Below are 51,943 nucleotides of genomic sequence, written 5' to 3'. Positions count from 1 at the left end.
GCGGGTCACTGTGAAGTGGTCCCAGATTGCATCGCATCCAACGAAGTCAAGCCCGTGATTCTTGATGTTCAGCTCGCGCTTTGGTTCGTCCCATGTGAGCATGTTTAATTGTATCTACAAAATACGGGGCGCAAGGTGAAATTTAACTTGATATCGACCGCGAATCTGTCGGCATAACAAAGTTCATGCTTCCTCCCGTGATCTGTTTTAAGTGCTGGAAATATATCGGGTTTCCACCTTTTTGCCACGCCGGACAAACCATGAACAAATTCGCGAAACCCCGCAAACCTGTCGTACCAACACGATGCACTGCGGATGAACACGGCCACGCCGCATCACGGATTTCCCTTGCACAACAACCACTTGCATGGCTTTTGCAGAAAAGCCGGTCTATGAACAAACCGCCAAAGTCCGCGGCTCAGATCGACTGGCTGATTGCGTCCAGCGGCCAGCGCGGTTTCACCTCGAAGGTGTAGGCGCGGGTGGCTTCCTGCATGCCGGCCTGCAGGCGCATGGCGGCGGCCATGGCGATCATGGCGCCGTTGTCGGTGCACAGGTGCAGCTCGGGGTAGTGCACGCGCGCCTTGAGCTTCTGGCACTGGGCGTTGAGCTGCGCGCGCAGCAGGCGGTTGGCACCCACGCCACCGGCCACCACCAGGCGTTTCATGCCGGTCTGCTCCAGCGCGACCAATGATTTCTTCACCAGCACCTCGACGATGGCGGCCTGGGTGGAGGCGGCCAGGTCGGCAAGGACATTCACGGGCCAGGCTTCGACAGGCTCAGCCCGAACGGCAGAAATTTTCTGTGCCTGTGTCAGTACGGCCGTCTTGAGGCCGGCAAAGGAAAAATCCAGGTTGCCGCTGTGCAGCAGCGGGCGCGGCAGCTTGAAGGCTGTGCCGTCGCCCTGCTCCGCCAGCCTGGCCAGGGCCGGGCCGCCGGGGTAGCCCAGGCCCATGAGCTTGGCCGATTTGTCGAAGGCCTCGCCGGCTGCGTCGTCTATCGTTTCGCCCAGGATCTCATAGCGCCCCACCCCGTCCACACGCATGAGCTGCGTGTGGCCGCCGGAGACCAGCAGGGCGACAAAGGGGAACTCGGGCGGATCGGCGCTCAGAAAGGGGGACAGCAGATGGCCTTCGAGGTGGTGCACACCCAGCACGGGTTTGCCCAGGGCCGCACCCAGGGCACAGGCCACGCCGGCGCCCACCAGCAGAGCACCGGCCAGGCCGGGGCCGCGCGTGTAGGCCACCACGTCGATGTCTTTGAGTGTCTTACCCGCCTCCTGCATCACCTGGCTTGTCAGCGGCAGCACACGGCGGATGTGGTCGCGGCTGGCCAGTTCGGGCACCACACCGCCATAGGCCTGGTGCATCTCGATCTGGCTGTAGAGCGCGTGCGAGAGCAGCTGCGGCACCGGACTGCCATCGGTTTGCACCAGGGCCACGCCGGTTTCGTCGCAGGAGGATTCGATGCCGAGGATCAGGGGCGCGGTATCGGACATATCCGGCGAGTTTAGGACAATGTTGGCTGGATCCATTCGCGTTGAGCTTGCCTGTCCTGAGCTTGTCAAAGGGTCGGAACGCACCTGCGACAGCGCACAGCCGCCTGTTGAAGGCTTCGACAGGCTCAGCCCGAACGGAGGGGCTTTTAGAGCAGCGTCGCGGATGCCCCTTATTTCATCACCAGGCCGCCGTCGACCACCAGCACCTGCCCGGTCATGAAGCGGCTCCAGTCCGAAGCGAGGAAGAGCACGGGCCCCGCCACGTCCTCGGGCCGGGCGATGCGACGCAAAGGCGTCTGCGCCACGATGGCTTCTTTCACGTCCTCTTTGGTGGCGCGGCTGGCGTCGGTCGGGTAGACCAGGCCCGGTGCCACGCAATTCACGCGGATGCCCAGCGGGCCGAGTTCGGCCGCCAGGTTGCGGCTGAAACCCACCAGCGCGGACTTGGCTGTGGCGTAGTCGTGGTAGGGCACCACGGGCCGCTCGACCAGATCGCTGGCCAGGTTGACGATGGAACCTTGCGCACGCTGGCGCATGCCGGGCAGCACGGCCTGGCAGACGTTGTAGGTCGCGCGCACGGCGCCGTCGAACTGGGTCTGGTAATCGGCCCAGCCGGTTTCCCAGAAGCGCAGTCTTTGCTCCGGGTCGAAGCGGTAGGGCGCAAAGGCGTTGTTGACCAGCACGTCGATGCGGCCGAGCTCGGCCTGCACCTGCGCCACCAGGGACTGCACCTGGGCCGGGTCCTTGACGTCGGTACGGATGGCCCAGGCGTCGCCGCCCGCAGCCTTGCACTGCGCCACCACCTCGTCGGCCGCGGCTTCGTTGCGCAGGTAGTTCACCACCACGAAGCCGCCCTCGGCCGCGAAGGCCCGTGCAATGGCCGCACCGATGCCGCGGCTGGCGCCGGTGACGAGGATGATCTGGCCCTGGAACTCCATAAGCACCTACTACGATTATTCCGTTCGCCCTGAGCTTGTCGAAGGGCCCTTCGTCCCTGCTCAGGACAGGTTTCGACAGGCTCAGCCCGAACGGAGAAATTATTTACCCGGCAGCAGGTCGGCGGACACGACGTCCTTCATCTTCAGATCGCGCTGGACCAGGCCGATCTTCTTCCAGGCGTCGGCGCCCTTCTGCAGCATGTCCACATCAATGGCACCCAGGCCCTGTTTCTGCGTCAGCGGCGAGACGCTCGATGCGTTGCGCAGCTTGATCACCTCCAGGTTCATAGCCTCGTTCTGGCCATTGATGGCACGCTTGACCGCCAGCTTGGCCGCTTCCTGCGGCTGGTCGATCATCCACTGCGCGCTGTCGCGGTAGGCGGCCAGGAAGCGCTTGAGCACGTCCTTCTTCTGCTGGTACGTTTCTTCACGCACCACGAAGATGTCGCTGGAAACGTTGAGCGAGTTGCGCACCTCCATCACGTTCACGTCACCCACGCCTTTGGCACGGGCCACCAGCAGGCCGGTGTCGGTGGCCGCGGTGGCATCGACCTGGCCCTGCATCAGAGGCGCGAAGTTCAGCAGACCCGTGACCACGATGGTCACATCTTTTTCGGTCAGGCCGGCCTGGTTCAGCAGCAGCTGCAGGTTGGTCAGCGTGCCGCTGGACAGGCTGTAGACGCCGATCTTCTTGCCCTTGAGATCCGCGGGTTTCGTGATGCCACTGCTCTTGAGCGCCACCACATTGAAGATGTTCTGCGGATAGATGTCGTAGATCACGCGCAGCTTCTCGCCCTTGTCCAGCGCGGCGTAGAGCGAACCGGGGTCGGTGAAGGCCACGTCGGCCTGGCCGCTGAGCAGGTTGCGCACGGCATCGCCGCCGCCGGCGCCGGGCATGTACACGACGCCGATCCCTTTCGCACGGAAGAATCCCTTGTCGGGTTCGACCAGGATGTTGGTGATCTCGGAGATCGGGCCGCCCCAGCCGGCGATGGTGACCTTGTCCAGCTTGGGGTCCTGGGCCGTGGCCGTACCGGCGCCCAGGGTGAGCAGCGCGAAAGCGGCGAGCGCGCGCAGGGTTTGTCGTTTCATGATGTCGTCCTCAGTTGAAAGTGGATGAATAGGATTGCAGCAGGCGGCGCTCCAGCCAGAGCGTGGTCTCGTACAGCAGCAGGCCGATCAGCGTGATCAGCAGCAGCACGGCGAACATCAGCGGCGTGTCCATGGAACCCTGGGCGGCGATGATGAGCGCGCCCAGCCCTTTGCTGGCCCCGACGAACTCACCCACCACGGCGCCAACCAGCGCCAGCACCACGGCCACCCGCAGGCCGGCCAGGATGGCGGGCAGGCCTGCGGGCACCTTGAGCCGCCACAGGGTCTGCCAGCGCGTGGCGCCGAGCATGCGGAACAGTTCCAGCCGTGCGGTGTCCACCTGGGCGATGCCGGTCAAGGTGTTTTCCAGCAGCGGGAAGAAACAGATCAGCGCCGTGATGACCACGGTGGGCACGGTGCCGAAACCGAACCAGACGATGAAGAGCGGCACCAGGGCCAGCTTCGGGATCACCTGGCTGGTCACCACATAGGGCATGAGCACACGGCGCAGCGCGGCCGATTCGCCCAGCAGCACGCCCCCGGCAAAACCCAGGGCCACACCGAGCGCCAGGCCCAGGCCCAGTTCCAGCAGGGTTTGGGCGATATGGGGCCAGAGGTAACCCGTCTGCAGGCCGCGCACCAGGGCCGCACCGATCACACTGGGGGCCGGCAGCACCAGCGGTGAAAATTTGAAAGCCGACACGGCCCACTCCCAGGCCAGCAGCAGGATGAGCAGCAGGGCGAAAGCGAAAAGACGCGGGTAGCGAATCATTCAGCGCCCTCCCCGTCCATCGCATGCCGCAGCTCGGCGCAGATGGCATTGAAGTCCGTGCCGTAGCGCAGGTCCCGCCCGCGCGGACGCGGCAGGTCCACGCGGATGTCGCGGCGGATGCGGCCGGCGTCCATCACCGCCACGCGGTCGGCGAGATACACGGCCTCGGCGATGTCGTGCGTGACAAAAAACACCGAGGTGCCGCGCGCGCGGCACATGGCCTGCAATTCGTCCTGCAGTTCCTCGCGCGTGATGGCATCGAGCGCGGCGAAGGGCTCGTCCATCAGCAGGATGGGCGGATCGAGCAGCAGCGCGCGCGCGATCGCCACGCGGCTCTGCTGCCCGCCGGACAGCTGGCGCGGATGGTGATGCAGGTAGGCGCTCAGGCCCATTTGCGCCAGCAGCTTCTCGGCACGCGCCTGGTCGGCCTCCGTGGGCCTGCGCTGCAGGGTCACGGGCAAGAGCACGTTGTCCAGCACGGTGAGCCAGTCCAGCAGCGTGGGGTGTTGGAACACGAAACCCGTGCCGGGACCGGGGGCGTGGACAGCCTGGCCCTGCAGGCGCACCGAGCCTGCGTCGGGTTGCAACAGGCCGGCGGCCAGCTTGAGCAGGGTGGTCTTGCCGCAGCCGCTGCGCCCCACCAGGCAGTGGAACTCGCCGGGCGCGATGTCCCAGTCCACACGCTGTACCACCGGCGGCCAACCGGGGAAGGTGTAGCTCACCTGCCGCATGTCGAGGAAAGGCCCTGCCCGTTCGCCCTGAGCCGGTCGTTGCCCTGTATGCCCTTCGACAAGCTCAGGGCGGACGGTGGGAGACGGAGACTTGTTCATCTTCCTCAATCCCGGTACGGGGCGTAAGCCTCGGCCGCGTCCTCGGCCGACTGCTCGAGCTCGACCATGCGCACCAGGTCCAGCAGGCTGAAGCGTCCGTCGTGGTGCCAGCCGGCCTCGGGCGCCGTCATCTGTCCCAGGGCGCAGATGCGCGTGGCGCCGGCCGCCCCCAGCCCTTCGGCCAGGGCCTGCAGTTCCTGCGGCGCGGCGGCCAGGCCCACGGTCTGCAGCACTTCGCGTTGTGCGGCCAGCAGGGGCAGCGTGTCTGCCAGGCGGTCCACCGCCTGCACCTGCACCGTGCGGTTCAGCGCGCCGGGCAAGAGGGCGCTGGCCTGTTCGGCATAGGCCACGCACCAGGACGCTCCCGCATCACCGAGCAATTCCACGCCGGCACCGGCAAAACCTTTGAGTTCCTGGCCCTGGCGCCAACCGGCCACGCTGGCCGCTTCTTCCAGCGTGAGCGCGCGGCGCGCGAACTTGTGTTGCAGCGCGGCCAGTTCACCGGCCAGCTGCTGCGCGAACTCGCGCGGCGTGACGCGGCCACCGCGCGCCACGTAATAGGTGTGCGGCGAGTAACAACCCTGCTGCTCGTAACGCACCACGTCCAGCGCCGCGGCACGCGCCGTGGACTGGGCATGGCCCACATCGAGCGCGGCGGCCGAAACCAGGCCCACGCTGAGCTTGTGGCCGTGGGGCAGGAAACGCGTGCTCACCGGCACCTGCTGACGCAAGGCCGTCAGCGTGTCGTTGCCGCCATAGGCCAGCACCGTGTCGGCCTCGGCAAACAGCGCGCGCTCACTGGGCGTGTCGCCCCCCTTGAAGCTGACGATGGCCAGCACCCCGGCCAGACGCGGCTCGACCTCGGCCAGAAGGCGGGCGAACAGGGAGGCGAAGAGCGGCTCGGCGCTGGCCACCTTGCCGATGGCTGGCGCCTTGACCAGCAGGCCGCAGACCAGGCTCCACAGCGGCAGGCCCGGCACATTGCCGGCCCAGACATGCACCAGCAGCTCGGGGCCGAACGCGCGCGCCATGCCCCCCTTGGTGCGCGGCTGGAATTCGTCGAGCAGCTTGGGGTTGGCGAAGTCTTCGGCCACGAAGCGCTGCAGCTGTGGCGCGCGGAAGGTCTTGAGGTAGGCGTTGAGGCCCAGGCGCACCATCTCGGCGTCGAAGCCGGAGATGCGCGGCAGCAGCGCGTCGAGCTGCTGGCGGCAGGGATCGTTCGCATCGAGCAGGCGTGCGATGGCGCGGTCGATCACCGCGATGATCTGCGAGACCGGCAGGGGCTTGAGCTGGCTGCGGCCCTGCTCGCGCACGTGCGTGGCCAGGGTGCGCAGCTGCGCGGGCGTGAGCTGCGGCACCGCCACGTCGACCCGATCCGCGCCGGCACCGAAGGACAGGGCCTGCCACCGCACTTCGCCGGCGGGCAGCCCCGGCAGATAGCCTGCGCTGACTTTCATGACTGTGTCGCCCGCAGGAATTCGTCCACCGCCAGCGAGCAGCCCTTGGCCTGCGCGCCCTGGGCGCGGCCCAGCAGCAGGAAACCTCCCTCCACTTCCACGCCCACGTCCTCGGTGAGGATGGTGGTGACGGCGTTGAAGTTGCCCAGGTCGGTGTGCGCCAGGATGCCGCGCTCGCCACGGGGCATCTCCAGCCCCGTGAGCGGGTCCAGCACCCGCGTGCGGATCCAGTGCGGGCCGGACTTGAGGGAGGGCAGCGTGGCGTTGCCCGCGTCGTAGAACTGCGTGCTGAGTTCCGTCATGCCATACATATTGATGCAGGCGCAACGCGGCACACCGAAGGTCGATGCGAGCATGTCGTAGAAGACCTCCATGTCCATCTCGCGCGACTGGCCTTTGAAGCCGCCGGTGTCCAGCAGGCGGCTGCCGGCCGGCAACTGGAAGCTGAGCCCGCGGGCCTGCAAGGCATCCATCAGGTGCACCAGGCTGTAGCTCGCCCCCAGCAGGGCGAAGGGTTCGCCGCTGCGCTGCACCTGCGTCAGCGCGGCGCAGAGTTCGTCCATCAGCAAGCCCTCGGCGCCCAGGTAATAACGGCTCCCGGGCGTGCCGAAGTGGTGCAGGGCCAGGGCCAGATAGTGCGCCAGCGAGGAATTCGGCATGAGCTGTTCGCTCGGGAAAAGGATGCCCATGCGCATGCGCTCAGACCCGCCCATGAAACGCTGGTGGAAGTTCAGCGTCATGGACAGGTCGTAAACCTGCAGATGGGGGTGATAGTGCCGGCCCTTGACGTCGCCGCGGGTGGTGCCGCTGGTCATGAAGACGCGCTCGCAGGACTCGGGAGGCACGCAGCTCAGCGTGAGGTCCTTGAAGCCGTCGATGGACACGGCCGGGATGTCGCGCCAGCTTTTCACCGAGCGAGGCGTGCGACCGCGCTGCTGGCAGAACTTCCGGAAAGCGGTGCCGTGCTGGAACTGGTGCGCAAAAAGACGCAGCGCCAGGGCATTGAAATCCTGCTCATCCGCATCGGGCCGCGCGATGAAGGCCAGCACATCCGGGACCAGACCGGCTGTTTCCAACGACGATGGGTGTACTGCCTCTGCCACGACGACCTTTCCTTCTGTGCCTGGGCACGGGTGCTCCGAAAGGTGTGGCAGGGCCCGTGGGCGCTCTGTCAGCTCTTCTTACGTCGGCATGATCCGAGTCAAGTTCACGGGTTCGGTATCGGAATCGGTTCCCACCATCTCAGCTGTCCTTACGCATGGACAACACCCCGGAGCAGGGATAATTCTATGCCATGCGCCAACGCGCAGTGCCGCCGTTTGGCGTATTTCTTGCATCTGGAACGACATGAATGAAGCCTTGCGCATCGTGGTGGTGACTTCGGAACTGGGGGTCGGCGACCCCGCAGACGAGGACGCCGTGCAACAGGCTGAGCGCTCGCGCAGCCTGCGCATCGGCCTGCTGGAGAGCGGCTTCAACCTGATCGCCTCGCTGCCGGCCGACGTTTTCCTCAACGAGCGCATCGCCCAGCTGCAACCCGATATGGTGATCGTCGACGCCGAGAGCGACGCGCGCGACGCGCTGGAGCACGTGGTCATGGCCACGCGCGAGGCCCCGCGTCCCATCGTCATGTTCACCAACGACCAGGACACCTCGCACGTGCGCGCTGCCGTGGCGGCCGGGGTGACGGCCTATATCGTGGCCGGTCTCTCGGCCGAACGCATCCGCCCCATCCTGGACGTGGCTCTGGCGCGCTTCCAGCACGAGCAGGCCCTGCGCCAGGAACTGGCCGTGACGCGCAACGAGCTCGACGAGCTCAGCGCCGAACTCAAGGACCGCAAGACCATTGACCGTGCCAAGGGCCTGCTCATGCAGCGCCAGGGCCTGAGCGAGCAGGCCGCTTACGAGAAGCTGCGCAAGACGGCCATGGACAAGGGCCTGAAGCTGGCCGAAGTGGCCCAGCGCATGCTCGACGTGGCCGACCTGCTCTAGGACAGCGCACAGATCTCTTTTGGTGCGGCGCACCATTCCGGCGCATCCCCGCCGGTCAGCCTCCCAAAACCTCACCAGCTACTGATGGCTATGGGTTTTCAGCTATTGAATCTATAGCTTTCAAAAACATCCTCAAGCTGGCACGTCCTTTGCGTAGTAGACAACAAGACCGATAGCGGTCATCCGGCAGCCCGTCCAACGGCGGATGGGGCCACCGGTCCGGACAAAGGCGTCCCCACAGAGCACTGCTGCGTCGACTCGACGCGCAGGCCCGGTGCGGACGCCTTCTTTGTTTTCTTCATCGCCATTAGGAGCCAGCCATGCCCGATCTTCTGAACGCCAAACTCAGCCGCCGCGCCGTGCTGCAGACCGCCGCCGTCGGCGCCGTCGGCATCGACCCCGCACTGCGCGCCGCCGTCTACGCCGCGGGCTCCGACGCCCCCGAGAAGAAGGAAGTCAAGATCGGCTTCATCCCGCTGACCGACTGCGCCAGCGTGGTGATGGCCTCGGTGCTGGGCATCGACCAGAAATACGGCGTCAAGATCATCCCCAGCAAGGAAGCCAGCTGGGCCGGCGTGCGCGACAAGCTGGTCAACGGCGAACTCGACATGGCCCACGTGCTCTGGGGCCTGATCTACGGCGTGCACCTGGGTGTCTCGGGCCCCAAGAAGGACATGGCCATCCTGATGAACCTGAACCACAATGGCCAGGCCATCACCCTGTCCAAGAAGCTGGCCGACAAGGGCGCCGTGAACGCGGCCAGCCTGGCCAAGCTCATGGCCAGCGAAAAGCGCGAATACACCTTCGCCCAGACCTTCCCCACCGGCACCCACGCCATGTGGCTGTACTACTGGCTGGCCTCGGCGGGTATCAACCCCATGAAGGACGCCAAGGTCATCACCGTGCCGCCGCCCCAGATGGTGGCGAACATGCGCGTGGGCAATATGGACGGCTACTGCGTGGGTGAGCCCTGGAACCACCGCGCCATCATCGACGGCATCGGCGTCACCGCGGCCACCACGCAGGAGATCTGGAAGGACCACCCCGAGAAGGCCCTGGGCACCACGGCCGAGTTCGTGCAGAAATACCCCAACACCGCGCGCGCCGTCACGGCTGCCATCATCGAGGCCGGCAAGTGGATCGACGCCGGGCTGTCCAACAAGATGAAGATGGCCGAGACCGTGGCCGACAAGAGCTACGTCAACACCAGCGTGGACGCGATCAACCAGCGCATCCTGGGCCGCTACCAGGACGGCATGGGCAAGACCTGGGACGACCCCAACCACATGAAGTTCTACAACGAGGGCGCAGTGACCTTCCCCTACCTCTCCGACGGCATGTGGTTCCTCACCCAGCACAAGCGCTGGGGCCTGCTCAAGGAACACCCGGACTACCTGGCGGTGGCCAAGCAGATCAACCAGATCGATCTCTACAAGCAGGCCGCCACAGCCGCCAAGGCCGCCGTGCCCAAGGACGCCATGCGCAGCAGCAAGCTGATCGACGGCGTGGTCTGGGACGGCAAGGACCCGAAGAAGTACGCCGACAGCTTCAAGATCAAAGCCTGAGGAGAAAAACATGGTTAGTGCTGTTTTTCATGATTCCTCCCCCTCCCCCGCTGGGGGAGGGACGGGGTGGGGGCATGCCCTGCCTGAAACTGCCCCCACCCCTGCCCTCCCCCAGCGGGGGAGGGAGCAAACACCCAAGCCACCCTACGACTGGCGCAGCCTGTGGCTGCGCGTGATCCCGCCGGTGCTGGGCCTGGCCCTGCTGGTGGGCATCTGGGCGCTGGTGACCATCACCAGCAACAGCAGCATCCCCAGCCCGGCCGATACCTTCAAGCAGGCGCTCGACATCTTCAGCGACCCCTTCTACCGCAAGGGCCCCAATGACCAGGGCGTGGGCTGGAACGTGCTGATGTCGCTCGAACGTGTGGCTCTGGGCTTCGGCCTGGCCGCGGCGGTGGGCATCCCGGCCGGTTTCATGATCGGGCGTTTCACCTTCCTGAGCCGCATGTTCAACCCGCTCATCAGTCTGCTGCGCCCGGTCTCGCCGCTGGCCTGGCTGCCCATCGGCCTGCTGGTCTTCAAGGGCGCCAACCCGGCGGCCATCTGGACCATCTTCATCTGCTCCATCTGGCCCATGATCATCAACACCGCGGTGGGCGTGCAGCGCGTGCCGCAGGACTACATGAACGTGGCGCGCGTGCTGCAGCTCTCCGAGTGGAAGATCGTCACCAAGATCCTCTTCCCCGCCGTGCTGCCCTATATGCTGACCGGCGTGCGCCTGGCGGTGGGCACGGCCTGGCTGGTGATCGTCGCGGCCGAGATGCTGACCGGCGGCGTGGGCATCGGCTTCTGGGTCTGGGACGAGTGGAACAACCTCAACGTCAAGAACATCATCATCGCCATCTTCGTGATCGGCATCGTCGGCCTGGTGCTCGAGTTCGCGCTGATCAAGCTGGCCACCGCCTTCACCTTCGAAGAAGTGAAAAACTGAATTCACTCCCTCTCCCTCTGGGAGAGGGTTGGGGTGAGGGCAAGACCAGAAGAGCCCTCATCCCTGCCTTCTCCCAGAGGGAGAAGGAGTAACACCGGAGAACATCATGAGCGAATCGCTGAGCACCAAGTACATCGAAGTCCAGGGCGTCGAGCAGACCTTCAAGACCCAGAAGGGCTCGTTCCCCGCGCTGCGCGACATCAACCTCACGGTCGCCAAGGGCGAGTTCGTGGCGCTGATCGGCCACTCGGGCTGCGGCAAGTCCACCCTGCTCAACCTGATCGCCGGGCTGACCACACCCACCAACGGCACCCTGCTGTGTGCCAACCGCGAGATCGCCGGTCCCGGCCCCGAGCGCGCGGTGGTATTCCAGAACCATTCGCTGCTGCCCTGGCTGACCTGCTACGAGAACGTCTACCTCGCGGTGGAACGCGTCTTCGGCGCCGGCAGCAAGAGCACGGGCGCCGCGGCCGAGAACAAGGCCCAGCTCAAGGCCCGCACCGAGGCCGCCCTGGCCCTGGTGGGCCTGACACCCGCCGCGCAGAAACGCCCCGGCGAAATCTCGGGCGGCATGAAACAGCGTGTGGGCATCGCCCGCGCCCTGTCCATGGAACCCCAGGTGCTGCTGATGGACGAGCCCTTCGGCGCCCTGGATGCGCTCACCCGCGCCAAGCTGCAGGACGAACTGCTGGAGATCGTGGCGCGCACCAGGAGCACCGTGGTCATGGTCACGCACGATGTGGACGAGGCCGTGCTGCTCTCCGACAAGATCGTGATGATGACCAACGGCCCGGCCGCCACCATCGGCGAGGTGCTGGCCGTGAACCTGCCCCGCCCGCGCAAGCGCGTGGAGCTGGCCGAAGACCCGCGCTACATCAACTGCCGCAAGGCGGTGATCGACTTTCTCTACACGCGCCAGGCGCACGTGGAAAAAGCCGCGTAGATAAGTACACCCCCGTGCCGCGCCTGAGCGCGGCCCCCACCCTCAAGGGGGCGACACCAGCGGCCCGGCAAAGCCGGTTCCGCGGTGTCCCTGGGTTGAAAGCCGGGTACCACGGAGCCGCCCCAAGCCCGGGCGCAGATATTGCTTGCATTGAAATGAACAGGCCAAAGCCGGCCTGAAATCCCGCATTCGGTGCAAAGGCGCACCGGAGCGTTCCAGACGAAGGCGTCCGCACGTGTGCAGCCCTGCTGCCATGCACGTGCAGGCGCCTTTTTTCTTGCCCCACGGACAAGCACGATGAACAACTTGCGCAACTTCCTCCGCTCCGGCCACAGCCCCACGCTGCTGGCCTCCTTTGTGTACTTCACCTACTGCTGCGGCGTCTGGGTGACCAATGGCGCCATGGCGCCCTTCATCAAGGAATCGCTGCAGCTCAGCCCCGCGCAGATCGGGCTGATGCTCTCGATCCCCATCTTCGCCGGCGCCCTCATGCGCTTCCCCCTGGGCATCCTGGCCCAGTACATCGGCCGCAAGAACGCCACCCTGGTGGAAATGGGCGGCATCGCCCTGGCCCTGATGTACGGCTACTTCTTCGTCGAAACCTTCAACGACCTGCTGGCCATGGGCGTGCTGCTGGGCATTGCCGGCGCCAGCTTCGGCGTGGCGCTCTCGCTGGGCTCGGGCTCCTTCCCCGCGCGCTACAAGGGCCTGGCGATGGGCCTGGTCGGCGCGGGCAACGTGGGCACCTCCATCTCGGCCCTGCTGGCGCCGCAGCTGGCCCAGGCCTACGGCTGGAAAGCCGTGTACGGCATCGCCGCCATCGGCCTGCTGCTGCCGGTGCTGGTGATGGTCTTCATCGCCCGCGAACCCGACGACGTGGACAAGCACGCCAGCTTCCGCGACCACATCGCCTGCCTGTTCGAGAAGGACGGCTGGGCCTTCAGCATCATCTACGCCATCACCTTCGGCGGTTTCATCGGCCTCACCACCTTCCTGCCGAGCTATTACTACGACCAGTTCGGCGTGAGCAAGGTGCAGGCCGGCCAGCTCACCATGCTGGCCGCCTTCATGGGCGCGGCGCTGCGCATCTTCGGTGGCTGGATCTCGGACCACTGGGGCGGCATCAACACGCTGAGCGCCGTGCTGGTCATCATCACCGTCACCCTGCTGCTGTGCGGGCTGGCCGGCGGCTCGCTGGTGCTCACCACCCTGCTCATGATGCTGTGCTTCGCCGCCCTGGGCGCGGGCAACGGCGCGCTGTTCCAGCTGGTGCCGCTGCGCTGGCCGCTGTCCACGGCCGTGGCCGGCTCCATGATCGGCGAGATCGGCGCCCTGGGCGGCGGCCTGGTGCCCAACGCCATGGGCTTGTCCAAGCAATACACCGGCAGCTACTTCTGGGGTTTCGCCTTGTTCGCACTGCTCGCGCTCGGGGTGCTGGGCATGACACGCGTGATGCAGATCCGCTGGACCCGCACCTGGGCAGAGAAGGGAGGCCGGGCGCGCAGCGCCTGACCTCCCTTCCAGTGCAGGCTGAGACTTCGCGCAGCGAAGTCAAGCGCAGCGGGCCGAAGCTAAAAGGGAGGCCGCACACGCAGTGCGTGTCGCGCTGTCTCAGCGCACCGTCGCGGCCGACACGGCGAAGGGGTCGCCCTCGGCCTCGATGAAGTCGCCCAGGAAATCCAGAAAGCGCCGCACCGCGGGCACCATGCCCCGGCGCGTGGGATAGACCGCGTGAAAGATGCCGGGCTGCGGCGCCCAGTCCGGCAGCACTTTCACCAGGCGCCCGCCCTCCAGCTCCTCGCGGCACATGTAATCCGGCAGGAAACCCATGCCCGTGCCCTGCACCACCGCGAACTTCAATGTCAGCAGGTCATCGGCCAGCAGCCGTGGGGTGTGCACCAGCGTGAAGGTCTGGTCCTGGGGCCCCTGCAGCACCAGCGTGGCCCGGCCATCCACGGCGGACATGGCCACCGTGTCCATGCGCGCCAGGTCCTGCGGCGTGAGGGGCCGCCCCTGCCGCGCCAGCAGCGCGGGGCTGGCCGCCAGCACGGTCTGCGTCACCCCCAGCTGCTTGACCACCAGGCTGCGGCTCTCCTCCAGGCTCACGCGCACGCGCAGCGCCACATCAAAACCCTCTTCGACCAGATCGACCACGCGGTTGCTGACGCGCATGTCGACGCGCACCTGCGGGTAACGCGCCAGGAAAGCCGGCAGGATGGGCCCCAGGGTGGTCTGGGCCAGGGTCACGGGGCAGGCCACCCGCACCGTGCCGCGCGGTTCGGTCTGCACCTGCTCCACCGCCTCGGTGGCGGCCTCGGCCGCATCGCGCATGGCCAGGCAATGGCGCAGGTAGTGCTCGCCCACATCGGTGAGTGACAGCTTGCGGGTGGTCCGGTGCAGCAGGCGCACGCCCAGACGGCCTTCGAGTTCGGCCACCCGGCGCGAAAGCTTGGATTTGGGGATGCCCAACTGCCGGCTGGCCGCGGCAAAACCGCCGCGTTCGGCCACCTCGGCGAAATACAGCATGTCGTTGAGATCCTGCATCTGGGCCCTAATAATCCTATATTCAGGACAATATAACTCAATAAAGCCATCTAGTCATACATTGGCATCATCCTCAGAATAACGACATCGCCAACCCGCTTTATGAGGACCCCCATGAAAGTTCTGCACATCGACGCCAGCATCCTGAGCGACAACTCCGTTTCGCGCCAGCTGACCCGCACCATCGTGGCGGAATGGCAAGCCCAGCACCCGGGCACCACGGTGGACTACCTGGACCTGGCCGCCGAGGCACCCAGCCACCTGAGCGCCGAATCGCTGGGTTTCCGCCTGCCGGCCACCGCCACCCTGACGGACGCACAACGCCGTGAAAACGCCGTGTCCGAAGCGCTGGTGAGCCAGTTCCTGGCCGCCGACGTGATCGTGGTGGGCGCGCCGCTGTACAACTTCAGCATCCCCAGCCAGCTCAAGGCCTGGATCGACCGCGTCGCCCAGGTGGGCCGCACCTTCAAGTACACCGAGACCGGCCCGGTGGGCCTGGCCGGCGGCAAGACGGTGATCGTGGCCTCCACCCGCGGCGGCGTGTACTCGACGAGTGAAGGCGGCCGCGCCATGGAGCACCAGGAAAGCTACCTGCAGACGGTGTTCGGCTTCTTCGGCATCAGCGACGTGCGCGTCGTGCGCGCCGAAGGCGTGACCATGGGCGACGCCCAAAAGGCCGAAGCGCTGGACAGCGCCACCCTGCAGATCAAGGCCGCCACGCAGCAGGCTGCCAACCAGGACCAGGCCACTCTGGCGGCCTGATACGCGGCAGCGTTAAAAAGCCGGCCTCCGTTCAGGAGGACCGGCTTTTTTATGGGCGTAGTGGGCTGCTGACAGTCTCTGCCTGATCAGGCGTGGACTGGATTTTCAATGGAAGGGTTAGAGCGCTTCATGCTGAGAGTTCCAAAGCCGGCCCTGAACCACTTTCTCAAGAGACTTGATTTTTTCCGGCGCATCTGTGCGTAGCGCCTGCTGCTTCTTTGAGTCACGGGGAATCGCCTTGTATCGCTCGTTCTGTTCGTGCTCGTCCAATGCATCCCAAACAAGAGCATCTACTGCAACGAACTGAGACTTGATTTCAGGTGGAAGAAAGATGCCGTTCTTGGCAATGAAAACGTGAGCTTCGCGTGCGAGCGACTTTGCTTCATGCAGGCGATGCCAGAAAATGTGTTCAATGTAGTAATCGGTCTTCTTTTCCGCTTCGAGAAGCTCCGTTTTTTCCCACTCGTTGAGATCGCATGCTGAGACAAACTCTTCGAGTTGCGCGTCCGACATGGCATCTAGGCCTGGGTAGCTCTGCATTGGCGAAACGAATGCTGAAACTTTCCAGTAAGCGTCGTTGAGTTTTGCCCATGCCTCTGGCATGACTTCAAATTCTCTTTGATGCAGTTTCGTTGCTCGATCGAGCAGCGCATTGATTTGAAACCGAAGCTGCTCCAGCTCCTTTTGCTGAGAATGCCTATATGCAGCTAGTCTTTCTTCAAACTTCGTGTCGAGCCACTTCTCCCCAAATTTCCTAAAGATCGCATACGCGATTGCTACGACACCACCCCCAATGGCGGCGACGGCCCCAATGGCTTTAAAGAGTTCATCGATGTATTGCATAGCGCTCTAACTTGATAGGCAGCAAAACTGTCTGATGAACAAAGTTCAAGGCCATCAAGCCGCCCTCCCGTTTTCTGTTGTAAGTGCCAGATTTATATCAGCCTTCACCACAAAAAGGGAGTGCCACAGCGCAGCTGCCCCTACTTCGGCAAAAACAACAGCCAGTACACCAGCAGCACATTGAACAGCGCACTGACCCCGAACAACAGCTTCCACACAAACGCAGGGTCCCGCTGCAGCAGCGGCGAGGCCGGCGGCGCGGTGAGCGGGCGAGAAGCCCCGCGCTCCAGCGCCAGTAGGAACTCCTCGGCCGTCTCGAAGCGCTGGCGCTTGTCGCGGGCCACGGCCTTGAGCACCACGTGGTCGAGCCAGATGGGCACCTCGGGGTTGTGGCGGCTGGGCGGGGTGGGGTCGCGGTAATAACGGCCGCTCTGGTAGGGCAGCACCGCACCGTAGGGCAGCTTGCCCTCGGCCAGCAGCTGGTAGAAGGTGACGCCCAGGGCGAAGAGGTCGCTCTGGGCGTCGGGGTTCTCGGGCGGCACATTGGTGTCGATGCCGCCGGCGCGCACGGTGTAGCCCCATTGCTCGGGGTTGATGTAGCTGGGCGTGCCCGCGTGCAGGCGACGCATGGCCTCGGGCTCGCGCCCGCTCAGGGCCACGCCCAGGTCCAGCAGGCGCAGCACGCCGTCTTCGCCCTGGTGCAGATTGGCGGGTTTGATGTCACGGTGGACCACGCTCTGGCGGTGCAGGCGGCCCAGGGCCTTGAGCACCTGGGTGGCCAGTGTCACGGCCTGGGCCGGAGCGAAGCGGTGTTTGCGCTCCAGCATCTGCTGCAGGGTTTCGCCGGCATGCCAGTCATAGAGCAGATAAAGGGCCGTCTGCCCCTTGCCGGCGGGCGGCTTCTCGTGCAGGCGCACCAGGTGGTCGGCCGCGCGCGAGGTCTGCATGCACTGCGCCAGCCAGGCTTCATGGGCCAGCATGGCGCATTCCTCGGGGTCGTGCGCGCGCGAGGGGTGCAGGGTCTTGAGGGCGTAGTCGGTCTGGGTGTGGGCGTCACGGACGTGATAGATCAGGTTGATGCCGTTGTCGGCGGCCACCGCCTCCACGCGCAGGCCGTCGATCACCTCGCCCGGCTTCAGGCGCACCGGCACCGGCAGGGCCTGGGCGCTGCGGCTCACGTCCTGCAGCGTGGCGTCCAGCAGGCCCAGCACGCGCACCACCAGGGCGGTGGCGTTGTCGTTGCTGCCGGCCTTGATGGCCGCCTGCACCAGGTTTTCGCTGATGAGCTGCGCGTTGGCCAGCTCGGCCATCTCCGCCAGCATGCGCAGGCGCAGGGAGCCATGCACACCGTCGCTGAGCAGGATGAAGACATCGCCGACCTGCAGGTCGCCCTGGATGTAGTCCACCACCAGGCGGTCTTCCGCGCCCACCACCCGCATGAGCTGGTGGCGGAAATCGGGGTGGGGCATCACGTGGTCCACCGTGAGCTGGGTGACCTGCCCCTCACGCAGCAGGTAGGCCCGGGTGTCGCCCACATGGGCCAGGGTATAGGAATGCCCGCGCAGCACCAGGGCGGTGAGTGTAGTGAGGCCGGTGGCCGGTTCGCGCCGGCGGTTGGTGGCAGCCAGCCAGGTGTTCTGCGCGGCGATGATGCGGTCCAGCGCCACCGTGGTGTCCCAGGTTTGGGGCGTGCCGTAGTAATCACGCACCAATGTGGCCACCGTGGTCTGGGCCGCCTCCTGGCCCATGCCGCCGGCGCTGACGCCGTCGGCTATGGCCGCGATCACCCCCATGTCCTCATGCCCCTCTTCGGGCAGCATGGCGCCGGCAAAGTCCTCATTGACAGGTTTGGCGCCTGCCAGCGAGGTGTAGCCGATGTCCATTTCAAAGCTCATGCCAACCATTCCGCAAGATTGATGCCCGAGATGGTGCATTTTGCCCTTCGCTCCTTCACCAAGCAAAACTGGCACGACACTTGCAACGTTTCTGGCGTAACAGGCCAAAGCTGGCCCTGATCACTCATCCGGTGCAACGGCGCAGCGGATGAATACCCGGACGAAGGCGTCCCCACATGCATTTCCCCCAACCGGGTCGGCATCGTGAGGACGCCTTTTTTGTTGGCTCGCTTGATTTGGATGGATGGGGTTTGTCATGAAAAAACTCAAACTGGTGATGATCGGCAACGGCATGGCCGGCGTGCGCTCGCTCGAAGAACTGCTGAAGATCGCGCCCGAGCTGTACGAGATCACGGTCTTCGGCGCCGAGCCCCACCCCAACTACAACCGTATCCTGCTCTCGCCGGTACTGGCCGGTGAGCAGAAGCTGGAAGACATCGTCCTCAACGACTGGGCCTGGTACCGGGACAACGGCATCACCCTGCACGCCGGTTATATGGTGACCGAGGTGGACCGCGTCAAGCGCACCGTGCACGCCACCAACGCCAAGGGCGAGACCCTGAGCGCCGACTACGACCGCCTGATCCTGGCCACAGGTTCCAACCCTTTCATCCTGCCCGTGCCGGGCAAGGACCTGAAAGGCGTGCTGGCCTACCGCGACATCGCCGACACCGAGGCCATGATCGAAGCCGCCGCCAAATACAAGCACGCGGTCGTGATCGGCGGCGGCCTGCTGGGTCTGGAAGCGGCCAACGGCCTGATGAAACGCGGCATGACGGTCAGCGTGGTGCACGTGATGCCCTGGCTGATGGAACGCCAGCTCGACGACGTGGCGGGCAAGATGCTGCAGAAGTCGCTGGAAGACCGTGGCATGCAGTTCCTGATCGGCGCGCAGACGCAGGAGCTCGTGGGTGGCGCCGACGGCCGCGTCAAGAGCGTGAAGTTCAAGGACGGCACGGAAGTGCCGGCCGATCTGGTCGTGATGGCGGTGGGCATCCGCCCCAACACGGCGCTGGCCGAGAAGATGAAGCTGCATGTGAACCGCGGCATCGTGGTCAGCGACACCCTGCAGACCACCACGGACGCACGCATCTACTCGGTGGGCGAGTGCGCGGCGCACCGCGGCATCGCCTACGGCCTGGTGGCCCCCCTGTTCGAGCAGGGCAAGGTGCTGGCCAATCACCTGGCGCAGTTCGGCATCGGCCGCTACACCGGCTCGCTGACCTCCACCAAGCTCAAGGTCACGGGCATCGATCTTTTCTCCGCCGGCGACTTCATGGGCGGCGAAGGCACCGAAGAGATCGTGATGAGCGACCCGGCCGGCGGCGTCTACAAGAAACTGGTGCTCAGGGACGACAAGCTCGTCGGCGCCTGCCTCTACGGCGACACGGTGGACGGTTCCTGGTACTTCAAGCTGCTGCGTGATGGCCGCAGCGTGCACGACATCCGCGACAAGCTGATGTTCGGCGAATCCAATATCGGCGACGCCGGCCACGAAGGCCACAGCAAGGCCGCCGCCATGGCCGACACGGACGAGGTCTGCGGCTGCAACGGCGTGAACAAGGGCGCCATCTGCAAGGCCATCAAGGAAAAAGGCCTGTTCACGCTGGAGGAAGTGCGCAAGCACACCAAGGCCAGCGCCTCCTGCGGCTCCTGCACCGGCCTGGTGGAACAGATCCTGATGTTCACCGCCGGCGGCGACTACTCGGCCACGCCCAAGACCAAGGCCATGTGCGGCTGCACGGACCACGGCCACCAGGCGGTGCGCGATGCCATCGTGACCGGCAAGCTGCTGACCATCGGGGATGTCTTCAAGACCCTGAACTGGAAGACCCCCAACGGTTGCGCCAGTTGCCGCCCGGCCGTCAACTACTACCTGATCTCCAGCTGGCCCAAGGAGGCCAAGGACGATCCACAAAGCCGTTTCATCAACGAACGCAGCCACGCCAACATCCAGAAGGACGGCACCTACAGCGTGATCCCGCGCATGTGGGGCGGCGAGACCACGGCCGACGAGCTGCGCCGTATCGCCGACGCGGTGGACAAGTACAAGATCCCCACCGTCAAGGTCACGGGTGGCCAGCGCATCGACCTGCTGGGCGTGAAGAAGGAAGACCTGCAGGCCGTGTGGAACGACATCGGCATGCCCAGCGGCCACGCCTACGCCAAGGCCCTGCGCACGGTGAAGACCTGCGTGGGCAGCGAATGGTGCCGCATGGGCACGCAGGACAGCACGCAGATGGGCAAGGACATGGAACGCGCCATGTGGCGCATGTACGCCCCGCACAAGGTCAAGTTCGCCGTCTCGGGCTGCCCGCGCAACTGCGCCGAGGCCGGCATCAAGGACGTGGGCATCATCGGCGTCGATTCCGGCTGGGAAATGCACATCGCCGGCAACGGCGGCATCAAGACCGAGGTGGCCCACTTCTTCACCAAGCTCAAGACCGCCGAGGAGGTGCTGGAGTACACCGGCGCCTTCATGCAGCTCTACCGCGAGGAAGGCTGGTACCTGGAGCGCACGGTGCACTACGTGAACCGTGTGGGCCTGGACTACGTGAAGAAGAAGATCCTGGACGACCACGAAGGCCGCACAGCCCTGTGGGAGCGCCTGCAGTTCGCGCTGGACGGTGAACCCGATCCCTGGTTCGAGACCGGCAAGGCCCAGGTCGACACGCGCCAGTTCATCCCGATCAAGGTCGAAGGGGTCAGCGCATGAAACGCCGCGAACTGCTCGTCCTGGCCGGCGCCGCCAGCTGCGGCGTGCAGGCCCAGGTGCTGGACGTGAACGACGCCATCAACAAGGCCGGCCGCCAGCGCATGCTCTCGCAGCGCATGGCCAAGGCCTGGCTGGCCCTGGTGCACAAGACCGAAAGCACCGCCGCCCAGCAGATCCTGGACCGCTCCATGGCCCTGTTCGACCGCCAGCTGGTCGAGCTGAAGTCCTACGCGCCCAACGTCGAGATCCGCAAAACCTACGCGGACCTCGAAATCGCCTGGAGCGAGTACAAGGCCGCGCTGGTGGGCAAGCACCCCACGCGTGACGGCGTGGAAGGGCTTCTCAACACCGACGCACGCGTTCTGGCCCTGGCCCACCAGGGCACGGTGCAGTACGAGGCCGTGGCGAACAAGCCCGTGGGCAAACTCGTCAACGTGGCAGGCCGCCAACGCATGCTTTCACAGCGCATGGCGAAATACTTCTACGCCGCGGCCCTGAAAGTGGAGCCCGCGCAGGCCCAGGTCGAGATCACCAAGGCGCGCACCGAATTCCTCTCGGCCATGGAAGTGCTGCGCAACGCCCCTGAGGCGACGAGCGGCATCAAGGATCAGCTGGTCCTGGCCGACAACCAGTGGATCTTCTTCGACATGGCGCTCAAGGAAATCAACAACGCCGGCCCGAAGGCCCTGTCCGACATGTTCGTCACCAGCGAGAACCTGCTGAGTGTCATGGACCGCATCACCGGCCTGTACGCCGGTCTGAAAGCTTGAGGAGCAAGAAATGAGTGTATGGAAACCCATCTGCCGCGTCGAGGACATTCCCGTGCTGGGTTCGCGCCGCGTCGCGCGTCCGCAGGGCATGGCCGTGGCCGTGTTCCGCAACGACCAGGACCAGGTCTTTGCCCTGCTCGACCGCTGCCCCCACAAGGGCGGCCCGCTCTCGCAAGGCATCGTCTTCGGCACCAGCGTGGCCTGCCCCCTGCACAACTGGACCATCGGCCTGGACACGGGTTGCGCCCGCGCCCCCGATGAAGGCAGCACGACCCGCTTTGCCGTCAAGGTGGACAAGGGTGTGGTGCACCTGGACGGGCAGGAACTCGCCACTCTGGCGCTGGACATCCAGCCGCCTGTGGCCGGGCCCTGCACGCGGGCGAAATCCCCTCTCCCCTTGGGAGAGGGCTAGGGTGAGGGCAATGCCCACGATGACCCGGATTGCAGGCCCTCACCCCTACCCTCTCCCGGAGGGAGAGGGAGTCAATGCGTTCTTTCGCCGGGACTAGGCATGCACAAGGAAACACGCTCCACCTGCCCCTACTGCGGTGTAGCTGCTGACGCAGCTCACCGCGCTGCGGGTATAGGAAACACCTCCGTAGGGGCTTGGCATGCATAAGGAAACACGCTCAACTTGCCCCTACTGCGGCGTGGGCTGTGGCGTCATCATCGAGTCGCGGCGCGAGCAGATCATCGGCGTGCGCGGCGACCCGGACCACCCGGCCAACTTCGGCCGCCTGTGCTCCAAGGGTTCCACCCTGCACCTGACGGCCACGCCCGAGGTGATCGCGCAGACACGGCTGCTGCAGCCCATGCGCCGCCTGCAGCGCGGCGAAACGCCGCAGCCCCTGGGCTGGGACGCCGCGCTGGACCTGGCCGCCACACGTTTTGCCGACATCATCCGCACACACGGGCCCGACGCCGTGGGCTTTTACGTCAGCGGCCAGCTGCTGACCGAGGACTACTACGTCTTCAACAAGCTGGCCAAGGGGCTGATCGGCACCAACAACATCGACACCAACTCGCGCCTGTGCATGAGCAGCGCGGTGGCCGGCTACAAGCAGACCCTGGGCGCCGACGCGCCGCCGGCCTGCTACGAGGACATGGACCACGCCGACTGCCTCTTCATCGCCGGCTCGAACGCGGCCTGGGCCCACCCCATCCTGTTCCGCCGCATCGAGGAAGCCAGGAAAAAGCGCCCCGGCCTGAAGATCGTGGTGGTGGACCCGCGCCGCACCGACACCGCCGGCACGGCCGACCTCTTCGTGCAGATCCAGCCCGGCACCGACGTGGCCCTCTTCAACGGCATGCTGCATCTCATGCTGTGGGAGGGCTGGACGGACGCCAACTTCATTGCCAACCGTACGCGCGGTTTCGACGAGCTCAAGGCCACGGTGCGCGACTACACGCCCGACATGGTGGCGCAGACCTGCGGCATCGCCAAGGACACGCTGTACGAGGCCGCGCGCCTGTTCGCCACTTCACAAGCCACGCTCAGCCTCTACTGCCAGGGCCTGAACCAGAGCAGCAGCGGTACGGCCAAGAACGCCGCGCTGATCAACCTGCACCTGGCCACGGGCCAGATCGGCAAAGCCGGCGCCGGCCCCTTCTCGCTGACCGGCCAGCCCAATGCCATGGGCGGGCGCGAAGTCGGCGGCCTGGCCAATCTGCTGAGCGCCCACCGCGACCTGGCCAATCCGCAGCATCGCGCCGAAGTGGCCGCGCTCTGGGGCGTGCCCTCCGTGCCCGAGAAACCGGGCAGGACCGCGGTCGAGATGTTCCAGGCCGCTGCCGACGGCGAGATCAAGGCCCTGTGGATAGCCTGCACCAACCCGGCGCAAAGCATGCCTGACCTCAACACCGTGCGCCGCGCCCTGGAGCGCGCCGAGTTCGTCGTGGTGCAGGAAGCTTTTGCCACCCCGACCACCTGCGACTACGCCGATCTGCTGCTGCCCGCCACCACCTGGGGCGAGAAGGACGGCACCGTCACCAACAGCGAGCGCCGCATCACCCGCGTGCGCCCTGCCGTGCCCGCGTCCGGCGCGGCGCGGCACGACTGGCAGATCGGTGTGGACTTCGCGCGCCGCCTTGAAAAACTCCTCCCCGTTCGCCCTGAGCCTGTCGAAGGGCCGGCAGGGCTTCGACAAGCTCAGCCTGAACGGAATTTATTTCCCTACGAAACGCCCGAATCCGTCTGGAACGAACACCGTGAATCAACACGCGGGCGCGATCTCGACATCACCGGGATCACGTACACGCAACTGGACGAACAGCCGGCACAGTGGCCTTGCCCCGAAGGCCAGACCGTCGGCAAACAACGCCTCTACGAAGACGGCATCTTCCCCACCGAAGACGGCCGGGCGCGTTTTGCCAACACGCTCTACAAGCCCGTGGCCGAGCCGCGCGAATCACGCTTCCCCTTTGCACTCACCACGGGCCGCCTGCGCGACCAGTGGCATGGCATGAGCCGCACGGGCACCCTGGGCCGCCTTTTCGGCCACGTGGCCGAGCCCTACGTGCAGATGAGCCCCGGCGACATGACACGCCGCGGCTTCACCGAAGGCGAGCTGGTGCACGTCACCAGCAAACGCGGCTCCATCGTGGTGCCGCTGCAGGCCAGCGAGGAACTCGCCAGCGGGCAGGCCTTCATGGCCATGCACTGGGGCGCGGAATACCTCAGCGGCATGAGCAGCTCGGGCCAGCCCCTGGCCGGTGTCAACGCGCTGACCACCTCGGCCTTCTGCCCCAGCTCCAAGCAGCCCGAGCTCAAGCACGCCGCCGTCAAGATTCTCAAGGCCGAGCTGCCCTGGACCCTGCTGGCCATGGCCTGGCTGCCGCCCGAGAATGCGCTCACCACACGCGAGGCGCTGCGCCGCCTGATGGTGCGTTTCCCCTTTGCCAGCTGCGTACCCTTCGGCCACGAACGCCAGGGTGTGCTCTTTCGCGCCGCAGCCCACGAGGCCGTGCCCGACAAGCTGCTGATCGAGATCGAACAGTTGCTGGGCCTGGACGCAGCAGGCACGCTGCGGTATGCCGACCGCAAGCGCGGCCAGCGCCGTGCCGCCCTGCTGCAACGCGCGGGCGAACAGACCACGCTGCAGGCCGTGCTGCTGGCGGGCGACACCCGCGCCGAGGCCTGGATCCGCTCCCTGCTGCAGCAGGAACTGCCGGCCCAGAGTTATGGCCGCCTGTTGCTGCTGCCCGGTGCCGCCGCACCGGCGGCACTGCCGGCGCGCAGCCGCCAGGTCTGCACCTGCTTCAACGTCAGCGAAAACGCCATCGAAGCCTCGCTGGCGCAATGCGGCGGCAGCGAGAGCGAACGCCTGGGCGCACTGCAGCAGAGCCTGAAGTGCGGCACCAACTGCGGCTCCTGCGTGCCCGAGCTGCAGCGCATGGTGCGCCGCGTCGTGCCGCTGAAACAGGCCGCCTGAACGTCCGAGAAGCGCATGCACACATCACCCGCATTTCAGCCCGGCTCCTGCACACTCGTGGGCGCGGGCCCCGGCGACCCCGAACTGCTCACGCTCAAGGCCCTCAAGGCCATCCAGCGCGCCACCGTGCTGCTGGTCGACGACCTGGTCAACGAGGCCGTCGTGGCGCATGCCGCACCCGGCGCGCGCATCGTGCACGTGGGCAAACGCGGCGGCTGCAAGTCCACACCGCAGTCCTTCATCGAGAAGCTCATGATCACCGCCGTGCGCGAGGGCGAGCAGGTGGTGCGCCTCAAGGGCGGCGACCCCTTCATCTTCGGCCGCGGCGGCGAAGAGGTCGAACACCTGCAGGAGGCCGGCATCCGCGTGGACGTCATCAACGGCATCACCTCGGGCCTGGCGGCCGTGACCAGCCTGGGCGCGCCGCTGACCCACCGCGAGCATGCGCAGGGTGTGGTTTTCCTCACCGGCCACGCCAAACCCGGTGCCAGCGGCCCGGACTGGGCCGCGATGGCAAACACAGCATACGCGGCCCGGCTCACGCTGGTGATCTACATGGGCGTGAGCGGTGCGCAGCAGATCGAACAGGGCCTGTTGACCGGCCTGCCCGGCAGCACGCCGGCGGCCCTGGTGCAGCACGCCTCGCTGCCCACACAACGGCATGCGCTCACCACCCTGGATCAACTGCACGCCACGCTGGTGCGCGAAGAACTCGGCAGCCCCTGCATCATCGTTGTCGGTGACGTGCTGCAGGGTGTTTTGAATCTGCAGCAAGCTGGCCCGGCCTTTGCTTGGGGTACATGAACGGGGCCATCGGGTCCCGCCCTGCCCACGGTACCCGACATGAACTACCAGCCCTCCACTGCTGTCACGCCCTTCACACCCCGCGCTCCTGCCAAAACCCCGGTGGCCTTGCCGGCCCACATCAACGGCCTGTCCCTGGTCAACCTCGCCGCGCGCCAACGCATGCTTTCGCAGCGCATGATCCTGCAGACCATCCTGGCCGCCCGCGGTGATGCGCAGAAACTCGAGATGGCGCAGCGCAGCCTGCAGATCTTCACCGAGAGCCAGTTGCATCTGCTGGCCACGATGCGACAACTGGAAACAGCGAGCGCGCAAAAGATCGAAGCCACCTACCACGGCCCGCGCGGCGTGGGCCCCGTCATCGACAGTTTCATGCAGCTCATGCGCCGCACGCTGGAGCAGATCGAGCGGCAGGCCCCCGGTGTGGCCGAGACGCTGATCGAGCTGGTCGGCTTCACCGACCGCATCCTGGAAACGCTCAACGCCGCCACCACGGCTTTCGACGAGGTCACCAAGGCCAAGTCCGACGCGATGATGAAAGAGCTGGTCGGCATCGTCGGCGACATCCAGAGCGTGGCCAAGGAGGCCAAGGTGGTGAGCTTCAACGCCCAGATCATGGCCGCGCGCGCCGGCCAGCATGGCCGCGAGTTCGCCGTGGTGGCCAACGTGCTGTCGGACATCACGGGCGAGATCGACGGCCTCACGCGCAAGGCCGCGGTGCTGGCGGACCGCGGCAAGCTCGCGGCCTGAACACGGCCCATCCCGTCACCTGCAACGGATTTGCAAAAAGACCATAAAAAGACTATATTCAGGCCTTCTCATCCCGACGGAAGCCATGATGCGTTATTCCTCGCAAGTTAAGCCTATCAGTTATCTCAAGGCCAATGCCGCCGAGGTTCTGACCCAACTCACGGCGCAACGCGAGCCCCTGCTCATCACACAGAATGGGGAGGCGAAGGCCGTCTTGCAGGACGTTATGTCCTTCGAGCAAACCCAGGAAACTCTGGCCTTACTGAAAATTCTGGCCTTGGGCCAACAGCATGTCGCGGAGGGCAAGGTCAAGCCCGTGATCGAGGTGGTGGCACGTCTGCGCGCCCAGCACACCCGCAGTTGATGGCACGCCCACCAGTCACCTTTGAGGTCCTGCTCACTCAAGGGGCAGAACAGGATCTGGAGTCTCTCTACGGCTACATCGCTGAATTCGACAGCATCGCTAGCGCGGACCATGTGCTGAACCAGTTGCTGCACGTCACACAGGGTCTGGGCCTTCAACCCGAACGTGGCAGCTACCCCAAGGAATTGCTCGCGCTGGGCATCAAGGAATACAGGCAGACATTCTTCAAGCCTTACCGCGTGATCTACCGCATCAACGGCTCCCAGGTCATCATCTACCTCATCGTGGACGGCCGGCGCGATATGCAGACCGTGCTCGCGCACAGGCTGCTAGGCAACTGATCCACGCATCCACCCACAAGCGCTCACTACACTGCGGGCCATGCAGCAATTCTGAGGGACAGGGGTCACACGGGACAGGTTTCAGGTCTAGCCCTATAGCATCCATCACCCGCCCCGCACCACCCGCTGGTGCCGCCGACGACTTGCCTGGGTATAGACCCCATTGAGCTGGCGCATGCCTTGGGAAAGATTGCCGTCGGGCGTCTGGGTCAGCAGATGGTAGTGGTTGTCCATCAAACACCAGGCGTCGCAAAGCCAGTTGAAGTGAGTGACGATCTGAGAGAAGGTGACCAGAAAAACGCGCGTGTCTTCGTCGCCCTCGAAGATGTCCTCGCGTCTATCACCCCGCGCGGTGACGTGGTAGAGCGCGTCCGGAAAATCGATGCGTAGCGGGCAGCCTTGGTGGAGTCGGTCACGGCCACCCGACAGGCCGCCGATCGAGGCGCCTGGTCCTACACTCGCGTCATGCAGCAATTCGATGTGGTGGTGATCGGGGCCGGCGCCGCCGGCCTTTTTTGTGCCGGTGTGGCCGGCCAGCGCGGCAGCAAGGTGCTGCTGATCGACCACGGGGCCAAGGTGGCCGAGAAGATCCGCATCTCGGGCGGCGGGCGCTGCAATTTCACCAACCGCGACATCGATGTGCGCCAGCCGCACAAGCACTTCGTCAGCGAGAACCCGAACTTCTGCCGCTCGGCGCTCTCGCGTTACACCCCGGCCGACTTCACCGCCCTGCTGCAGCGCGACGGCATCGCCTTCCACGAGAAACACAAGGGCCAGCTCTTCTGCGACCGCTCGGCCGACGACGTCATCCAGCTCTTGCTGCGCGAGTGCGAAGCCGGCGGCGTGACACGCTGGCAGCCCTGCGGGGTGCAGGCGGTGCGCCACGGGGCCGCGGGCTACGGGCTCGACACCGACCAGGGCCCGGTCGCCTGCAAATCCCTGGTGATCGCCACCGGTGGCCTGTCCATCCCCAAGATCGGCGCCACGGATTTCGGCTACCGCATCGCAAAGCAGTTCGGCCTGAAGATCATCGAGACGCGCCCGGCCCTGGTGCCGCTGACCTTCGACGGCGCCGCCTGGGCGCCCTACGCCGGCCTGGCCGGGCTGGCCCTGCCGGTGCAGATCTCCACCGTTCGCCCTGAGCCTGTCGAAGGGCAAACCGCGAGGAGGCATGCTTCGACAAGCTCAGCACGAACGGTTTCATTCGACGAAGACCTGCTGTTCACCCACCGCGGCCTCTCGGGCCCGGGGGTGCTGCAGATCTCCAGCTACTGGCGGCCGGGCATGCCCATCCGCATCAACCTTGCGCCGGACCGCGACCTGCTGCCCCAACTGCAGGACGCCAAGCTGCGCTCGCGCAGACTCATCGTCAACGAACTGGCCACCCTGCTGCCCAGCCGCCTGGCCGAGGCCTGGGCCGGACGAGACCCGGCCTGGTCGCGCCCCATCAACGAGGCCGCCGACAAGGCCCTGGCCGCCCTGGCCGAGAAGCTCTCACGCTGGGAGCTCACGCCCACGGGCACCGAGGGCTACGCCAAGGCCGAGGTCACGGCCGGCGGGGTGGACACGCGGGAACTGTCCAGCCAGACGATGGAGGCGCAGAAACAGCCGGGACTGTATTTCATCGGGGAAGTGGTGGATGTGACGGGCTGGCTGGGCGGTTACAACTTCCAGTGGAGCTGGGCTAGCGCCCACGCCTGCGGCGTGGCGCTAGCCCAGCCCCCTGGGCGGAATTAGGTTCTCCCCCGCGCTCCCCCACTGCGTGTGGGTCGCTGGCCCCCATCCGGGGGCGGGCCGCCGCTGGCGGCCTTGGTCTGGAACCCTGGCCCGGCGCCCCGGACGGCGGTTGCCCGGCTGGCTTAACCCGCTATAATGCTGGACTTTGCTGGCATAGCCCCGCCGGCCAAATACTAGTTACAGGCGGGGCATTTCGCGGTACACGGCGTGCAGGCCCGATCTTCCTGCCCACCCTCTGCCCGCACATTTCGGAAACCATGACGTAATGACGACCATCCGTGTTAAAGAAAACGAGCCGTTTGACGTGGCTCTGCGCCGCTTCAAGCGCACCATCGAGAAACTGGGCCTGCTGACCGACCTGCGCGCCCGCGAGTTCTACGAAAAGCCGACGTCCGAGCGCAAGCGCAAGAAGGCTGCCGCCGTCAAGCGCAACTACAAGCGCATCCGCTCGATGCAGCTGCCCAAGAAGCTGTACTGATCGTCCTGGGGTCCCCGACCTCACTGCGCATCCAACAACCCGCGCTCGGGACGCCAGGCGCGGGTTTTGTTTTTTCTCCGGAGATTTCCCATGTCCCTCAAAGACCAGATCACTGAAGACATGAAGGCCGCCATGCGTGCCAAGGACAGCGAGCGCCTGGGCACCATCCGCCTGCTGCTGGCCGCCATGAAACAGAAGGAAGTGGACGAGCGTGTCACGCTGGATGACACGGCGGTTGTCGGCATCATCGACAAGCTGATCAAGCAGCGCAAGGACTCGGTCGCCGCCTATCTGCAGGCCGCGCGCCAGGACCTGGCCGACAAGGAAAGCGCCGAGATCAAGGTGCTGACGGCTTACCTGCCCCAGCGCCTGACGAACGAGGAAGTCGCCGCCGAAGTGAAGGCCATCGTGGCCGAACTCGGCGCCAAGGGCCCCGGCGACATGGGCAAGGTCATGGGCGCGGTCAAGACCCGCCTGGCCGGCAAGGCCGAAATGGGTCAGGTCTCCGCCGCCGTGAAGGCTGCGTTGGCGGGCTGACCCGGCTGCGCCGGGCCGGGGGCGCCAGACCGCGTCTTAAGCCCGGCCTAAGCCTGGCTGCGCTAGAGTGCGGGGATGCGTCTGCTGCTGGTGGAAGATGACTCGATGATCGGCGAAGCCGTGCTGGACCTGCTGCGCGCCGAGCACTATGCCGTGGACTGGGTGCGTGACGGCGAGATGGCCGACACCGCCCTGCGCGCGCAGGACTACGATCTGGTGCTGCTCGACCTCGGCCTGCCCCGGCGCGACGGCCTGGACGTGTTGCGCGCCCTGCGCGCGCGCCGCCAGCGTGTGCCGGTGCTGATCGCCACCGCACGCGACGCCGTGCAGCAGCGCATCGAGGGCCTGGACGCCGGCGCCGACGACTACGTACTCAAGCCCTACGACCTGCACGAGCTGCTGGCCCGCCTGCGCGCCCTGTTGCGCCGGGCCGCCGGCCGGGCCGAACCCGTGTACGAACACCAGGGCATCTGCATCAACCCCGCGACCCGCGAAGTGACGGCCCAGGGCCAGCCGGTGCAGCTCTCCGCCCGGGAATGGGCCGTGCTGGAGCCACTGCTGGCCCGTCCGGGCCTGGTGCTCTCGCGCGCCCAGCTGGAGGAGAAACTCTATGGCTGGAAGGACGAGATCAGCAGCAACGCCGTCGAAGTCTATATCCACGGCCTGCGCCGCAAGCTGGGTCCCGGGCTGATCCAGAACGTGCGCGGCGTCGGCTATATGGTGCCCAAGGCCGGACCATGAGCCTGCCTGCCCCGTCCCTGCGCGCGCGCCTGCTGTGGTTCCTGCTGGCCGCCATCGCGCTGGCCGCGCTGCTGCAGGGCTGGGTCGCCTACCGCAGCGCACGCGCCGAGGCCGACCAGATCTTCGATTACCACATGCAGCAGATGGCGCTGTCGCTGCGCTCGGGCCTGCCCGGCGGCAGCTGGACACCGGGCGCGGCGGACCTGGCCGAGGACGAGAACTACGATTTCGTGGTGCAGGTCTGGTCCTCCGATGGGCTGCGCGTGTTCGAGTCGTCCGCCGGCGCCGCCCTGCCCCAGCGCGCCGTGCTGGGCTTTTCGGACGTCAGGGCGCATGGCAGCACCTACCGCGTCTTCTCCCTGCAGACGCCCTGGCACGTGATCCAGGTGGCCCAGGACATGGCCGTGCGCCGCAGCATGGCCGGGACACTGGCCCTGCGCACCATCGCGCCCGTTGCACTGATGGCGCCGCTGCTGATGCTGGTGGTGTGGTGGGTGGTGAGTTCCTCCCTCGCGCCAGTGGCGCGCGTGCGCTCCCAGCTGGCCCAGCGCCATGCCACCGATCTGGACGAGGTCAGCGAGCTGGGTCTGCCCGACGAGATCCGCCCCCTGGTGCACGAACTCAATCTGCTGCTGGTGCGCGTGCGCCAGGCCTTCGAGGCACAGAAGAACTTCGTTGCCGACGCCGCCCACGAACTGCGCTCGCCGCTGGCTGCCCTCAAACTGCAGGCCCAGGGCCTGCAGCGCGCCCATGACGACACGGCACGCGAGCTGGCCGTGAGCCGGCTGACGGCCGGCATCGACCGCGCCGCGCGCCTGGTGGAACAGCTGCTGGTGCTCGCACGCCAGCAATCCAGCCCCGCGGTGGGCGCAGCGGCCGAGCCGGTGGCGCTGGCCGCCCTGGCGCGCCAGGTGCTGGGAGAGATGGCGCCGACGGCGCAGCAGCACGGCATCGACCTCGGCCTGGGCGCTGCGGATGAAGCGTTCATCCCGGCTTACCCCGAAGCCCTGCGCGTCCTGTTGCGCAATCTGCTGGACAACGCGATCAAGTACACCCCGGCCGGCGGCACCGTCGACCTGGAGTTGCAGCGCCGGGACGACCGTCTCGTGCTGAGCGTGGAGGACAGCGGCCCCGGCATCCCCGAAGCGGAACGCCAGCGCGTGCTCGACCGCTTCTACCGCGTCGCCGGCACCGACACCACCGGCAGCGGGCTGGGGCTGGCCATTGTCAAATCCATTGCCGATCTGCACAACGCCACGCTGGAACTGTCGGCTTCCAGCCGACTCGCTGGCCTGCGCGTCGACATCTCTTTTCCGCTGCCAGCCTGAAACCGGCCGCTGCCGGGGCCTGCGGCCATGCGCCGTGGCAGGCTTAAGCGTGGTCTAAGACTGCAGGCCCATCATTCACTGCATGTTCCATCCTGAAACGACCAAAGGAGTCACCATGCACAAGCGTCTGCTCACCCCCACCCAGCTTTTCCTGGCCCTGCTGGCCGCCGGCCTGATCGGCGGCGGCGCCTCCAGCCTGGTCTACGGCACACACGCCCAGGCCGCGACCGCCCCCGCTGCGGCCCCGGACAGCCTGCCCGGCACCAGCGCCAGCACCGACTTCCCGCAGATCACCCAGCGCTACGGCCCCGCCGTGGTCAACATCAGCGTCAGCGGCATGCGCAAGGCCTCCAACGATGACGAGGACCAGGGCGCCCAGCGCAACGGGTCGGGCATCGACCCCAACGATCCCTTCTTCGAATTCTTCCGCCGCTTCCAGGGCCCCAACGGCGGTTTCCCCTCGCCCCGCGGCACCCCCATGCACGCCCAGGGTTCGGGTTTCATCATCAGCGCCGACGGCCTGATCCTGACCAACGCGCACGTGGTGCGTGACGCCAAGGAGGTCACCGTCAAGCTCACCGACCGGCGCGAGTTCGATGCGCAGGTGCTGGGCGCAGACCCCAAGACCGATGTCGCCGTGCTACGTATCAAGGCCAAGGATCTGCCCACCGTCCCCCTGGGCAGCGCGCATGACCTGAAAGTCGGCGAATGGGTGCTGGCCATCGGCTCGCCCTTCGGCTTCGAGAACAGCGTGACCGCCGGCGTGGTCAGCGCCAAGGGGCGTTCGCTGCCGGACGACAACTTCGTGCCCTTCATCCAGACCGACGTGGCCGTGAACCCGGGCAACTCCGGCGGGCCGCTGTTCAACACACGCGGGGAAGTCGTGGGCATCAACTCCCAGATCTACACCCGCACCGGCGGCTACCAGGGACTGTCCTTCGCCATCCCGATCGAGGTGGCGGCCAAGATCAAGGACCAGATCGTTGCCACCGGCCATGCCAGCCATGCACGCCTGGGCGTGACGGTCCAGGAAGTGAACCAGACCCTGGCCGAATCCTTCGGTCTGGACCGCCCCGAAGGCGCGCTGGTCAGCAACGTGGCGCCCGGCAGCGCCGCCGAGAAGGCCGGCCTGAAGGCGGGCGACGTCATCCGCAAGTTCAACGGACAGGCCATCGTCGCCTCGGGCGAACTGCCGGCCCTGGTGGGCCTGGCCATGCCGGGTGACAAGGTGGCGCTGGAGGTCTGGCGCCAGGGCAAACGCGAGGAGATCCAGGCGAAGCTGGGCGATGCCAGCGAAAAGGCCACCGAGGTCGCGCAGGACACGCCCGGCAAGGGCCAGGGCCGCCTGGGCCTGGCCCTGCGCCCCCTGCAGCCACAGGAGAAACACGAGGCCGGTGTGACCGCGGGTCTCCTGATCGAGGACGCCTCCGGCGCCGCGGCCATGGCCGGCGTGCAATCGGGCGACGTGCTGCTGGCCGTCAACGGCACAGCTGTCAAGAGCATCGAACAGGTGCGCGCCCTGGTGGCCCGGTCCGAGAAGTCGGTGGCGCTGCTGATCCAGCGCGACGGCGACAAGATCTTCGTGCCCGTGCACCTCGGCTGAACCTTGCACTCACCCCGTCGCGACGCTCATCATGAACACCCAAGCCCATCGCCCCGCCCCGGCCCAGGACCGCCCATGCTGAAGACACTGCTACTCAGCCAGATCAGCAGCGGCAGGAGCCGGATGGACCGGCGCCTGTCGGCCCATATCCTGCCGACCTCTGCCACCATGATCGGCGTCTGCATGACGGTGCTGTCGATCGGACACCTCGCCCAGGGCGGTGAGTTCCGCATGATCGTCGACAAGCTGCTGGCCGTCGATGCCCTGGTGTTCCTGATCAGCTCGCTGCTGTCCTTCATCGCCATGCGCGCCGGGCGCCAGGGGCGATCGCTGGAAGTGCGCGCCGAGCTGGTGTTCACCAGCGGGCTGGTGCTGCTCGCTCTGATCGCTGTTGTGCTGGCCTTCGCCATATCCTGAAACACCCAAGCCCATGAACAACAGCCCAGCACGCCATGCCAGCGTGACGCAGGACGCCGCCATGCTCGCCATCATCGAGCACATCGTGCGCAAGCACCGCGAAGCCGCACAAGGCCATGAGCGCGCCGGCCGCGCTTCACAGGCCGAACGGGAATACGCAATGGTGCGCCGGATCGAGAACTATCTGGCCGGGCATCGCGGGCCGAGACGACTGGAACCTTGAGGCCCGGCCCCTTTCACACGGGCGCCGGGAAACGGAAGCGCAGCTGCCGGCCACAGGTGCGGCAACCGAGCCGCGGGTAGATCAGAGCGGTCGGCCCTGGCGAGCGAGCAGCCAGGCCGGTGCGTCCTGCAGCGACACCGGGCGCAGGAAACGCGCCAGTGCCGCATCGCCGACCGAGGTGCTCTCGGGCCGGGTGCTGCTGGGCCAGGGACCGCCATGCTGCTGGGCCGCCGTGACGGCCACGCCCGTGGGCACACCCGCGAACAGCACCCGGCCGGCAATCGCCATGGCACCGCGCACGAGCGCCTGCACATCCGCGCTCTCGGCCTGCGCGCCCCAGACCGTGACCGTCAGCGAGCCGCCCACGGCCTGCAGCACCTGCAGGGCCTGGGCCACGCTGGCCGCACGCACGACGAGGCTGCTGGGGCCGAAGACTTCCTCACGCAGGGTCAGCCTGGCGATGAAGGCGTCCGCGCTCACCTGCGCCAGCACCGGCCGCGGCGGCTGGCCCGCAGCGGCGACTTCGTGCACGACAAAGGCGGCGCCGGCCTCGCCCCAATGGGCCACGCCGGCGTCGAAGTTCCTGCGCATGCCCTGCGTGAGCATGGCGTGCGGGTTCTGGCCGGCCAGGGCCTGGCCCAGCTGCTGCACAAAGGCGTCGTTGACCGCTTTCGCATCGGCCTGCAGGGCGTCGAGCAGCACGATCACACCGGGGTTGGTGCAGAACTGGCCGCAGCCCAGCGCGATGGAGCCGGCCAAGGTCGTCGCCAGATCAGCGCCTTTGGCCTTCAGCTCGGCCGGCAGCGCGATCACGGGATTGATGGAACCGAGTTCGCCGTAGAAAGGAATCGGACGCGGACGCGCCGCGGCTTCGGCCGCCAGCGCGGCACCGCCGCGTGTGGAACCCGTGAAGGCCGCAGCCGCGATGGCCGGGTGGCGCACGAGCTGCACACCCACTTCGTTGCTGGCGCCCTGCACCATGCCCACCAGACCGGCGGGCAGGTTCTGCGCAGCCAGCACCTGGCGGATCAGGGCGTAGGTCTGCTGGGAGAGCTGCGGGTGGCCCGGGTGGGCCTTGATCACCACGGAACAACCGGCGGCCAGCGCGGCCGCGGTGTCACCACCGAGCACCGAGAAGGCGAAGGGGAAGTTGCTGGCCGCATACATCGCCACGGGGCCCAGGGGCAGCAGCCAACGCTGCATGGCGGGGTGGCCTGCGGGCGGGGCACCGGCCACGGCGGGATCGTCCGTGTATTCAAAAGGCACGCCGCGCTCGGCGATGTCGGCAAAACGTCGCAGTTGGAAAGCCGTGCGGTCGAGTTCGCCGTTGAGACGCACCGGACCCAGCGCGGTTTCCTGGTCGGCCATGGCCACGAGGGTCTCACGGCCGGCTTCCAGGCCCGCGGCCAGTGCACGCAGCAGGCTCGCGCGCTGCGCGCCGCTGCCGGCCTGCCAGAGCGCAAAGGCGGCAGCGGCGGCCGTGCAGGCGGCGTCGATGTCGGCCGGGGTCGAAGCCGTCAGCGTGCCCAGCACTTCGCCGGTGCGTGCGTTGCAGGAAGAGAAGGATGTGCTCATGGATCAGCTCGCAAAAAAGTTGGGAAATGCTGAACAGACCCCTCCGTTCGGACCGAGCTTGTCGAAGTCCTCTGCAAGTTATTGATTTGCAAAGAGAGCTTTCGACAGGCTCAACGCGAACGGACTGGTTCAGCGCACCATGCAGGGATGCTTGTTGTCGAATTTCCAGCCGGGGATCAGGTACTGCATGGCCGTGGCGTCGTCACGCGAACCCAGGCCATGCTGCAAATAGAGTTGGTGTGCTTTCTCGACCTCGACCATGTCGAGCTCCACGCCCAGGCCCGGCTTCTTCGGCACCTGCACGTGACCCCCCACGATCTTCAGCGGCTCTTTCGTGAGACGCTGGCCGTCCTGCCAGATCCAGTGCGTGTCGATGGCCGTGACCTTGCCGGGTGCGGCCGCGGCCACGTGGGTGAACATGGCCAGCGAGACGTCGAAATGGTTGTTGGAATGCGAACCCCAGGTCAGGCCCCAGTCGCGGCAGGTCTGCGCCACCCGCACCGAGCCGGCCATGGTCCAGAAATGCGGATCGGCCAGCGGGATGTCCACACTCTGCAAGGACAGGGCATGGCTGAGCTGACGCCAGTCGGTGGCCACCATATTGGTGGCCGTGGGCAGGCCCGTGGCACGGCGGAACTCGGCCATGACCTCACGGCCGCTGAAACCGTCTTCGGCCCCACACGGATCCTCGGCGTAGGCGACCACACCGCGCATGCGCTGGCCCAGGCGGATCGCGTCCTTGAGCAGCCAGCCGCCGTTGGGGTCCAGCGTCACGCGTGCCTCGGGGAAGCGTTCGTGCAGCGCGGTCACGGCATCGACTTCCTCGTCGCCGCGCAGCACACCGCCCTTGAGCTTGAAATCGTTGAAGCCGTATTTCTCGCGCGCGGCCTCGGCCAGGCGCACCACGGCCTGCGGCGTCATGGCCTCTTCGTGGCGCAGGCGGAACCAGGCGTTGTCGGCATGGGGCTCGCTCGCGTAGGGCAAATCGGTCTTCTTGCGATCGCCGACGAAAAAGAGGTAACCCAGCATCTCCACCGCATCACGCTGCTGGCCTTCGCCCAGCAGGGCGGCCACCGGCACTTCCAGATGCTGGCCCAGCAGGTCCAGCAGCGCGGACTCGACAGCCGTCACGGCGTGGATGGTGGTGCGCAGGTCGAAGGTCTGCAGGCCGCGGCCGCCGGCATCGCGGTCGGCAAACTTCTGCTGCACCTGCTGCAGCACACGCTGGTGGGCGCCGATGGGCTGGCCGACGACCAGCGCGCGCGCGTCCTCCAGGGTCTGGCGGATCTTCTCGCCGCCCGGCACCTCACCGACGCCGGTGTGGCCCGCGCTGTCGCGCAGGATCAGCAGGTTGCGCGTGAAGAAGGGGGCGTGGGCGCCGCTGAGGTTGAGCAGCATGCCGTCACGGCCCGCGACGGGGATGACGCGCAGCTCGGTGACCAGGGGTGTGGAGGCGTTGGGCATGGGCAGAAAGCAAGCAGGGAAAAGGAACCCGCCCCCGAGGGGACGGGCGCCGGGCCGGGATCAGTCAGCCGAGATCTTGCGGCTCGTGATGAGGTTTTTCCAGCGGGCGAACTCGGCCGCCTGGAAGGCCGTGAACTGCGCGGGCGTGTTGGCCACGACCTCGAAGCCCACCTCCAGCAGCTTGGGCTTGATCGCCGGATCGTTCAGCGTCGAGACGATAGCGGCGTGCAACTTGGCCTTGATGTCGGCGGGCAGGCCCTTGGGCGCGGCAACAGCCTGCCAGGAATAGACATTGGCGTCCTTGATGCCCAGTTCCTCCAGCGTGGGGACGCTGGGCAGCAGGGGCGAACGCTGGGCGCTGGTGATGGACAGGGCGCGGAGCTTGCCGGCCGTGATCTGCGGCATGGCGGTGTTGATGTTCATGAACGAGGAATCCACCTGGCCGCCCAGCAGATCGGTCATGACCGGGCCGCCGCCCTTGTAGGGCACGTGCACGCCGGTGGTGCCGGTCTGCTGCCAGTACAGCTCGGCCGTCAGGTGGTCGCTGCTGCCGTTGCCCGAGGAGGCAAAGCTCATCTTGCCGGGGTTGGCTTTCTGGTACGCGATCACGTCAGCCATGCTCTTGTGCGGCGAAGCGGCCGGCACCACGAGCACATTGGGTGCCTGCACGGCGACCGTGATGTAGTCGAAGTCGGTGAGCGCGTTGTAAGGCACCTTGGCCAGCAGGTGCGGGGCGATCACGAAGGGGCCGAGCGAGGACACGAAGAGCGTGTGGCCATCGGGGGCCGCGCGGGTGACGGCGCTGGCGCCGATGGTGCCGGTCGCACCGGCCTTGTTGTCAACGACAAAGGTGCCGCCCAGCTTTTCCTGCAGCCTGGGCGCCAGGATGCGCGCGATCTGGTCGGTCGAGCCGCCCGGCGGGAAGGGCACGACCAGCGTCACCGGCTTGTCGGGCCAGGCCCAGGCGCTGCAGGCAGCAGCCGCCAGCGTCAGCGAGGTCAGAAGTTTTTTCATGCTTGTCTCCTTCGTGGTGATGGGTCAGGGATGCTTTTCTACTGGGGTCCCAGTTTCTTGATCAGCGCGGCCAGTTCTTCGATCTCGGCGGGCTTGAGGTCGGTCAGCGGCGCGCGCACGGGACCGGCATCATGGCCGACGATCTTGGCGCCGGCCTTGACGATGCTCACGGCATAACCCTGGCCCTTGTTGCGGATCTGCAGGTAGGGCATGAAGAAGTCGCGCAGCAGGCGGTGCTGCGTGGCCATGTCGTCCTTGGCCACCGCGTGGTAGAAGTCCATCGCGGTCTTGGGGATGAAGTTGAACACCGCCGAGGAATACACGGGCGTGCCCAGGGCCTTGTAGGCCGCGGCATAGACCTCGGCCGTGGGCAGGCCGCCCAGGTAGGCGAAGCGCTCGCCCATCTTCATGTAGACGGAGGACATGAGTTCGATGTCACCGATGCCGTCCTTGAAGCCGATCAGGTTGGGGCAGCGCTCGGCCAGAATGGCCAGGGACTCGGGCGTGAGGCGGCAGACGTTGCGGTTGTAGACGATGACACCGAACTTCACGCTCTTGCAGACCTGCTCCACGTGGGCGATCAGGCCTTCCTGGCCGGCTTCGGTCAGGTAGTGCGGCAGCAGCAGGATGCCGTGGGCGCCGGCGCGTTCGGCCTCTTGCGCGCACTGGATGGCAAAACGCGTGGGCCCACCGGCGCCCGCGATGATGGGCACCTTGCCGCGGCAGGTGTCCACGGCGGTCTTGATGATGCGAGCGTATTCGTCACCCGTCAGCGAGAAGAACTCACCCGTGCCGCCGGCGGCGAACAGGGCGCTGGCGCCATAGGGGGCCAGCCACTCCAGGCGGGCGGCGTAGTCCTTGGGGTTGAAGTTTTCCTGGGCATCGAAGTCGGTCAGCGGAAAGGACAACAGTCCGCTGGACATGATGGATTTGAGTTCCTGGGGTTGCATGGTGGTGTCTCCGAAAAATTCTGAGCCTGAAAGACAAGTCAGGGCTTTGTTGTCAGTCATCATACAACATAGACCGGCCTTGTCAATGCCGTCCCATGGCCGCTGTCCAGCCCCGCCCTGGCTTGCTGAAGCCCTGCTCCGGGCTATTTGTTGTCCGTCAAATCCGCCGACAGCACGGCCGCGCGGCGACGGCGCTCCCGGCTGTTGGCCAGGTGCGTGCGCATGGCGGCGCGGGCCGCGTCCGGGTCCTGGTTGGCGATGGCGTCGTAGATGTTCTCGTGCTCGGCATTGGCCCGCAGCAGGTAGCTGCGCTGGGCCTCACCGGCGGCCCCGGAGGCGCTCAGGCGGGCCCGCGGGATGATCATGGAGCCCAGGGTGCTCATCAGTTCGGCGAAGTGCGGGTTCTGCGTGGCACGCGCAATCTCCTGGTGAAACTGGAAGTCGGGGCCCACGGCGTCGCGCCCCTCGGCCAGGGCCGCGGCGAAACCGTCGAGCGCCGAGCGCATTTCCGCCAGGTTTCTGTCTGTACGACGCGCCGCCGCCAGGGCGGCCGCCTCGGTCTCCAGGCCGATGCGCAACTCCAGCACGGCGATCACGTCATGCAGGGTGGCGATCTGCTCCGGGGCGATGCGGAAGGCCGCGCCGTCCCCCAGGCCCACGACAAAGGTGCCGATGCCGTGCCGCGTTTCCACCAGGCCCGAGGCCTGCAGCTTGGAAATGGCCTCGCGCACCACGGTGCGGCTCACGCCGAACTCCTCCATGATGGCGGCCTCGGTCGGCAGCTTGTCGCCGGGGACGATCCGGCCGTCGCGGATCCGGTCGCCCAGGGAATCAACGAGCTCCAGCGCCAGCGTGCGGGGCCGGCGGCGGTGGGCAAGCGGGAAAGCAGAGTTCATTAGGGATTACCCCAATCATTTGACATTGACAAGATCGGCCTGCATCAAGGAAGATAGTTGTATGACAACTGATGACAAAAAGCAAGTCATATAACAACACTTTAGCCGATCCACACCAACACCAGCCCCAAGATTTCATGCCGACCGCTCACGCCACCCCCCTGCGCTTTTCCCGACTTCTGCTGACCGGCGCCGCCGGCGGCCTGGGCAAGGAACTGCGCCCCCGCCTCAAGGCCTACTGCGATGTGCTGCGCCTGTCGGACATCACCGAACTGGGCCAGGCCGCCCCAGGGGAGGAAGTCATGCCCGCGGCCCTGGAGGACAAGGCCGCCGTGGACGCCCTGCTCAAGGGCGTCGATGCGGTGGTCCACCTGGGTGGTGTCTCGACCGAGCATGCCTTCGAGCAGATCCTGCCGGCCAACATCCTGGGCACCTACCATGTGTACGAAGGCGCGCGCCGGCACGGCGCCAAACGCATCGTGTTCGCCAGCTCCAACCACGTGACCGGTTTCTACCGGCAGGACGAAGTGCTGAACCCGAGCACCCCCATGCGCCCGGACGGTTATTACGGCCTGTCCAAGGCCTTCGGCGAAAACCTCGCCCAGTTCTACTGGGACCGCTACGGCATCGAGACCGTCTCGCTGCGCATCGGCTCCTCCTTCCCCGCCCCCCGGGACCGCCGCATGCTGGCCAGCTGGATGAGCTACGACGATCTGGAGCGGCTGGTCATGTCATCGCTGACCGCTCCGGTGGTGGGTCACAGCGTCATCTACGGCATGAGCGACAACAGCACCACCTGGTGGGACAACACCTCGGCGCGCCACATCGGCTACCGCCCCCAGGACAGCTCCGATCGCTTCCGCGCCGAAGTGGAAGCCCACCAGCCCGTGCTGGACCGCAAGGACCCGGCCGTCGTCTACCAGGGCGGCGGCTTCGTCAAGCAGGGCCCTTTCGAAAACTGACCGAGTGACCCCTCCCCCTTTTTTTTCCGCACCACCCTAAGCACAAGGAGACAACCGTGAAAGCCTATCCCCGTACCCTCATCACCCTGCTGGCCGCGCTCGGCCTGGCCAGCGCCGCCCAGGCCGTGGAGTTCCGCTCGGCCGACATCCACAACGCCGACGACTACCCCACCGTGGTGGCCGTCAAGTACATGAGCGAGGTGCTCGAGAAGAAGAGCGGCGGCAAGTACAAGATCAAGGTCTTCAACAAGGGCGCCCTGGGCACCGAGAAGGAAACCATCGACCAGCTCAAGATCGGCGCGCTGGACATGACCCGCGTGAACATCAGCCCCATGAACGGCATCTGCCCGCTGACGCAGGTCCCCACCATGCCCTTCCTGTTTCGCTCGGTGGACCACATGCGCAAGTCCCTGGACGGCCCGATCGGGGAGGAAATCCTCAAGAGCTGCGAATCGGCCGGTTTCATCGGCCTGGCCTTCTATGACAGCGGCGCCCGTTCGATCTACGCCAAGAAGCCGATCAAGACCGTGGCCGATGCCAAGGGCCTGAAGATCCGCGTGCAGCAGTCCGACCTCTGGGTCGCTCTGGTCGGCGCCATGGGCGCCAACGCCACACCCATGCCCTACGGCGAGGTCTACACGGGCCTGAAGACCGGCCTGATCGACGCCGCCGAGAACAACATCCCCTCCTTCGACACCGCCAAGCACGCCGAAGCCGTCAAGATCTACTCCAAGACCGAGCACTCGATGGCCCCGGAAATGCTGCTGATGTCCAAGCTGGTCTGGGACAAGCTGTCCAAGGCCGACCAGGACATGCTCCGCGCGGCCGCCAAGGAATCGGTGGCCGTCCAGCGCCAGAAGTGGGACGAGCAGGAAACCAAGTCCCTGGCCAACGTGAAGGCCCAGGGCGCGCAGATCATCGAAGTCGACAAAGCTTCCTTCCAGGCCGTGATGGGCCCGGTGTACGACAAGTTCATGACCACGCCCGAGATGAAGCGCCTGGTCAAGGCCGTGCAGGACACGAAGTAAGTACACCCCTGAAGCGCCTGCGGCGCCTCCCCCTCAAGGGGGCGCCGCCAGCGGACCGGCAAAGCCGGATCCGCGGCGGCCCTCGAAAAACCCCCTTTCAGTTCAAATTATGTACACGCGTCTTTGCGCCTGGCTCTCGCGCCTGAGCCTGGGCCTGGCCATCGTCGGCCTGCTCGCCGTGATCCTCTGCGTGCAATGGCAGGTGATCGGCCGCTACGTCTTCAACGACACACCGACCTGGGCCGAGGCCCTGGCCATGTTGCTCGTCCTCTTTGTCACGGCCTTCGGCCTGGCGGTCGGCGTACGCGATGCCGGCCACATCGGCCTGGAGTCGATGGTCCAGCTGCTGCCGCCGAAATGGCAGCGCGGCATCGAACTGCTGATCCACGCCCTGGTGGGCCTGTTCGGCGCCCTGATGGTCAAGGGCGGCTGGCTGTGGGCCTCCGCCAAATGGGACGAGAAAAAACCCATGCTCCCCGTACCCGACGGGATCGACTACGTGCCGCTGATCATCGCCGGCGCCCTGATCGTCCTGTTCTCGATCGAGCACATCGCAGCGCTGCTGCAAGGCAAGGAAGTGGTGCCCGCATGGAACTGACCGTCCTCGCCCTGAGTTTCACCGTCCTGCTGCTGCTGGGCGTGCCCGTGGCCTTTGCCATCGGCCTGTCCTCCGTGGCGACCATCCTGGCCGCCGGCCTGCCCGTGGCCGTCGTCTTCCAGAAGATGGTCGGCGGCATGCAGGTCTTCAGCTTCCTGGCCATCCCCTTCTTCGTCTTCGCCGGCGAGCTCATGCTCTACGGCGGCATCGCCGAGCGCATCGTGCGTTTCGCCAACAGCCTGGTGGGCCATGTGCGCGGCGGCCTGGGCATGAGCAATGTGGTGGGCTGCACCCTGTTCGGCGGTGTCGCCGGCTCGCCCCTGGCCGACGTCTCGGCCATGGGCTCGGTGATGATCCCCCTGATGAAAAAGGAGGGGTATGACGCCGACTACGCGGTCAACGTCACCACCCATGCGGCCCTGGTCGGCGCCATCATGCCGACCTCGCACAATCTCATCATCTTCACGCTGGCCACCTCGGGCATCGCCTCGATCAGCATCGTCGGCCTCATCCTGGCCGGCCTGATCCCGGCCGTGCTGCTGACGCTGTGCAACCTGGCCGCCGCCTACTGGGTGGCCGTGAAGCGTGGTTACCCCACGCATGGCGCCTTTCCTGGCTGGCGCGAGGTGGGGCTGGCCTTCGCCGCGGCGATGCCGGGCCTGCTGGTGGTCCTCATCATCCTGGGCGGCATCCTCTCGGGGGTCTTCACCGCGACCGAATCAGCCTCCATCGCCGTGGCCTGGGCCCTGCTGATCACCACAGTGGTCTACCGCTCGCTGAGCTGGAAGAACTTCCTGAAGGCCTGCGCCAAGGCCTGCAAGACCACGGGCGTGGTGCTGCTGCTGATCGGCATCTCGGCCGCCTTCGGCTACTTCATGGCGCTGTACGAAGTGCCGCAGAAGACCGGCGACCTGATGAAAAGCGTGAGCAGCGATCCCTGGGTCATCTTCCTGATGATCAACGTGCTGCTGTTCCTGCTGGGCACCTTCCTGGACATGGCGGCCACCATCCTGATCTGCACACCCATCTTCATGCCCATCGCCATGCAGTTCGGCATGGACCCGCTGCAGTTCGGCATCGTGATGCTGATCAACTGCGCGCTGGGCCTGAACACGCCCCCGGTCGGTTCCGTCCAGTTCGTGGGCTGCGCGATCGGGGAGATATCGGTCGGGCAGGTCATGCGCTCCATCGCGCCCTTCTACGGCGCCCTGGGCGTGTGCCTGCTGCTGGTCACCTATGTGCCGGCCTTCTCGCTGTGGCTGCCGGGAATGCTGAAATGAACGCCGGCCTGGCAGGGCAGCCCGGCACCTCCATCGCCTATGTCTCCAACGCCGACAGCCGCGAGATCAGCGTGCTCGATCTGGACCACCGCAGCGGCGCCCTGAGCCCGCTGCAGACAGTGCCGGTGGACGGCACCGTGATGCCCCTGGCGCTCAGCCCCGACCAGCGCATGCTCTACGCTGCGCTGCGCTCGGAGCCCTACACCGTGCTGGCCTTCGCCATCGACCCGGCCAGCGGCCAGCTCGCCCCGCTGGGCAGCGCGCCGCTGCCCGACAGCATGGCCCATATCGCCACCGACCACACGGGGCGCTGGCTGTTCGCGGCCTCCTACGGCGGCCACCGCATCAGCGTCTCGCCGCTGGCGGCCGACGGCAAACCCGGCCCGGCCAGCCAGTTGCTGGCCACCGGCAAGAACGCCCATGCGGCCATCCCCGACCCGGCCAACCGCCACCTGTTCGTCACCAGCCTGGGCAGCGACCAGGTGATGCAGTGGCGTTTTGATGCGGCCACCGGCCAGCTCACACCCAACCCCGTGGCCGCCATGGCCGCGCGCACCGGCAGCGGCCCGCGCCACCTGGTGCTGCGCGCCGGCGGTCGCCAGGCCTACCTGCTGGGCGAGCTGGACGCCACGGTGGAGCTGCTCGATGTGAACCCCGAGCAGGGCACGCTGACGCGCCGCGCACACTGGCCCATCCTGCCGCCGGGGTTTGCCGGCAAGGCCTGGGCGGCCGATCTGCACCTGCGCCCCGACGGTCGTTTCCTCTACACCAGCGAGCGCACCTCGAGCACCCTGGCCATCTGGCGTGTCGATGCGGAAAGTGGCATGCTGACACTGGTAGGCCACCAGGCCACCGAACAGCAGCCGCGCGGTTTCCAGATCGACGCCTCGGGCGAGTGGCTGCTGGCGGCCGGCCAGCAATCGAACGCGGTCACGCTCTACCGCATCGACCGCGACAGCGGCCTGCTCAAGCCCGGCGCGCGCCTGCCGCTGGGCAAGGGACCCAACTGGATCGAAATGATCGACCTGCGCTGAAGACCATGACTGCTGCTGATACCCCACGCCGCCCCCTGCTGATCTCCATGCACGGCCGCGACAACGTCGCGATCGTGGCCAACGATGGCGGCCTGCCTCCCGGCACCGTGTTGCCCGCAGGGCCGACCCTGCGTGACCCCGTGCCCCAGGGTCACAAGGTGGCGCTGCGCGACATCCCGGCCGATGGCGCCGTGCTGCGTTACGGCATCCCGATCGGCTACGCCCTCAAAGACATCCCCGCGGGCAGCTGGGTGCACGAACGCCTGCTGAAGATGCCCACGGCGCGCGAACTGGAAGGCCTGCCCATCGCCACGGTCAAGCCCGAGGCCCAGGCACCGCTGGAAGGCTACACCTTCGAGGGCTACCGCAACGCCGACGGTTCGGTGGGCACACGCAACATCCTGGCCATCACCACCACCGTGCAGTGCGTGGCCGGCGTGCTGGACTTCGCGGTGCAACGCATCAAGACCGAGCTGCTGCCGAAGTACCCCAAGGTCGACGACGTGATCGGCCTGGAGCACAGCTATGGCTGCGGCGTGGCCATCGACGCCGAGGGCGCCGAGGTGCCCATCCGTACGCTGCGCAACATCAGCCTGAACCCCAACTTCGGTGGCGAGGTCATGGTGGTCAGCCTGGGCTGCGAGAAGCTGCAGCCCGAACGCCTGCTGCCCCCGGGCAGCATCCCGATTGACCCGCGCGGCGAGAACCAGGCGCTGGACGTGGTCTGCCTGCAGGACGAGGCCCACATCGGCTTCATGTCCATGATCGATGCCATCATGGGCACCGCGAAGGCCCACCTGGAACGCCTCAACGCCCGCCAGCGCGTCACCGTGCCCGCCAGCGAACTGGTGGTAGGTGTGCAGTGTGGCGGCAGCGACGCCTTCTCGGGCGTCACCGCCAACCCCGCCGTGGGTTATTGCACCGACCTGCTGGTGCGTGCCGGCGCCAGCGTGATGTTCTCGGAAGTGACCGAGGTGCGCGACGCCATCGACCAGCTCACCTCGCGCGCCACCACCCCCGAAGTGGCGCAGGCCATGATCCAGCAGATGGCCTGGTACGACGCCTACCTGCAGCGCGGCCGCGTGGACCGCAGCGCCAACACCACGCCCGGCAACAAGAAGGGCGGCCTCTCCAACATCGTGGAAAAGGCCATGGGCTCCATCATCAAGTCGGGCACTTCGCCGATCTCCGGCGTGCTGCCGCCCGGCGAGAAACTGCGCCAGAAGGGCCTGACCTTCGCCGCCACCCCGGCCAGCGACTTCATCTGCGGCACGCTGCAGCTGGCCGCGGGCATGAACCTGCACGTCTTCACCACCGGCCGCGGCACGCCCTACGGCCTGGCCGAGTGCCCGGTGATCAAGGTCGCCACCCGCACCGAGCTGGCGCGTCGCTGGCACGACCTGATGGACGTGAACGCCGGCACCATCGCCGACGGCGACAAGACCATCGAGGACGTCGGTTGGGAACTATTCCGGCTGATGCTGGACGTGGCCAGCGGCCGCAAGAAGACCTGGGCCGAACAGTGGAAGCTGCACAACGCTCTGGTGCTTTTCAACCCTGCACCCGTTACCTGAGCCTGCGGCTGGGCATCGAACTTTCGCAAACAAACCAGGAGACTCCCATGGTGTCCACCTTCCGCAAGACCCGGTCAGTCGCGCTGTTCGCCGCCCTGAGCCTGGGCGCGGCCGCCCAGAGCGGCCCGATCAGGATCATCGTGCCCTACCCGCCCGGCGGTTCTTCCGACATCATTGCGCGCGCCATCAGCCAGCCCCTGTCGGAGGAGCTGAAACAAGCCGTGATCGTGGAGAACCGCGCCGGCACCAACGGCAACCTGGGCGCGGACGCGGTGGCCAAGTCCCAACCCGACGGCCTGACCCTGCTGCTGTGCGACACCGGCGCCCTGGCCATCAGCCCCTCCATCTACACCAAGCTGGCCTTCGACCCCTCCAAGGACCTGCGCGGCGTGACCATGCTGGCCTACTCGCCCCACATGCTGGTGGTGCACCCCTCGGTGCCGGCCGCCAATCTGCAGGAGCTGGTGGCCCTGTCCAGGAAGACGACCCTCAATTTCGCGGTGACCGCCATGGGCAGCGCGCCGCATCTGGCGGGCGTGGCCGTGCAGCGCGCTAGCAATGCCAGCTGGGAGTACATCCCCTACAAGGGCGGCGTGCAGGCCGTGACCGACACCATGGCCGGCCAGACCCAGGTCACCATGAACGGCATGCTGGCCACCCTGCCGCACGTGCAGAGCGGCAAGCTCAAGGTGCTGGGCATCTCCAAGGCCACGCGCATGCCCCTGGTGGGCGACATCCCGACCCTGGCCGAACAGGGGCTCAAGGGTTTCGAGTCCGGCACCTGGCAGGGCGTGCTGGTGAACTCGTCCACGCCCAGGTCCATCGTGGACAAACTCAATGCCGCGCTGGTCAAGGTCATCCGCAGCCCCGACGTGCGCAGCCGACTCACCGGCCAGGGCGCGGAAGTCGTGACCATGAACCCCGAGGAGCAGGACAAGTTCTTCAACAAGGAACGGGCCCGCTGGCTGACCGTGGTCAACGAGGCCGGCATCCGCCTCGACTGAGATGGCGCTGCGTCGGCGCGGGGTCAGAGCGCCGCGGATCGGCTGAAGCCGCCGGTTTCCGGGGCCACCGCCAGGCCGGCATTGAAGAGCCGGTAGCACTTGCGGCCGGCCGCCTTGGCCTCGTAGAGCGCCGCGTCCGCGGCCTGCAGCAGCTGTTCACCGGTATCGCCATCCTGCGGCCCCAGGGCGATGCCTATGCTGCCGCCGGCAGACACCGTCTCCTGGCCTATGGTCACCGGCTGCAACAGGGCGTACAGCACCTTGTCGGCGATCAGGGCGACCGTCTCCGATGAGTCGACCTCCTCGGCCAGCACCACAAATTCGTCACCGCCGAGCCGGGCCACCGTGTCGATGCTGCGGATGGCCCCCGTGATCCGGCGCGCGACCTCACGCAGGAACAGATCCCCTACGGCGTGCCCCATCACGTCGTTGATGCGCTTGAAGTTGTCCAGGTCGATGAACATCACCGCCACCGACTTCTTGCGCCGGAAGGCGTGGTGAATCGCGTGGTTGAGCCGCTCGTGGAAAAGCAGGCGGTTGGGCAGGCCCGTGAGTGCGTCGTGGGTGGCTTTGTCGCGCAGCTCCAGGGTCACGTTTTCGCGGCGGGTGACGTCGTAGATCATGCCGTACCAGCCGACCACACGACCGGAGTCGGCGGCCTGGCGGGGCACCAGCGTGACTTCCACGGTGCACCAGATACCGTCCGGTGCCATCCTGCGCATGCCGAACTCGACCACATCACCGCGCAGCACGGCAGACTGGTAGCTTGTGAAGTCGCGCACCGAGCCTTCGCCCAGCAACTCGACCATGGGTGTACCCAGCAAAGTCTGCGCAGACTTGCCGAAGAACAGGGCCAGGCGCTGGTTGACGAAAACGCAGCGACCCTGCGCATCACACTCGAAGATCAGGCCCGGCAGGTGATCGGCCAGGAGTCGCAGATCGGTTTCCCGGGCCCGCGCGGCCTGAAGATCCAGCTGATTCTGGTTGTGGAGCTGTCGCCTCTCCGCATAACGCTCGAGAAAAGCACGTTGCAGGACCAGCGTCATCACCACGGTCATCGCCATGACAAGCAGCAAGGTCACGGCCGCGGATGTGACGGGTACCGGCTCGGCGTGAGCGACCAGGCCCATGGCCTGCCCCGTGACCAGCGTTACGACGGCCAGGCAGCTGAGCACAAACAGGGTGATGCAGTAACCCACACCCAGCGCCCACATGGAAAAGACCAGCAGGACTGGATAGGCCAGGAGGTAGGGGGTCAACACGCCCGGGCCCATGAAACTGAGCAGGGTGACCGCCAGCCAGCCGCCCAGGACCAGCAGGCGCAGGCCCCGCACGCCCCCCCAGAACCGTGCGGAACGCCCCACGAGCAACTCGGGGTATTCCTCGATGGGTGCGCGCCAGACGGGAAATTCCCCGGGTGGACCTGAGTTCATGGGCTCCCTTTGCGGTGCTGCGCTGCATATTAGCCTGCGCCACCCGCACTGTCACCCGGCAGTCACCCTGAAACGCAGCGCCCTTACAACGCCCCCAGGCCAGGGGCTCAGCTGCCCGCCACCTTCATGCGGTTGACCAGGATGGAGCCCACGGTCTTGGCGCCGTAGTTGTAGGCATCGGCGCCCACGGCCGTGATGCCCAGAAGCATGTCCTTCATGTTCCCGGCGATGGTGATTTCCTCCACCGGATGGGCGATACGGCCCTTTTCCACCCAGAAGCCGCTGGCGCCGCGCGAGTAGTCGCCGGTCACGTAGTTCACGCCCTGGCCCATGAGTTCGGTGACAAAGAGGCCCGTACCCAGCTTTTTCAGCATGGCGTCCAGGTCGTCGCCCGGTTTGGTGAGGCGCGAGCTCAGGATCAGGTTGTGCGAGCCGCCGGCATTGCCCGTGGTCTTCATGCCCAGCTTGCGCGCCGAATAGCTGCTCAGGAAATAACCCTGAACACGACCGGCGTCGATGACCGAACGCGCCTGGACCTTCACGCCCTCCTCGTCGAAAGGCGAACTGCCCTTGCCGCGCAGCAGGAAGGGATCTTCCAGGAGGTCGATGTGTGCGGGCAGCACCTGCTGGCCCAGCGAGTCGAGCAGGAAGGAGCTCTTGCGGTAGAGCGCCCCGCCGCTCAGGGCCTGCACCAGCGCACCCAGCAGGCCGGCGGCCAGCGGCGACTCGAACAGCACCGGCACTTCGCGTGTGCTGATCTTGCGCGCTTTCAGGCGGCTCAGCGCGCGCTCGGCGGCGTAACGGCCGATGGCCTCGGGCAGGGCCAGGTCTTCGGGATGGCGGTGCGAGCTGTACCAGTAGTCGCGCTGCATGCCCTCGCCCTTGCCGGCGATGGGCGAGACCGAGACGGAATGGCGCGAACTGGCGTAACCGCCATGGAAACCGCGGGTGTGGGCGCTGAAGAAATGCGACTGCTGGGCCGACACCGCCGCGCCCTCGCTGTTGGTGATGCGTTTGTCGGTGGCAAAGGCTGCGGCTTCGGTGGCACGTGCCAGCTCGGCGGCCTGGGCGCTGTCGATGCCCCAGGGGTGGAACAGGTCCAGCTCGCGCTGCGTATCGGCGTGCGAGGCGATGTCCCCGGCGTCGGGCAGGCCGGCCACCGGATCCTCGGCCGTGAAACGGGCGATGTCATAGGCCGCCTGCACGGTCTGCTCGATGGCGGCGCGCGAGAAGTCAGAGGTGCTGGCATTGCCACGGCGCTGGCCCAGGTAGACCGTGACCCCCAGGGACTTGTCGCGGTTGCGCTCCACGTTTTCGAGTTCCCCCTTGCGCACCGAGACACTGAGGCCGCAGCCCTCGGAAGCCTCGGCCCCGGCATCGGTGGCGCCGACCTTTTTGGCGTGCGCCAGGGCGGCATCGACCAGTTCTTCAAAGTGGGCGCGGCTGTAGCTGAAGCCGCTTTCGGCGCGAGGATCGGGTTTGTTCATGGCGAAGCTATGATACTTGCCCGTGTACGCATCCCTTGCGGCACTCTGAATTCACCCCACACATGTCCCGCAAACCCAAAAAAGGCTATTACGTCAAGGGCCAGTTCGTCGCCGAAGGCAGCGAACTCGACCTGGAGCTCAAACGCGAGCTCAGGGGCGACACGGACATCAGCCGCACCGACCTCAAGCGCGAAAGCACCGAGCTGCAAAAGCTCGGCGAAGCCCTGCTGAACCTGCGCGCCGACCTGCTGGCCAAGCTGGAGCTGCCCGACAAGCTGCTGGAGGCCATGGCCGAGGCCAGGCGCATCACCAACTTCGAGGGCAAGCGCCGCCAGATGCAGTTCGTCGGCAAGCTCATGCGCCAGCTCGACCCCGCCGTGCTGGACACCGCGCGCGCCACCCTGGTCGAGCAGCACATGCCCTCGGCCCGCGAGACCGCCCTGCTGCACACGGCCGAACAGTGGCGCGACCGCCTGATCGCCGACGACGAGGCCGTGGCGCTGTGGATCAAGGACTTCCCGCAAACCGATACCCAGCAGCTGCGCGCCCTGGTGCGCCAGGCCCGCAAGGACGCTGTGCCTGCGGACAGGACCGCCGTGTCGCAAGGCCTGGCGCCGCGCCAGGGCCGCGCCTACCGCGAGGTCTTCCAGCTGGTGCGTGAACTGCTGGCTTCTCTACCCCCTCTCCCCCTGGGAGAGGGCGGGGGTGAGGGCTGATGGCACGCCAAGAGCCCTCACCCTAGCCCTCTCCCAAAGGGAGAGGGAACAAGATTCAGGAACCCCACCATGAGTGACCCCGCTCACGACAAGATCAAGATCGGCATCGTCTCCATCAGCGACCGTGCCTCGACCGGCGTTTATGAAGACAAGGGCCTGCCCGCCCTGCAGGACTGGCTGACACGCGCGCTCAAGAACCCCATCAGCTTCGAACCCCGCCTGATCCCCGATGAGCAGGCGCGCATCAGCGCCACGCTGATCGAGCTGGTGAGCGCCGGCTGCTCCCTGGTGTTGACCACCGGCGGCACCGGGCCGGCCCTGCGCGACGTCACACCCGAGGCCACGCTGGCCGTGGCGCACAAGGAGATGCCGGGTTTTGGCGAACAGATGCGCCAGATCAGCCTGAAGTTCGTGCCCACCGCCATCCTCTCGCGTCAGGTGGCCGTGATCCGGGATAAAAGCCTGATCATCAACCTGCCGGGCCAGCCCAAGTCCATCCAGGAGACGCTGGAAGGTCTGAAGGACGCGGAAGGCCAATCCATCGTGGCCGGCATCTTTGCCGCCGTGCCCTACTGCGTGGACCTGATCGGCGGACCCTATATGGAAACGAACGACGAGGTCTGCAA

49 protein-coding genes and 1 riboswitch (1 of these 50 only partly in view) are annotated in these 51,943 nt (G+C 66.4%); of the genes, 31 read left to right on the top strand and 18 right to left on the bottom strand.

Annotated elements, in window-relative coordinates:
* Positions 1-418 precede the first annotated feature (418 nt).
* The 7 genes from tsaD to ACYVH8_RS12670 all read right to left on the bottom strand — a co-directional run bounded on the left by tsaD (position 419) and on the right by ACYVH8_RS12670 (position 7,663).
* Complete coding sequence (tsaD, locus tag ACYVH8_RS12700; RefSeq protein ID WP_460489175.1) at positions 419-1,498, bottom strand: tRNA (adenosine(37)-N6)-threonylcarbamoyltransferase complex transferase subunit TsaD; 1,080 nt, start codon at positions 1,496-1,498, stop codon at positions 419-421.
* Positions 1,499-1,668: 170 nt separating this feature from the next.
* The gene (locus ACYVH8_RS12695) at positions 1,669-2,436 is read right to left on the bottom strand and encodes a 3-oxoacyl-ACP reductase (protein WP_460489174.1); all 768 of its coding nucleotides are present in this window, start codon (positions 2,434-2,436) and stop codon (positions 1,669-1,671) included.
* A gap of 99 nt (positions 2,437-2,535) precedes the next feature.
* Entirely contained in the window at positions 2,536-3,528 is a 993-nt protein-coding gene (locus ACYVH8_RS12690) for an ABC transporter substrate-binding protein (protein WP_460489173.1), read from the bottom strand.
* Positions 3,529-3,538: 10 nt separating this feature from the next.
* Entirely contained in the window at positions 3,539-4,300 is a 762-nt protein-coding gene (locus tag ACYVH8_RS12685; protein ID WP_460489172.1) for an ABC transporter permease, read from the bottom strand.
* Positions 4,297-5,031, bottom strand: coding sequence for an ABC transporter ATP-binding protein (locus ACYVH8_RS12680; RefSeq protein ID WP_460489171.1), 735 nt, complete (start codon positions 5,029-5,031; stop codon positions 4,297-4,299). Before ACYVH8_RS12680 ends, ACYVH8_RS12685 begins: the two co-directional genes overlap by 4 nt.
* A 104-nt stretch (positions 5,032-5,135) precedes the next feature.
* Positions 5,136-6,587 (bottom strand): acyl-CoA reductase, encoded by a 1,452-nt coding sequence (locus tag ACYVH8_RS12675; protein ID WP_460489170.1) that lies wholly within the window; start codon positions 6,585-6,587, stop codon positions 5,136-5,138.
* On the bottom strand, positions 6,584-7,663 hold the full coding sequence (locus ACYVH8_RS12670; protein WP_460489169.1) for a LuxE/PaaK family acyltransferase: 1,080 nt from the start codon (positions 7,661-7,663) through the stop codon (positions 6,584-6,586). Before ACYVH8_RS12670 ends, ACYVH8_RS12675 begins: the two co-directional genes overlap by 4 nt.
* Positions 7,664-7,748: 85 nt before the next feature.
* A riboswitch (TPP riboswitch) is annotated at positions 7,749-7,870 on the bottom strand.
* A 64-nt stretch (positions 7,871-7,934) separates the two neighbouring features.
* On the opposite strand from ACYVH8_RS12670, the gene ACYVH8_RS12665 reads away from it, so the two are divergent.
* From ACYVH8_RS12665 to ACYVH8_RS12645, 5 genes are all read left to right on the top strand, one after another.
* Positions 7,935-8,579 (top strand): ANTAR domain-containing response regulator, encoded by a 645-nt coding sequence (locus ACYVH8_RS12665; RefSeq protein ID WP_460489168.1) that lies wholly within the window; start codon positions 7,935-7,937, stop codon positions 8,577-8,579.
* A 320-nt stretch (positions 8,580-8,899) separates the two neighbouring features.
* Positions 8,900-10,144, top strand: a complete 1,245-nt coding sequence (locus ACYVH8_RS12660) for a CmpA/NrtA family ABC transporter substrate-binding protein (RefSeq protein ID WP_460489167.1) — start codon at positions 8,900-8,902, stop codon at positions 10,142-10,144.
* Between the two features lie 10 nt (positions 10,145-10,154).
* The gene (ntrB, locus tag ACYVH8_RS12655) at positions 10,155-11,075 is read left to right on the top strand and encodes a nitrate ABC transporter permease (protein WP_460489166.1); all 921 of its coding nucleotides are present in this window, start codon (positions 10,155-10,157) and stop codon (positions 11,073-11,075) included.
* 106 nt (positions 11,076-11,181) lie between these two features.
* Entirely contained in the window at positions 11,182-12,018 is an 837-nt protein-coding gene (locus tag ACYVH8_RS12650; RefSeq protein WP_460489165.1) for an ABC transporter ATP-binding protein, read from the top strand.
* Between the two features lie 297 nt (positions 12,019-12,315).
* Positions 12,316-13,530: an MFS transporter gene (locus ACYVH8_RS12645; protein ID WP_460489164.1), complete on the top strand. Its 1,215-nt coding sequence runs from the start codon at positions 12,316-12,318 to the stop codon at positions 13,528-13,530.
* A gap of 99 nt (positions 13,531-13,629) precedes the next feature.
* On the opposite strand, the gene ACYVH8_RS12640 is transcribed toward ACYVH8_RS12645, so the two are convergent.
* On the bottom strand, positions 13,630-14,562 hold the full coding sequence (locus ACYVH8_RS12640) for a LysR family transcriptional regulator (RefSeq protein WP_460489163.1): 933 nt from the start codon (positions 14,560-14,562) through the stop codon (positions 13,630-13,632).
* A gap of 114 nt (positions 14,563-14,676) precedes the next feature.
* On the opposite strand from ACYVH8_RS12640, the gene ACYVH8_RS12635 reads away from it, so the two are divergent.
* Positions 14,677-15,324, top strand: a complete 648-nt coding sequence (locus ACYVH8_RS12635) for an FMN-dependent NADH-azoreductase (RefSeq protein WP_460489162.1) — start codon at positions 14,677-14,679, stop codon at positions 15,322-15,324.
* A 117-nt stretch (positions 15,325-15,441) separates the two neighbouring features.
* On the opposite strand, the gene ACYVH8_RS12630 is transcribed toward ACYVH8_RS12635, so the two are convergent.
* Positions 15,442-16,167, bottom strand: a complete 726-nt coding sequence (locus tag ACYVH8_RS12630; protein WP_460489161.1) for a hypothetical protein — start codon at positions 16,165-16,167, stop codon at positions 15,442-15,444.
* 140 nt (positions 16,168-16,307) lie between these two features.
* On the bottom strand, positions 16,308-18,062 hold the full coding sequence (locus ACYVH8_RS12625; protein ID WP_460489160.1) for a protein kinase domain-containing protein: 1,755 nt from the start codon (positions 18,060-18,062) through the stop codon (positions 16,308-16,310).
* Between the two features lie 256 nt (positions 18,063-18,318).
* Here ACYVH8_RS12625 and nirB point away from each other — a divergent pair, with 256 nt between their 5' ends.
* From nirB to ACYVH8_RS12585, 8 genes are all read left to right on the top strand, one after another.
* The gene (nirB, locus tag ACYVH8_RS12620) at positions 18,319-20,778 is read left to right on the top strand and encodes a nitrite reductase large subunit NirB (protein ID WP_460489159.1); all 2,460 of its coding nucleotides are present in this window, start codon (positions 18,319-18,321) and stop codon (positions 20,776-20,778) included.
* Positions 20,775-21,548 (top strand): type IV pili methyl-accepting chemotaxis transducer N-terminal domain-containing protein, encoded by a 774-nt coding sequence (locus ACYVH8_RS12615; protein WP_460489158.1) that lies wholly within the window; start codon positions 20,775-20,777, stop codon positions 21,546-21,548. The genes nirB and ACYVH8_RS12615 overlap by 4 nt, the downstream gene beginning before the upstream one ends.
* Positions 21,549-21,558: 10 nt before the next feature.
* On the top strand, positions 21,559-21,960 hold the full coding sequence (nirD, locus tag ACYVH8_RS12610; RefSeq protein WP_460489157.1) for a nitrite reductase small subunit NirD: 402 nt from the start codon (positions 21,559-21,561) through the stop codon (positions 21,958-21,960).
* A gap of 199 nt (positions 21,961-22,159) precedes the next feature.
* A complete protein-coding gene (locus ACYVH8_RS12605; RefSeq protein ID WP_460489156.1) occupies positions 22,160-24,979 on the top strand; it encodes a nitrate reductase in 2,820 nt (939 codons plus the stop codon).
* Between the two features lie 15 nt (positions 24,980-24,994).
* The gene (gene cobA, locus ACYVH8_RS12600) at positions 24,995-25,783 is read left to right on the top strand and encodes a uroporphyrinogen-III C-methyltransferase (RefSeq protein ID WP_460489155.1); all 789 of its coding nucleotides are present in this window, start codon (positions 24,995-24,997) and stop codon (positions 25,781-25,783) included.
* A 39-nt stretch (positions 25,784-25,822) separates the two neighbouring features.
* On the top strand, positions 25,823-26,533 hold the full coding sequence (locus ACYVH8_RS12595; protein WP_460489154.1) for a methyl-accepting chemotaxis protein: 711 nt from the start codon (positions 25,823-25,825) through the stop codon (positions 26,531-26,533).
* 88 nt (positions 26,534-26,621) lie between these two features.
* Positions 26,622-26,897 carry a type II toxin-antitoxin system Phd/YefM family antitoxin gene (locus tag ACYVH8_RS12590; RefSeq protein ID WP_460489182.1) on the top strand — a complete coding sequence of 92 codons (276 nt, stop codon included), beginning with the start codon at positions 26,622-26,624 and terminating at the stop codon, positions 26,895-26,897.
* Positions 26,897-27,238 carry a type II toxin-antitoxin system RelE/ParE family toxin gene (locus ACYVH8_RS12585; RefSeq protein WP_460489153.1) on the top strand — a complete coding sequence of 114 codons (342 nt, stop codon included), beginning with the start codon at positions 26,897-26,899 and terminating at the stop codon, positions 27,236-27,238. The genes ACYVH8_RS12590 and ACYVH8_RS12585 overlap by 1 nt, the downstream gene beginning before the upstream one ends.
* Positions 27,239-27,343: 105 nt before the next feature.
* On the opposite strand, the gene ACYVH8_RS12580 is transcribed toward ACYVH8_RS12585, so the two are convergent.
* Positions 27,344-27,712, bottom strand: a complete 369-nt coding sequence (locus ACYVH8_RS12580; RefSeq protein WP_460489152.1) for a transposase — start codon at positions 27,710-27,712, stop codon at positions 27,344-27,346.
* On the opposite strand from ACYVH8_RS12580, the gene ACYVH8_RS12575 reads away from it, so the two are divergent.
* The 8 genes from ACYVH8_RS12575 to ACYVH8_RS12540 all read left to right on the top strand — a co-directional run bounded on the left by ACYVH8_RS12575 (position 27,704) and on the right by ACYVH8_RS12540 (position 34,302).
* The gene (locus tag ACYVH8_RS12575; protein ID WP_460489151.1) at positions 27,704-28,975 is read left to right on the top strand and encodes a BaiN/RdsA family NAD(P)/FAD-dependent oxidoreductase; all 1,272 of its coding nucleotides are present in this window, start codon (positions 27,704-27,706) and stop codon (positions 28,973-28,975) included. The genes ACYVH8_RS12580 and ACYVH8_RS12575 overlap by 9 nt on opposite strands.
* A 265-nt stretch (positions 28,976-29,240) precedes the next feature.
* A complete protein-coding gene (gene rpsU, locus ACYVH8_RS12570) occupies positions 29,241-29,453 on the top strand; it encodes a 30S ribosomal protein S21 (RefSeq protein WP_057675259.1) in 213 nt (70 codons plus the stop codon).
* A gap of 90 nt (positions 29,454-29,543) precedes the next feature.
* The gene (locus ACYVH8_RS12565) at positions 29,544-29,990 is read left to right on the top strand and encodes a GatB/YqeY domain-containing protein (protein ID WP_460489150.1); all 447 of its coding nucleotides are present in this window, start codon (positions 29,544-29,546) and stop codon (positions 29,988-29,990) included.
* 75 nt (positions 29,991-30,065) lie between these two features.
* Positions 30,066-30,731, top strand: a complete 666-nt coding sequence (locus ACYVH8_RS12560) for a response regulator (protein ID WP_460489149.1) — start codon at positions 30,066-30,068, stop codon at positions 30,729-30,731.
* Positions 30,728-32,059 (top strand): ATP-binding protein, encoded by a 1,332-nt coding sequence (locus ACYVH8_RS12555; RefSeq protein WP_460489148.1) that lies wholly within the window; start codon positions 30,728-30,730, stop codon positions 32,057-32,059. Before ACYVH8_RS12560 ends, ACYVH8_RS12555 begins: the two co-directional genes overlap by 4 nt.
* Before the next feature lie 115 nt (positions 32,060-32,174).
* Positions 32,175-33,662, top strand: a complete 1,488-nt coding sequence (locus ACYVH8_RS12550; RefSeq protein ID WP_460489147.1) for a DegQ family serine endoprotease — start codon at positions 32,175-32,177, stop codon at positions 33,660-33,662.
* A 75-nt stretch (positions 33,663-33,737) separates the two neighbouring features.
* On the top strand, positions 33,738-34,079 hold the full coding sequence (locus ACYVH8_RS12545) for a hypothetical protein (protein WP_460489146.1): 342 nt from the start codon (positions 33,738-33,740) through the stop codon (positions 34,077-34,079).
* Positions 34,080-34,092: 13 nt separating this feature from the next.
* Complete coding sequence (locus tag ACYVH8_RS12540) at positions 34,093-34,302, top strand: hypothetical protein (RefSeq protein WP_460489145.1); 210 nt, start codon at positions 34,093-34,095, stop codon at positions 34,300-34,302.
* 81 nt (positions 34,303-34,383) lie between these two features.
* On the opposite strand, the gene ACYVH8_RS12535 is transcribed toward ACYVH8_RS12540, so the two are convergent.
* From ACYVH8_RS12535 to ACYVH8_RS12515, 5 genes are all read right to left on the bottom strand, one after another.
* Positions 34,384-35,877 (bottom strand): aldehyde dehydrogenase (NADP(+)), encoded by a 1,494-nt coding sequence (locus ACYVH8_RS12535; protein WP_460489144.1) that lies wholly within the window; start codon positions 35,875-35,877, stop codon positions 34,384-34,386.
* Positions 35,878-36,006: 129 nt separating this feature from the next.
* Positions 36,007-37,341, bottom strand: a complete 1,335-nt coding sequence (gudD, locus tag ACYVH8_RS12530; RefSeq protein WP_460489143.1) for a glucarate dehydratase — start codon at positions 37,339-37,341, stop codon at positions 36,007-36,009.
* 60 nt (positions 37,342-37,401) lie between these two features.
* Positions 37,402-38,355, bottom strand: coding sequence for a Bug family tripartite tricarboxylate transporter substrate binding protein (locus ACYVH8_RS12525; RefSeq protein WP_460489142.1), 954 nt, complete (start codon positions 38,353-38,355; stop codon positions 37,402-37,404).
* A 38-nt stretch (positions 38,356-38,393) separates the two neighbouring features.
* Complete coding sequence (kdgD, locus tag ACYVH8_RS12520) at positions 38,394-39,305, bottom strand: 5-dehydro-4-deoxyglucarate dehydratase (protein ID WP_460489141.1); 912 nt, start codon at positions 39,303-39,305, stop codon at positions 38,394-38,396.
* Positions 39,306-39,448: 143 nt separating this feature from the next.
* Positions 39,449-40,201 carry a FadR/GntR family transcriptional regulator gene (locus tag ACYVH8_RS12515; RefSeq protein ID WP_460489140.1) on the bottom strand — a complete coding sequence of 251 codons (753 nt, stop codon included), beginning with the start codon at positions 40,199-40,201 and terminating at the stop codon, positions 39,449-39,451.
* Positions 40,202-40,338: 137 nt separating this feature from the next.
* Here ACYVH8_RS12515 and ACYVH8_RS12510 point away from each other — a divergent pair, with 137 nt between their 5' ends.
* The 7 genes from ACYVH8_RS12510 to ACYVH8_RS12480 all read left to right on the top strand — a co-directional run bounded on the left by ACYVH8_RS12510 (position 40,339) and on the right by ACYVH8_RS12480 (position 47,681).
* Positions 40,339-41,163: an NAD-dependent epimerase/dehydratase family protein gene (locus tag ACYVH8_RS12510; RefSeq protein ID WP_460489139.1), complete on the top strand. Its 825-nt coding sequence runs from the start codon at positions 40,339-40,341 to the stop codon at positions 41,161-41,163.
* A 56-nt stretch (positions 41,164-41,219) separates the two neighbouring features.
* The gene (locus tag ACYVH8_RS12505; RefSeq protein ID WP_460489138.1) at positions 41,220-42,191 is read left to right on the top strand and encodes a TRAP transporter substrate-binding protein; all 972 of its coding nucleotides are present in this window, start codon (positions 41,220-41,222) and stop codon (positions 42,189-42,191) included.
* A 109-nt stretch (positions 42,192-42,300) separates the two neighbouring features.
* Positions 42,301-42,789: a TRAP transporter small permease gene (locus ACYVH8_RS12500; protein ID WP_460489137.1), complete on the top strand. Its 489-nt coding sequence runs from the start codon at positions 42,301-42,303 to the stop codon at positions 42,787-42,789.
* The gene (locus ACYVH8_RS12495) at positions 42,780-44,069 is read left to right on the top strand and encodes a TRAP transporter large permease (protein WP_460489136.1); all 1,290 of its coding nucleotides are present in this window, start codon (positions 42,780-42,782) and stop codon (positions 44,067-44,069) included. Before ACYVH8_RS12500 ends, ACYVH8_RS12495 begins: the two co-directional genes overlap by 10 nt.
* The gene (locus ACYVH8_RS12490) at positions 44,066-45,103 is read left to right on the top strand and encodes a lactonase family protein (RefSeq protein WP_460489135.1); all 1,038 of its coding nucleotides are present in this window, start codon (positions 44,066-44,068) and stop codon (positions 45,101-45,103) included. Before ACYVH8_RS12495 ends, ACYVH8_RS12490 begins: the two co-directional genes overlap by 4 nt.
* Positions 45,104-45,108: 5 nt before the next feature.
* Positions 45,109-46,677 carry a galactarate dehydratase gene (gene garD / locus ACYVH8_RS12485; RefSeq protein ID WP_460489134.1) on the top strand — a complete coding sequence of 523 codons (1,569 nt, stop codon included), beginning with the start codon at positions 45,109-45,111 and terminating at the stop codon, positions 46,675-46,677.
* Positions 46,678-46,724: 47 nt separating this feature from the next.
* On the top strand, positions 46,725-47,681 hold the full coding sequence (locus ACYVH8_RS12480) for a Bug family tripartite tricarboxylate transporter substrate binding protein (protein WP_460489133.1): 957 nt from the start codon (positions 46,725-46,727) through the stop codon (positions 47,679-47,681).
* Between the two features lie 23 nt (positions 47,682-47,704).
* On the opposite strand, the gene ACYVH8_RS12475 is transcribed toward ACYVH8_RS12480, so the two are convergent.
* A complete protein-coding gene (locus ACYVH8_RS12475) occupies positions 47,705-49,114 on the bottom strand; it encodes a diguanylate cyclase domain-containing protein (protein ID WP_460489132.1) in 1,410 nt (469 codons plus the stop codon).
* 107 nt (positions 49,115-49,221) lie between these two features.
* Positions 49,222-50,601: a metalloprotease PmbA gene (pmbA, locus tag ACYVH8_RS12470; protein WP_460489131.1), complete on the bottom strand. Its 1,380-nt coding sequence runs from the start codon at positions 50,599-50,601 to the stop codon at positions 49,222-49,224.
* Between the two features lie 62 nt (positions 50,602-50,663).
* Between pmbA and yjgA the strand changes: the two genes are divergently transcribed.
* Positions 50,664-51,317, top strand: a complete 654-nt coding sequence (yjgA, locus tag ACYVH8_RS12465; RefSeq protein ID WP_460489130.1) for a ribosome biogenesis factor YjgA — start codon at positions 50,664-50,666, stop codon at positions 51,315-51,317.
* Between the two features lie 69 nt (positions 51,318-51,386).
* A protein-coding gene (gene mog, locus ACYVH8_RS12460; protein WP_460489129.1) for a molybdopterin adenylyltransferase crosses the window boundary here: on the top strand, positions 51,387-51,943 show its 5' portion. Its footprint extends 40 nt past the window's final position; only the first 557 of its 597 coding nucleotides appear in the window; the start codon lies at positions 51,387-51,389; its stop codon lies off the right edge, out of view.

It is taken from the genome of Curvibacter fontanus, assembly GCF_054780335.1.
Note: the sequence above shows the minus strand (reverse complement) of the source record. Positions and strands in the feature narration are given on the sequence as shown.

Excerpts from the sequence above, each read along its gene's own strand:
- ACYVH8_RS12590 (WP_460489182.1), top strand. The coding sequence starts at position 26,622 with ATGCGTTATTCCTCGCAAGTTAAGCCTATCAGTTATCTCAAGGCCAAT.
- ACYVH8_RS12555 (WP_460489148.1), top strand. The coding sequence starts at position 30,728 with ATGAGCCTGCCTGCCCCGTCCCTGCGCGCGCGCCTGCTGTGGTTCCTG.
- yjgA (WP_460489130.1), top strand. The coding sequence starts at position 50,664 with ATGTCCCGCAAACCCAAAAAAGGCTATTACGTCAAGGGCCAGTTCGTC.
- ntrB (WP_460489166.1), top strand. The coding sequence starts at position 10,155 with ATGGTTAGTGCTGTTTTTCATGATTCCTCCCCCTCCCCCGCTGGGGGA.
- ACYVH8_RS12635 (WP_460489162.1), top strand. The coding sequence starts at position 14,677 with ATGAAAGTTCTGCACATCGACGCCAGCATCCTGAGCGACAACTCCGTT.
- ACYVH8_RS12560 (WP_460489149.1), top strand. The coding sequence starts at position 30,066 with ATGCGTCTGCTGCTGGTGGAAGATGACTCGATGATCGGCGAAGCCGTG.
- ACYVH8_RS12535 (WP_460489144.1), bottom strand. The coding sequence starts at position 35,877 with ATGAGCACATCCTTCTCTTCCTGCAACGCACGCACCGGCGAAGTGCTG.
- ACYVH8_RS12545 (WP_460489146.1), top strand. The coding sequence starts at position 33,738 with ATGCTGAAGACACTGCTACTCAGCCAGATCAGCAGCGGCAGGAGCCGG.
- ACYVH8_RS12625 (WP_460489160.1), bottom strand. The coding sequence starts at position 18,062 with ATGAGCTTTGAAATGGACATCGGCTACACCTCGCTGGCAGGCGCCAAA.
- ACYVH8_RS12490 (WP_460489135.1), top strand. The coding sequence starts at position 44,066 with ATGAACGCCGGCCTGGCAGGGCAGCCCGGCACCTCCATCGCCTATGTC.
- ACYVH8_RS12640 (WP_460489163.1), bottom strand. The coding sequence starts at position 14,562 with ATGCAGGATCTCAACGACATGCTGTATTTCGCCGAGGTGGCCGAACGC.
- ACYVH8_RS12565 (WP_460489150.1), top strand. The coding sequence starts at position 29,544 with ATGTCCCTCAAAGACCAGATCACTGAAGACATGAAGGCCGCCATGCGT.
- rpsU (WP_057675259.1), top strand. The coding sequence starts at position 29,241 with ATGACGACCATCCGTGTTAAAGAAAACGAGCCGTTTGACGTGGCTCTG.
- garD (WP_460489134.1), top strand. The coding sequence starts at position 45,109 with ATGACTGCTGCTGATACCCCACGCCGCCCCCTGCTGATCTCCATGCAC.
- ACYVH8_RS12595 (WP_460489154.1), top strand. The coding sequence starts at position 25,823 with ATGAACTACCAGCCCTCCACTGCTGTCACGCCCTTCACACCCCGCGCT.
- cobA (WP_460489155.1), top strand. The coding sequence starts at position 24,995 with ATGCACACATCACCCGCATTTCAGCCCGGCTCCTGCACACTCGTGGGC.
- ACYVH8_RS12645 (WP_460489164.1), top strand. The coding sequence starts at position 12,316 with ATGAACAACTTGCGCAACTTCCTCCGCTCCGGCCACAGCCCCACGCTG.
- ACYVH8_RS12615 (WP_460489158.1), top strand. The coding sequence starts at position 20,775 with ATGAAACGCCGCGAACTGCTCGTCCTGGCCGGCGCCGCCAGCTGCGGC.
- ACYVH8_RS12515 (WP_460489140.1), bottom strand. The coding sequence starts at position 40,201 with ATGAACTCTGCTTTCCCGCTTGCCCACCGCCGCCGGCCCCGCACGCTG.
- ACYVH8_RS12695 (WP_460489174.1), bottom strand. The coding sequence starts at position 2,436 with ATGGAGTTCCAGGGCCAGATCATCCTCGTCACCGGCGCCAGCCGCGGC.
- nirD (WP_460489157.1), top strand. The coding sequence starts at position 21,559 with ATGAGTGTATGGAAACCCATCTGCCGCGTCGAGGACATTCCCGTGCTG.
- kdgD (WP_460489141.1), bottom strand. The coding sequence starts at position 39,305 with ATGCAACCCCAGGAACTCAAATCCATCATGTCCAGCGGACTGTTGTCC.
- pmbA (WP_460489131.1), bottom strand. The coding sequence starts at position 50,601 with ATGAACAAACCCGATCCTCGCGCCGAAAGCGGCTTCAGCTACAGCCGC.
- ACYVH8_RS12680 (WP_460489171.1), bottom strand. The coding sequence starts at position 5,031 with ATGCGGCAGGTGAGCTACACCTTCCCCGGTTGGCCGCCGGTGGTACAG.
- ACYVH8_RS12500 (WP_460489137.1), top strand. The coding sequence starts at position 42,301 with ATGTACACGCGTCTTTGCGCCTGGCTCTCGCGCCTGAGCCTGGGCCTG.
- ACYVH8_RS12660 (WP_460489167.1), top strand. The coding sequence starts at position 8,900 with ATGCCCGATCTTCTGAACGCCAAACTCAGCCGCCGCGCCGTGCTGCAG.
- ACYVH8_RS12575 (WP_460489151.1), top strand. The coding sequence starts at position 27,704 with ATGCAGCAATTCGATGTGGTGGTGATCGGGGCCGGCGCCGCCGGCCTT.
- gudD (WP_460489143.1), bottom strand. The coding sequence starts at position 37,341 with ATGCCCAACGCCTCCACACCCCTGGTCACCGAGCTGCGCGTCATCCCC.
- ACYVH8_RS12630 (WP_460489161.1), bottom strand. The coding sequence starts at position 16,167 with ATGCAATACATCGATGAACTCTTTAAAGCCATTGGGGCCGTCGCCGCC.
- ACYVH8_RS12690 (WP_460489173.1), bottom strand. The coding sequence starts at position 3,528 with ATGAAACGACAAACCCTGCGCGCGCTCGCCGCTTTCGCGCTGCTCACC.
- ACYVH8_RS12650 (WP_460489165.1), top strand. The coding sequence starts at position 11,182 with ATGAGCGAATCGCTGAGCACCAAGTACATCGAAGTCCAGGGCGTCGAG.
- ACYVH8_RS12495 (WP_460489136.1), top strand. The coding sequence starts at position 42,780 with ATGGAACTGACCGTCCTCGCCCTGAGTTTCACCGTCCTGCTGCTGCTG.
- ACYVH8_RS12525 (WP_460489142.1), bottom strand. The coding sequence starts at position 38,355 with ATGAAAAAACTTCTGACCTCGCTGACGCTGGCGGCTGCTGCCTGCAGC.
- ACYVH8_RS12540 (WP_460489145.1), top strand. The coding sequence starts at position 34,093 with ATGAACAACAGCCCAGCACGCCATGCCAGCGTGACGCAGGACGCCGCC.
- ACYVH8_RS12480 (WP_460489133.1), top strand. The coding sequence starts at position 46,725 with ATGGTGTCCACCTTCCGCAAGACCCGGTCAGTCGCGCTGTTCGCCGCC.
- ACYVH8_RS12675 (WP_460489170.1), bottom strand. The coding sequence starts at position 6,587 with ATGAAAGTCAGCGCAGGCTATCTGCCGGGGCTGCCCGCCGGCGAAGTG.
- ACYVH8_RS12605 (WP_460489156.1), top strand. The coding sequence starts at position 22,160 with ATGCATAAGGAAACACGCTCAACTTGCCCCTACTGCGGCGTGGGCTGT.
- ACYVH8_RS12665 (WP_460489168.1), top strand. The coding sequence starts at position 7,935 with ATGAATGAAGCCTTGCGCATCGTGGTGGTGACTTCGGAACTGGGGGTC.
- ACYVH8_RS12685 (WP_460489172.1), bottom strand. The coding sequence starts at position 4,300 with ATGATTCGCTACCCGCGTCTTTTCGCTTTCGCCCTGCTGCTCATCCTG.
- tsaD (WP_460489175.1), bottom strand. The coding sequence starts at position 1,498 with ATGTCCGATACCGCGCCCCTGATCCTCGGCATCGAATCCTCCTGCGAC.
- ACYVH8_RS12510 (WP_460489139.1), top strand. The coding sequence starts at position 40,339 with ATGCCGACCGCTCACGCCACCCCCCTGCGCTTTTCCCGACTTCTGCTG.
- nirB (WP_460489159.1), top strand. The coding sequence starts at position 18,319 with ATGAAAAAACTCAAACTGGTGATGATCGGCAACGGCATGGCCGGCGTG.
- ACYVH8_RS12550 (WP_460489147.1), top strand. The coding sequence starts at position 32,175 with ATGCACAAGCGTCTGCTCACCCCCACCCAGCTTTTCCTGGCCCTGCTG.
- ACYVH8_RS12475 (WP_460489132.1), bottom strand. The coding sequence starts at position 49,114 with ATGAACTCAGGTCCACCCGGGGAATTTCCCGTCTGGCGCGCACCCATC.
- ACYVH8_RS12585 (WP_460489153.1), top strand. The coding sequence starts at position 26,897 with ATGGCACGCCCACCAGTCACCTTTGAGGTCCTGCTCACTCAAGGGGCA.